The sequence below is a fragment of the Psychrobacter sp. JB193 genome (genome assembly GCF_002285555.1).
GTDB lineage: Bacteria > Pseudomonadota > Gammaproteobacteria > Pseudomonadales > Moraxellaceae > Psychrobacter > Psychrobacter alimentarius.
In genome coordinates this window covers 57,672-115,342 of sequence record NZ_NRGY01000001.1, presented here as the reverse complement: position 1 = coordinate 115,342, position 57,671 = coordinate 57,672, and the positions used below count along the sequence as shown (strand labels likewise).

General features: G+C 42.1%; 43 protein-coding genes, 1 tRNA gene, 3 pseudogenes and 1 other annotated feature (2 of these 48 cut by a window edge). Of the genes and pseudogenes, 20 read left to right on the top strand and 27 right to left on the bottom strand.

What is annotated here, in order from left to right; genetic code table 11:
- From CIK80_RS00495 to ppiC, 7 genes are all read right to left on the bottom strand, one after another.
- On the bottom strand, positions 1-915 hold the 5' portion of the coding sequence (locus tag CIK80_RS00495) for a dipeptidase (RefSeq protein WP_179288297.1). The gene continues 135 nt to the left of window position 1, outside the view; only the first 915 of its 1,050 coding nucleotides appear in the window; the start codon lies at positions 913-915; its stop codon lies off the left edge, out of view.
- Between the two features lie 2 nt (positions 916-917).
- Positions 918-2,114 carry a pyrroloquinoline quinone biosynthesis protein PqqE gene (gene pqqE, locus CIK80_RS00490; RefSeq protein ID WP_095568440.1) on the bottom strand — a complete coding sequence of 399 codons (1,197 nt, stop codon included), beginning with the start codon at positions 2,112-2,114 and terminating at the stop codon, positions 918-920.
- The gene (gene pqqD, locus CIK80_RS00485; RefSeq protein ID WP_095568439.1) at positions 2,111-2,395 is read right to left on the bottom strand and encodes a pyrroloquinoline quinone biosynthesis peptide chaperone PqqD; all 285 of its coding nucleotides are present in this window, start codon (positions 2,393-2,395) and stop codon (positions 2,111-2,113) included. Before pqqD ends, pqqE begins: the two co-directional genes overlap by 4 nt.
- On the bottom strand, positions 2,392-3,150 hold the full coding sequence (gene pqqC, locus CIK80_RS00480) for a pyrroloquinoline-quinone synthase PqqC (protein ID WP_095568438.1): 759 nt from the start codon (positions 3,148-3,150) through the stop codon (positions 2,392-2,394). The genes pqqD and pqqC overlap by 4 nt, the downstream gene beginning before the upstream one ends.
- Before the next feature lie 30 nt (positions 3,151-3,180).
- Complete coding sequence (gene pqqB / locus CIK80_RS00475) at positions 3,181-4,092, bottom strand: pyrroloquinoline quinone biosynthesis protein PqqB (protein ID WP_095568437.1); 912 nt, start codon at positions 4,090-4,092, stop codon at positions 3,181-3,183.
- A 79-nt stretch (positions 4,093-4,171) separates the two neighbouring features.
- On the bottom strand, positions 4,172-4,246 hold the full coding sequence (gene pqqA, locus CIK80_RS15215; protein ID WP_075107140.1) for a pyrroloquinoline quinone precursor peptide PqqA: 75 nt from the start codon (positions 4,244-4,246) through the stop codon (positions 4,172-4,174).
- A gap of 179 nt (positions 4,247-4,425) precedes the next feature.
- A complete protein-coding gene (gene ppiC / locus CIK80_RS00465) occupies positions 4,426-4,704 on the bottom strand; it encodes a peptidylprolyl isomerase PpiC (RefSeq protein ID WP_095568436.1) in 279 nt (92 codons plus the stop codon).
- Positions 4,705-5,162: 458 nt separating this feature from the next.
- Here ppiC and CIK80_RS00455 point away from each other — a divergent pair, with 458 nt between their 5' ends.
- Both CIK80_RS00455 and CIK80_RS00450 read left to right on the top strand, forming a co-directional pair.
- Positions 5,163-6,101, top strand: coding sequence for a HEPN domain-containing protein (locus CIK80_RS00455; protein WP_095568435.1), 939 nt, complete (start codon positions 5,163-5,165; stop codon positions 6,099-6,101).
- A 217-nt stretch (positions 6,102-6,318) separates the two neighbouring features.
- Complete coding sequence (locus CIK80_RS00450) at positions 6,319-6,777, top strand: hypothetical protein (protein ID WP_095568434.1); 459 nt, start codon at positions 6,319-6,321, stop codon at positions 6,775-6,777.
- A gap of 223 nt (positions 6,778-7,000) precedes the next feature.
- Here the strand turns inward: CIK80_RS00450 and CIK80_RS00445 are convergent, their stop codons facing one another.
- The 4 genes from CIK80_RS00445 to CIK80_RS00430 all read right to left on the bottom strand — a co-directional run bounded on the left by CIK80_RS00445 (position 7,001) and on the right by CIK80_RS00430 (position 12,131).
- Positions 7,001-8,095 (bottom strand): NADH:flavin oxidoreductase/NADH oxidase, encoded by a 1,095-nt coding sequence (locus CIK80_RS00445; protein ID WP_095568433.1) that lies wholly within the window; start codon positions 8,093-8,095, stop codon positions 7,001-7,003.
- A gap of 474 nt (positions 8,096-8,569) precedes the next feature.
- Positions 8,570-9,415: an IclR family transcriptional regulator gene (locus CIK80_RS00440; protein WP_095568432.1), complete on the bottom strand. Its 846-nt coding sequence runs from the start codon at positions 9,413-9,415 to the stop codon at positions 8,570-8,572.
- 145 nt (positions 9,416-9,560) lie between these two features.
- On the bottom strand, positions 9,561-10,826 hold the full coding sequence (locus CIK80_RS00435) for an MFS transporter (RefSeq protein WP_095568431.1): 1,266 nt from the start codon (positions 10,824-10,826) through the stop codon (positions 9,561-9,563).
- 150 nt (positions 10,827-10,976) lie between these two features.
- Complete coding sequence (locus CIK80_RS00430; RefSeq protein ID WP_095568430.1) at positions 10,977-12,131, bottom strand: acyl-CoA dehydrogenase family protein; 1,155 nt, start codon at positions 12,129-12,131, stop codon at positions 10,977-10,979.
- Positions 12,132-12,410: 279 nt separating this feature from the next.
- On the opposite strand from CIK80_RS00430, the gene CIK80_RS00425 reads away from it, so the two are divergent.
- From CIK80_RS00425 to CIK80_RS00405, 5 genes are all read left to right on the top strand, one after another.
- Positions 12,411-13,187 carry an enoyl-CoA hydratase gene (locus CIK80_RS00425; RefSeq protein ID WP_095568429.1) on the top strand — a complete coding sequence of 259 codons (777 nt, stop codon included), beginning with the start codon at positions 12,411-12,413 and terminating at the stop codon, positions 13,185-13,187.
- 76 nt (positions 13,188-13,263) lie between these two features.
- Positions 13,264-14,859: a 3-hydroxyacyl-CoA dehydrogenase gene (locus CIK80_RS00420; RefSeq protein ID WP_095568428.1), complete on the top strand. Its 1,596-nt coding sequence runs from the start codon at positions 13,264-13,266 to the stop codon at positions 14,857-14,859.
- 132 nt (positions 14,860-14,991) lie between these two features.
- Entirely contained in the window at positions 14,992-16,194 is a 1,203-nt protein-coding gene (locus CIK80_RS00415; protein WP_095568427.1) for a 3-oxoadipyl-CoA thiolase, read from the top strand.
- Positions 16,195-16,259: 65 nt separating this feature from the next.
- On the top strand, positions 16,260-17,984 hold the full coding sequence (locus tag CIK80_RS00410; RefSeq protein ID WP_095568426.1) for a long-chain-fatty-acid--CoA ligase: 1,725 nt from the start codon (positions 16,260-16,262) through the stop codon (positions 17,982-17,984).
- A 139-nt stretch (positions 17,985-18,123) separates the two neighbouring features.
- Positions 18,124-18,600: an acyl-CoA thioesterase gene (locus CIK80_RS00405; protein WP_095568425.1), complete on the top strand. Its 477-nt coding sequence runs from the start codon at positions 18,124-18,126 to the stop codon at positions 18,598-18,600.
- 136 nt (positions 18,601-18,736) lie between these two features.
- On the opposite strand, the pseudogene CIK80_RS00400 reads toward CIK80_RS00405, so the two are convergent.
- Positions 18,737-19,053 (bottom strand): annotated as a pseudogene (locus CIK80_RS00400) (hypothetical protein); the annotation flags it as partial.
- A 370-nt stretch (positions 19,054-19,423) separates the two neighbouring features.
- Between CIK80_RS00400 and CIK80_RS00395 the strand changes: the two are divergent.
- On the top strand, positions 19,424-20,977 hold the full coding sequence (locus CIK80_RS00395; RefSeq protein ID WP_095568424.1) for a TerC family protein: 1,554 nt from the start codon (positions 19,424-19,426) through the stop codon (positions 20,975-20,977).
- Between the two features lie 247 nt (positions 20,978-21,224).
- Here the strand turns inward: CIK80_RS00395 and CIK80_RS00390 are convergent.
- The 6 genes and pseudogenes from CIK80_RS00390 to CIK80_RS00365 form a co-directional block, all read right to left on the bottom strand.
- Positions 21,225-22,444, bottom strand: a protein-coding gene (locus tag CIK80_RS00390) for an IS3 family transposase (RefSeq protein ID WP_095568366.1) whose coding sequence is annotated in 2 segments (ribosomal slippage) — positions 21,225-22,168 and positions 22,168-22,444 — 1,221 coding nt in all. Because the reading frame shifts where the segments join, the coding sequence is not laid out codon by codon here.
- Positions 22,053-22,169, bottom strand: a sequence feature (AL1L pseudoknot). Its footprint overlaps the gene before it by 117 nt.
- Before the next feature lie 57 nt (positions 22,445-22,501).
- Complete coding sequence (locus CIK80_RS00385) at positions 22,502-23,131, bottom strand: DedA family protein (protein WP_095568423.1); 630 nt, start codon at positions 23,129-23,131, stop codon at positions 22,502-22,504.
- Between the two features lie 197 nt (positions 23,132-23,328).
- Positions 23,329-23,764, bottom strand: a pseudogene (locus tag CIK80_RS00380) (integrase core domain-containing protein); the annotation flags it as partial.
- Positions 23,765-23,910: 146 nt separating this feature from the next.
- Positions 23,911-24,915 (bottom strand): annotated as a pseudogene (locus CIK80_RS00375) (TerC family protein).
- A 602-nt stretch (positions 24,916-25,517) separates the two neighbouring features.
- Complete coding sequence (locus tag CIK80_RS15210) at positions 25,518-25,715, bottom strand: hypothetical protein (protein ID WP_062844534.1); 198 nt, start codon at positions 25,713-25,715, stop codon at positions 25,518-25,520.
- 154 nt (positions 25,716-25,869) lie between these two features.
- A complete protein-coding gene (locus tag CIK80_RS00365; RefSeq protein ID WP_095568422.1) occupies positions 25,870-26,748 on the bottom strand; it encodes a DMT family transporter in 879 nt (292 codons plus the stop codon).
- 353 nt (positions 26,749-27,101) lie between these two features.
- Here CIK80_RS00365 and CIK80_RS00360 point away from each other — a divergent pair, with 353 nt between their 5' ends.
- On the top strand, positions 27,102-27,974 hold the full coding sequence (locus tag CIK80_RS00360; RefSeq protein ID WP_095568421.1) for a LysR substrate-binding domain-containing protein: 873 nt from the start codon (positions 27,102-27,104) through the stop codon (positions 27,972-27,974).
- Positions 27,975-28,345: 371 nt separating this feature from the next.
- Here the strand turns inward: CIK80_RS00360 and CIK80_RS00355 are convergent, their stop codons facing one another.
- On the bottom strand, positions 28,346-29,050 hold the full coding sequence (locus CIK80_RS00355) for a LysR substrate-binding domain-containing protein (protein ID WP_257011643.1): 705 nt from the start codon (positions 29,048-29,050) through the stop codon (positions 28,346-28,348).
- 314 nt (positions 29,051-29,364) lie between these two features.
- Between CIK80_RS00355 and CIK80_RS00350 the strand changes: the two genes are divergently transcribed.
- On the top strand, positions 29,365-29,934 hold the full coding sequence (locus CIK80_RS00350) for a DMT family transporter (protein ID WP_095568419.1): 570 nt from the start codon (positions 29,365-29,367) through the stop codon (positions 29,932-29,934).
- Between the two features lie 797 nt (positions 29,935-30,731).
- On the opposite strand, the gene CIK80_RS00345 is transcribed toward CIK80_RS00350, so the two are convergent.
- A complete protein-coding gene (locus CIK80_RS00345) occupies positions 30,732-32,138 on the bottom strand; it encodes an esterase-like activity of phytase family protein (protein ID WP_095568418.1) in 1,407 nt (468 codons plus the stop codon).
- Between the two features lie 155 nt (positions 32,139-32,293).
- On the bottom strand, positions 32,294-33,199 hold the full coding sequence (locus CIK80_RS00340) for a LysR family transcriptional regulator (RefSeq protein ID WP_095568417.1): 906 nt from the start codon (positions 33,197-33,199) through the stop codon (positions 32,294-32,296).
- A gap of 197 nt (positions 33,200-33,396) precedes the next feature.
- On the opposite strand from CIK80_RS00340, the gene CIK80_RS00335 reads away from it, so the two are divergent.
- From CIK80_RS00335 to lldD, 3 genes are all read left to right on the top strand, one after another.
- Positions 33,397-35,103 (top strand): L-lactate permease, encoded by a 1,707-nt coding sequence (locus CIK80_RS00335; RefSeq protein ID WP_095568416.1) that lies wholly within the window; start codon positions 33,397-33,399, stop codon positions 35,101-35,103.
- A gap of 5 nt (positions 35,104-35,108) precedes the next feature.
- A complete protein-coding gene (dld, locus tag CIK80_RS00330; protein WP_095569474.1) occupies positions 35,109-36,872 on the top strand; it encodes a D-lactate dehydrogenase in 1,764 nt (587 codons plus the stop codon).
- Between the two features lie 130 nt (positions 36,873-37,002).
- Positions 37,003-38,145: an FMN-dependent L-lactate dehydrogenase LldD gene (gene lldD / locus CIK80_RS00325; protein WP_095568415.1), complete on the top strand. Its 1,143-nt coding sequence runs from the start codon at positions 37,003-37,005 to the stop codon at positions 38,143-38,145.
- A 146-nt stretch (positions 38,146-38,291) separates the two neighbouring features.
- On the opposite strand, the gene CIK80_RS00320 is transcribed toward lldD, so the two are convergent.
- Entirely contained in the window at positions 38,292-39,071 is a 780-nt protein-coding gene (locus tag CIK80_RS00320) for a transglutaminase family protein (protein WP_095568414.1), read from the bottom strand.
- A 519-nt stretch (positions 39,072-39,590) separates the two neighbouring features.
- Between CIK80_RS00320 and CIK80_RS00315 the strand changes: the two genes are divergently transcribed.
- Positions 39,591-39,986: a hypothetical protein gene (locus tag CIK80_RS00315; RefSeq protein WP_095568413.1), complete on the top strand. Its 396-nt coding sequence runs from the start codon at positions 39,591-39,593 to the stop codon at positions 39,984-39,986.
- 378 nt (positions 39,987-40,364) lie between these two features.
- On the opposite strand, the gene CIK80_RS00310 is transcribed toward CIK80_RS00315, so the two are convergent.
- From CIK80_RS00310 to CIK80_RS00300, 3 genes are all read right to left on the bottom strand, one after another.
- Positions 40,365-40,440 (bottom strand) — tRNA-Arg (locus CIK80_RS00310).
- Positions 40,441-40,510: 70 nt separating this feature from the next.
- On the bottom strand, positions 40,511-41,326 hold the full coding sequence (locus CIK80_RS00305) for a hypothetical protein (RefSeq protein WP_095568412.1): 816 nt from the start codon (positions 41,324-41,326) through the stop codon (positions 40,511-40,513).
- A 66-nt stretch (positions 41,327-41,392) separates the two neighbouring features.
- Positions 41,393-41,908 (bottom strand): hypothetical protein, encoded by a 516-nt coding sequence (locus tag CIK80_RS00300; protein ID WP_095568411.1) that lies wholly within the window; start codon positions 41,906-41,908, stop codon positions 41,393-41,395.
- Between the two features lie 390 nt (positions 41,909-42,298).
- On the opposite strand from CIK80_RS00300, the gene CIK80_RS00295 reads away from it, so the two are divergent.
- From CIK80_RS00295 to recD, 3 genes are all read left to right on the top strand, one after another.
- Positions 42,299-46,846 (top strand): exodeoxyribonuclease V subunit gamma, encoded by a 4,548-nt coding sequence (locus CIK80_RS00295; protein WP_095568410.1) that lies wholly within the window; start codon positions 42,299-42,301, stop codon positions 46,844-46,846.
- Positions 46,847-46,935: 89 nt separating this feature from the next.
- Positions 46,936-51,387 (top strand): UvrD-helicase domain-containing protein, encoded by a 4,452-nt coding sequence (locus CIK80_RS00290; protein ID WP_095568409.1) that lies wholly within the window; start codon positions 46,936-46,938, stop codon positions 51,385-51,387.
- A gap of 72 nt (positions 51,388-51,459) precedes the next feature.
- Positions 51,460-53,646, top strand: a complete 2,187-nt coding sequence (gene recD, locus CIK80_RS00285) for an exodeoxyribonuclease V subunit alpha (RefSeq protein ID WP_095568408.1) — start codon at positions 51,460-51,462, stop codon at positions 53,644-53,646.
- A gap of 82 nt (positions 53,647-53,728) precedes the next feature.
- On the opposite strand, the gene CIK80_RS00280 is transcribed toward recD, so the two are convergent.
- Complete coding sequence (locus tag CIK80_RS00280; protein WP_062844549.1) at positions 53,729-54,292, bottom strand: hypoxanthine-guanine phosphoribosyltransferase; 564 nt, start codon at positions 54,290-54,292, stop codon at positions 53,729-53,731.
- 90 nt (positions 54,293-54,382) lie between these two features.
- On the bottom strand, positions 54,383-55,051 hold the full coding sequence (locus CIK80_RS00275) for a hypothetical protein (protein ID WP_062844550.1): 669 nt from the start codon (positions 55,049-55,051) through the stop codon (positions 54,383-54,385).
- Between the two features lie 301 nt (positions 55,052-55,352).
- On the opposite strand from CIK80_RS00275, the gene CIK80_RS00270 reads away from it, so the two are divergent.
- From CIK80_RS00270 to CIK80_RS00260, 3 genes are all read left to right on the top strand, one after another.
- Positions 55,353-57,032, top strand: a complete 1,680-nt coding sequence (locus CIK80_RS00270; protein WP_095568407.1) for a carbon starvation protein A — start codon at positions 55,353-55,355, stop codon at positions 57,030-57,032.
- Positions 57,033-57,155: 123 nt separating this feature from the next.
- Positions 57,156-57,449, top strand: coding sequence for a cory-CC-star protein (locus tag CIK80_RS00265; protein WP_095568406.1), 294 nt, complete (start codon positions 57,156-57,158; stop codon positions 57,447-57,449).
- 46 nt (positions 57,450-57,495) lie between these two features.
- Positions 57,496-57,671, top strand: partial view of an ArsA family ATPase gene (locus CIK80_RS00260; protein WP_095568405.1) — the 5' end (the start) only. 856 nt of this gene lie beyond the right edge of the window; 176 of the gene's 1,032 nt are visible here — the first part of the coding sequence; the start codon lies at positions 57,496-57,498; its stop codon lies off the right edge, out of view.

Sequence of the window (57,671 nt, the reverse complement as noted above, 5' to 3'; positions counted from 1 at the left end):
CAACAGGCAACCATCAAAATCAGAACCAAAGCCAACGTGATCTTCGCCTAGATGGTCAATCAGATAAACAAGGTGATCGACAATCACATCAAGCGAGGTATGCGTATTACGTTGCCCATCCGTACGCAGAAATGCCACATCAAAATTCACTCCAACCATACCGCCATTTTGCTTAATAGCAGCCAGCTGACGATCGGTTAGGTTTCTTGCTTGCGGACATAAGGCGTGCGCATTGGAGTGGGTTGCGACAATGGGCTGATCCGCAATCTCTAGCGTATCCCAAAACGCACGCTCATTCATATGTGACACATCGATCAGCATGTGCTTGTCACGGCACGCCAAAACAAGGTCTTTGCCTTCGCGGGTTAGACCAGAGCCTGTATCTGGCGAGTGCGGAAAGGATGCATTTAAACCATCACCAAAGAGGCTTTTTCTATTCCATAGCGGGCCGATACTTCTGAGTCCTGCTTCATAAAACACATCTAGTAAGTCAGGCTCAATAGCCAAAAATTCAGCGCCTTCAAGATGAAGAACAATGGCCAATTGCTGGTTCTGCTGGCAGGCTCTGATTTGTGCAACGGACGTACAGATCTGAATCTGACCGTCTGATCGCGCCTGCAATTGCTGGGCAAGTTCTAATTGCGCACAGCAAATATCAACGATTTCTTGCGGAGTGAAGTCTGAGTTTGACGGATTGGATAACTTATCGGGATGGTTGTTTTTTACATAAGCATAGGGCGGTAAGAAAATAGAGAATAATCCGCCCATCCAACCTGCTTGTCGGCAACGATTTAAATCTAAATGTCCCGGTAGCGTGCCATAAATAAAATCATGCACCGGATCGTCAGCCGAGCTTAGCCACAGGCGGGTTAACAGATCGTTATGGCCATCAAAGATGATAGGCTTGGCATTCATATTTAATCCATCAGGGTACGAGTAGGAATCAATTGCTCTTGACCTACTTGTACTTTATTGGCTTGTGTTTCATTGACTTGTTTATCACTTAACCGCTTGGAGTTTTTAGGGTTGCGAAAGCGCAATTCCTCAAAAGGTACGGGCGTCTCGCTGTTGACACGCGCTTCTTCGATCAGATAGTGATAAGGCGATTTGCCACATACTGGATCGGCGTTTTTGGCATCGCCCGTCAGCATAAAAGCTTGGCAACGACAACCGCCATAATCGCGTTCTTTATCAGGGCAGCTTTGGCACATATCAGGCATCCACTCATCACCGCGAAAGTGATTGAAGCTGTCTGAGTCATACCAGATGTCTTTTAATGGTGTCTGCCTGACATTAGGAAACTGCATGGGCAGCTGTCTGGCGGCATGACACGGTAGGGCAGTGCCATCAGGCGCGACGGTCAAAAAAATCTTGCCCCAACCATCCATACAAGGTTTTGGGCGTTCTTCATAATAATCAGGTACCACAAAGATTAGTTTGCATTTGATACCACGTTCTTCAATTTTTTTGCGGTATTCATTAGTAATGCGTTCGGCTCTGACCACTTGTTCTTTGGTCGGAAGTAAACCTTCAATGTTTTCAAACGCCCAACCATAAAACTGGCAAATAGCCAGCTCGACCGTGTCTGCTTCAAGCTCTAAGCATAGATCAATAATCTGATCGATCTGATCGATGTTTTGGCGATGAATCACAAAGTTGAGCACCATCGGATAGTCATATTGCTTGACCAAACGTGACATCTCATACTTTTGTTCAAAGGCATGCTTTGAACCCGCCAATGCATTGTTTACCGACGGATCACTGGCTTGGAAGCTAATTTGAATATGTTGTAGGCCTGCTTCTTTTAGACTCGCGATTCTGGCCTCAGTGAGTCCCATACCTGAGGTGATAAGGTTGGTATAAAAGCCTTGTTTGTGTGCATAAGCGACCAGCTCTTCCAAATCTTGGCGAACCAGCGGCTCACCACCCGAAAACCCAAGCTGTACCGCGCCCATTTGCCGCGCTTGATCAAACACATCAAACCACTCCCCAGTCGTTAGCTCTTCTTTATACTGAGCATAATCAATGGGATTGGAGCAATATGGACACTGTAATGGGCAGCGATAAGTCAGCTCCGCCAGCAGCCATAATGGTAGTCCTACTGGCGCAGTCATACTAAATCGATCCAATGTTCGCGCTGGGCCACTAGCATATACTCAACGATGTCTTGCTCGATTTCAGGTACATCACCAAACATGGCTTTTACCTTTTGGATAATATCCGCAATGGAGGCTTCACCATCAATATGCTGACCAATGATGCTGGCGCTGTCATTAAGTTTGATCATACCTTCAGGGTAGAGCAACACATAAGCATTTTGGGCTGGCTCAAACTGAAAGCGATAGCCATGACGCCATACAGGTACGATAGAATGATCTAACTCAGGTATACTCATTTGAACAATCCTTTATGCCAGACATTATCTGTTGTGACGCTCTGGTAAGGGGCTTGATTATGAACATAAGCCAAGCTCAACGCATCCAAAATCGTCCATAAAATATCAAGCTTGAACTGTAAGATTTCAAGCATACGCTCTTGTTGTTCAACCGTTTTGAATGAGTCGAGCGTAATGGTCAGACCATGCTCAACATCACGGCGAGCTTGACTCAAACGTGAGCGGAAGTAGATATAGCCTTCTTCTTTGATCCAAGGATAATGTTTGGGCCAAGACTCTAAGCGAGACTGGTGAATTTGCGGAGCAAACAGCTCAGTCAGTGAGCTACTGGCGGCTTCTCGCCATGAGGTGCGACGCGCAAAATTCACATAAGCATCAACAGCAAAACGCACGCCTGGTAAAACCAACTCTTCAGAAATCACTTGCTCACGCGTCAGACCAACCGCTTCAGCCAGACTGAGCCACGCTTCGCGGCCACCACCATCAGGATACACGCCATCTTGATCAATCATGCGTTGAATCCACTCTTGACGTACGCGCTGATCGGGGCAGTTCGCCATAATGGCTGCGTCTTTTAGTGGAATATTGATTTGGTAGTAAAATCGGTTGGCAACCCACGCTTGAATTTGCTGCTGCGTTGCCTGTCCTTCATGCATCATGATATGAAAAGGATGGTAAATATGATAATACTGACCTTTTGCCAAAATCGCTTGTTCAAACGCTTCTGTGTTAAGTGCTGTTTTTTCTTCTTGCATCGCTTTTACCTTAATATTTCGGTCTTCACCTTACAACTCAATCTGCATGCCATCAAAAGCCACTTCAACCCCATGCTGTTTTAGTTGGGCTTTCTGTTCAGACTTTTCGTTCAGTATTGGATTGGTGTTGTTGATATGGATCAATATCTTGCGTGAATTGGTGAGTTGGTCTAAATAATGGAGTGAGCCATCTTCGCCACTGATATGCAAATGTCCCATGTCTTGGCCGGTTTTTGTACCGACGCCGCACTCTTGCATCTCATTATCAGTCCATAAGGTGCCATCAATCATCACGCAATCAGACGCTTTCATGATTTGCATTACTTCATCGTCAATTTTGCCCAAACCTGGCGCATAGAACAGCTGCTTTTGTGTTTTCAAATCTTTCACAATCAAAGCAATATTGTCGCCATCATGCGGATCATTGCGATGCGGAGAATAAGGAGGTGCTGAACTTCTGATAACCAATGGGGTTAGCTCTAAATTACTGTAGCCGTCAATTTGAAAGCTCTTTTTTGGATCGATTTGATTGTATTGTAGGCCGCCGTTCCAATGCTTTAGCATATTGAAAAGAGGAAAACCTGTGCTGAGGTCTTGATGCACCATGTCTGTACACCATATCCGAATAGGGCAGCCTTCACGTAGGGTCAACAGGCCTGTGGTATGGTCAAGCTGACTGTCCATCAGCACCACATCTGTGATCCCTGTGTCTCTCAAGTGACGAGCTGGCTGAGCCGCCTTAAAGTCAAATAACTGCTGGCGAATATCAGGTGAGGCGTTGAATAGTATCCAATCTACGCCATTTTCTGATATGGCGATTGACGATTGGGTACGCGTCTGTGCTTCAATCGTGCCCTGACGCACGCCATGACAGTTATCGCAATTGCAATTCCACTGCGGAAAGCCGCCACCAGCTGCTGAGCCTAAAACATGAATATACATAGATCAATTTTTCCAAATTTCTAAAAAAATAAAAGCCCTAATCATCTAGGGCTTTTAATGTACTGAGTTCTAGTAAATCTTAACGTGCTTCAAAATACATAGTGATTTCGAAACCGATACGGATGTCTTGAAAAGCGGGTTTAGTCCACTGCATGGGATGTCTCCGAAAAGTTATTATGGGATCATCGTTGAGATGAATGAAAGTAACCATCTATAAAGTAACTATATATCAATGGTATTATAAGCCGACCCTCAATGTCAATTTGTTAAAAATTATGTTTGGAGGGTTTTGGTAACAAAGCCTGACGGTAGTGAAAGCTTTCACTCTAATGCTTAGGTTCTATAAAGCACTTTGACCACATGCCAGCCAAATTTGGTTTTTACTAAGTGTGGGGTCAGTAGCTCACCGCTGAAACAAACTTTATCAAATGCGGGTACCATTTGACCTTGTGTGAACTCTCCTAAGTTACCGCCTTTTTTACCTGATGGGCAGGTGGAATGTTTCTTAGCCAGCACATCAAACTGAGCACCTTTTTGGAGCTTGGCAAGAATGTCATCAGCCTGTTCTTTGTGTTTTACTAAAATGTGTAATGCGCTAGCGGTACGAGCCATGGTGTAAACCTTTCATAAAATATCGATTATCAAGGCATTATATCATGGCTTATCTTGGTTGCTAACCTCGCTTGGATACGCTACCAAATGGTAAGTGAGAATATAATTCTAACTAAGATAGCCAAAAGTAGCTTTTAACTGAATTGAAAAGTCTTAGTATAAATAGCAGTCTAAACTGAAACTACAGGTTACGTTTTCGGGTGATAAGCAACCGACAATGTAGTAACTTGAAGAAAATACATCATCAAGAGTACGAGCAATGTTTTATCGCTAACTTGGTAAAAACTGAGGTGGTTACGGAAATCGTCGTCTAACGAGTCGTGATTCTTGGTTATTTAATTATTTGTTTACAAAGGTAAATATTGGCGTGTTATAAGCCATCGAAACATGCCAGAATAACCTGTAAGTGGCTTTGAGCTCTTCTAAGCTGAACCATAAAAAATTGACTGGAGTTAACGATGGGCCATAACGACCACCTTGAAGATCACTATCCGGAATTACCAGAAAAAGCGGGCGTAAATACAAGTTTAGGCTTTGAACCTAATAATGAATGGCTTTTATCAGCACCGTCTGACCTGCGTCATGAAGCTATGCGGCAATGGTTCCTGAGTCGTTTTTGGGACCCAGCGAATGATACACCATATAATGGTCGTGAAGGAGGGTACTTCTATATTCATGGAGGTCCTTACGAAGCAGAAGACAAGTTGTGTGATAGGTTCGGGGATTTGTTCGATGATGACATAGTGCGCGCTGTAATTGATGATGTGGAGTCAGACGGTATATATGAATGGGCCCCAATACATACTAAACCCGATTATGATGCATACTTTTCTTTTGAAGTGGAGGCGAAAGACTCACCATATCGACAATTTCTTCAGCGTTTATCAGAAATTGATTCATTAAACGCGGCGGTCCTAGATTCGAAGCATAAAGTACTACTACGCCAATTGCTTTATTCACATCTAATTGGTGCTTTAGAGACATACTTGTCAGATACTATGTCATATCGGGTTAAAACCGATGAAGATGTCTTTAAAAGATTCGTTTCAAACTGCTCTGAGTTCAAGCAAGAAAAATTAGAGCTATCAACTATATTCAACCGTCTTGAGACGCTAAAAAAGCAGGTTGAGCAGTACATACAGAAAACTGTCTGGCATCGTCTTGATAGAGTTATGCCGCTTTTTTCGAGTTCGCTGAATATCGAAAGGCTAGAGATTAAACAACTAATGGGATACATTGTGATTCGTCATGACATAGTCCACAGAGGCGGAAAAACAAAGGAAGGTAGTCATGTGGAAATTACATCAGATAAACTATCTGAGCTACGTCATTGTATTGCAAGCTTTGTTGAGAAAATTGAAGGAGAACTAACCTCGGGAAATGATTTTAAGTTTTAGTTGTTTTTCAAGAGCCGCTCAACAAGTTACTGCACTCGGACTTAATACAGTTATCGCGTTTGTTGCTAAAATAAAAGGCAGAAAAAATAGCACTAATTTTGTAGTTTAGTAATTCGACAAATTAATTATGGCTCTAGTTTTGAATTAAGTTAACCCACGAAAAGCGTAGGTTAACGTCGTGTGGGAATAATTATGACTAAGTATTACTGAGAGTTTTATGCAAAGTTCCGCTTTGAAGATATTGAAAGAATTGGAAAAATCTGGAGAGCTATCTCTTGAAGAGATAGGTAACCTGATTCCGAAAAAACATCGAAATCACAAGGATTTTTATGTCTTTGCCTCGTTGGTTTCTGAAGGCTTTGTAGACGACTATTTTTTAATAGATAGCTCAAGACCTGATCCGAACAGGTATAAGGAACAGCTTCTTGCTAGAAAATATTTTGCATGTAGTACTGCTGAGTGCTCGGCAGAATATGAAGGATTATCATGGATGCTGACATCAGGAACGCTAAAAGGACAAACATTTGCTTTATCTGGCAAAGGCAGTTTGCTTCTGTCGGAATATCGCACGAAAAGATTTGATAGGATATTTACGCTCTCGTCTGGGATTTTCGTTGGAATTTTGGTAGCCGTTATAAGCGCTTATGTTAGAAGTATATTGAGTGGAAATACTTAACAAAGCGTTAAAATTCGGCTAGCAAGCTTGCTTGAATATTCAAAACGTTCCTGTTTTTCCGGCACATTAACGCGGGCATTGGTACGACTCCCACTGTCTAGCTAAACACACTAATCCTTGTCTAATTTTTTAAACCATAATTACTTATACTAGGTTTAAAGCGAGTTAAGACATAGACTGAAGCAAGTAATGTATTCAGTCTATGTTCGTGGGTCAATTACACTTACTCTATTGGAGACGGCTTACCGTGTGGGCTTGAGCGCAGATATTGTTTAGGCGCTTTTACTTTTGCGCCAAGCTCGGCTGCAGCGTGCCAAGGCCAGTGCGGGTCATAAAGCATGCCTCGTGCCAATGCAACCGCATCCGCTTGCTGCTTGGTGATGATACTTTGCGCTTGCTCGGCTTCAGTGATTAATCCCACGGCGATTACTGGTATATCTACCGCTTCTTTTATCGCGGTTGCAAAAGGCACTTGGTAGTTAGCTTCCACAGGAATTTGTTGTTCTGGACTCAGTCCTGCGGTGCTCACATGGATATAATCACAGCCTAACGCCTCTAATGCTTTAGCCAGTTCGATCGTTTGTGTAAGATCCCAGCCGCCCTCAACCCAATCGGTTGCAGACACACGCACACCCACGGGCTTTTCACTTGGAAACTCGGCTCGAACCGCTTTAAATACGTCAAGTAACAAGCGCATTCTGTTCTCAAGATTGCCGCCGTATTGATCATCACGGTTATTAGAAAGCGGTGATAAAAACTGATGTAATAGATAGCCATGTGCCCCATGAATCTCAATCAAGTCAAGACCCAGCGCATCGGCGCGTTTTGCCGCATTGACAAAATCACTTATTAACTCGTCAATGTCATTTTGAGTCATTGCTGTAGGCACAGTAGAATTTTCATCATATGCAAGCGCCGACGGTGCCACCGTTTGCCAACCATTTACCTTATCAGGGGCAATCGAACCGCCGCCGTCCCAAGGTTTTTCGGTTGACGCTTTACGCCCAGCATGCGCAAGTTGTACGCCAATCGGCATAGGGCTGTACTGTCTGATAGCGGTTAGCGTTTTATCCAGCGCTGTTTGCGTCCTGTCATCCCATAATCCCAAATCAGCATAGCTGATACGTCCTTGTGGGTTGACCGCAGTCGCTTCTAAGATAAGTAGTCCTGCGCCGCTCAAACTCATTTGGCCCAAATGAATCGTATGCCAATCGCTTGCCGCGCCATCATTGGCGGAGTACTGGCACATAGGGGCGATTATAATACGGTTGTCTAATGTGAGTTGCCCAAGTGTCAAAGGCGAAAAAAGTTGGCTCATGGTGAATCCTTAAAAACGTACCTAAAGGCACGGAAAATAATATGCAAAAGTGATATAAATTATTTATGGTCAATGCTCTTTAAAAGAGAAGTGAAACTGGGATGAGTGCTGCGCAGTCTTTGTATTAACAGCACGCAACAAAAATCTATACCTGTCTCACATGATGATGAATGTATCTACTTTATTGAAAACTGACTATATGTGATTACCGCTTGAATAGTTGATGGGGATGACTTGTTATTTTTATAGGGCACATCTAACGGCAGGTCGTTACGGTTATGCATTAGTCGTTTAAAAATTGTTAGTAGGTGTTTCTTCGTATGATGTTTCACTACTCGGTTTTTGCTGCAATGCTTTTGCAAGGTATAGAACGGCTAGAGAGCCGCTATCTTGGTTTAAGTGGATTGTTTATTAAGAATTATCGATTTGCTATAACTAAAACTCAGATGAACGAGATGAAGACAACCTCACAAATCAGCTAATGTACAAATTGTCTTCAATGCTATTTTTCATATGTAGCAGGCGAGGGGCGATGTCTTCTTCTAATTTATCACGACTAAGAACGAAGCTTGGTGCGCCGCAGTTAAAGGTCAATAGGCCTTCAGTTGGATGCATCAATGCTGTGGCAACCGCATTGACGTCTTTTTGCCATTCACTGATAGAAAAACAATAGCCGTAATCGTCATAATCTTTAAAAGCCTTATCGAGCCCGCGTCTGATCTTTAACCAATCCTCTTTATGCTTCGTACGAATGGCATCCAGTATGAATTCTTGCTCAGCTTGCGGCATGCTGGCTAGGCAGGCTCTTCCCATTGAGCTTAAATGAATCGGTAAGTAGGAACCGACATTGCGTCGCATGGTCGTGGTGCTGGATCCTTGCACAACATTGAGATACACCATTGTCAGGCGATCACGAGTGGCCATAGCCACGGCACTGTTAGCATAGTCTGCCAACTCTTCCATAAAGGGGGTGACCAAGTTATTAATAGAGATATTGGCCATCATGGTATAGCCGAACCCCAACACGCCTACAGAAAGTTGATACTTGCTACTATTTGGAGATTGCTTTAAATAACCTAACTTGACTAAGGTATAAGTGAGACGCGTGATGGTTCCTTTAGGAAGCCCTGTTAATTGACTTAACTCTTGGTTTCCTAAAAAAGGGCGTTGCGGGGTAAAACAACGCAATAGCTCAAGTCCTCGAGCCAAAGCAGTGATGAACTGTCTATCGCTTTGATCTCTCATCTCTGCAATGGGCTCTAGCAACTCAATATGCGTCGTATTATTAGCGCCTTCGTCTGTAGGATTTTTAGTGGTCATATAGTATTTTTATCTCAATTAAGTTCATATAAATATGATAGTAAACGCACAATTCGCGGTAATAATATTATATTAAAGACACGACTAAGAGATTCACAAAGGTATTATAATCTATTTCGCTATGCGGTACATACATGGACGACTATTATGCTTTTTGTGGATCATATTGCTGTTCTTTGATAAATAGGGTTGGAATAAGGCCACATAAGAAGTACGCGCCTGCCATGAGCAATAGGCCTGCGCCGATAGAGTTGTGCATGGCCATATAACCAATGGCGACAGGGGCAATCACTGAGCCGAGTCGTCCAATATTAAAAGCCCCGCCAATCGCCGTTCCGCGAATAGCGGTGGGGAAGCTTTCGGTTAAATAGGTGGCATTAATGGCATAAGGAATACCATATAAGAAACCGAAGGTTAGCATGAGCCAACCAATATTCTCGGGAGTATGGAAATATACCAATATTGGAATAAAAAGCGCTGTACCCATCGTACCAAATGCGAAGACTATTTTGCGCCCAATTTTATCAGCTGCCAGACCTGCCAATACTTTAGCAAACATCATGGTCAGATAAGTACCCGCCATATAGAGCGCCATCTCTTTAAACTTAATACCCAGCTCGGTTTCTAAATAAGAAGGCAGCCAATTGCTGACCCCAAAATAACCAAAGAGTAATAATCCTGAGCTCATCGACCATAAGATAAACATCAAGCGATGTTTTGGATTTTCAAAGATGGCTTTATAAGGATTCTCAGGCTTTTGTAGAGGGTCTTTTGCACCACTAAGTTTAAGCGCACGTGCCGCTTTCCAAGACTGCGTCTCAGGAATCAAAAAATACATAGAGATTGAGAGAAGAATAGGAATAAAGGTTAAGAGGTATAAGGTGCGCCAGCCATAACTTGGAATAATCCAAGCGGAGATGCTTGTGATTACTAACGACCCCAAGGTAAAACCTGTCATCAATGCAGCAAGTACGGTCGTTCGATGTTTAGTCGGCACCATCTCAGACATCAAGGTGTTGGTTGCGATATACAAACTACCGAGACCCAGACAGGCGACAAATCGTAAGCCCACAAATTGCTCATAGCTCTGCACAAATCCGCTAAAACCAGACAGGATAGAAAACATTGCCGTTGCAATCACAATAACCCGTACTCGCCCAAAACGATCACAGGCCCAGCCGCCAAACACGCCGCCGATGGCCATACCAAATAGTGACCAGCTGCCAAGCGCGCCAGCTTGAACATTGGTCAATCCAAACTCCTCTTTCAAGCTTGAGAGAGTAAAGGCAAGGATACCAATATCCGCCCCATCACATAGCAATACCAAAAAACAAAAAAAGAACGCCAGTTTCCAAGGTTGCTTTTGTGCAGTACCCAAGTCTGAATTCGAAGTTATAGCAGCACTTTTCACAATATATATCCTTATTGTTGTGAGAGTAAAACACTATAGTGACGTGACTAACATGATTGAGGCATCTGCGTCCCAGCAAATACCTCAATATGCTTTGATAAAACTAATGCCTACTGATACTTAAACTGATGGCATTGAAAAAAGGGCGCATTACTCGCTCACTTCTTTAATCATATTGCGTGCAATGATGATTTGCTGAATCTGAGTCGTCCCTTCATATAAGCGGTATAGACGCACATCACGATAAAAACGCTCAATACCATAATCAGCGATATAGCCTGCGCCGCCATGAATCTGAACGGCTCTATCCGCGACGCGGCCACACATTTCGGTAGCAAACATCTTGGCGCATGAGGACTCTGTTATGACATCTTTGCCTTCATCACGTAAACGCGCTGCATCTAACACCATAGATTTGGCCGCATAAATCTCTGCCTTTGAATCAGCAAGCATCGCTTGAATGAGCTGAAAATTGGCAATGGGCTGTCCAAACTGTTTGCGATCTACCGCGTAATGTAGCGCGTCATTTAACATACGTGTGGCAGCGCCTGTACTGGCAGCTGCAATATGTAAGCGACCTTTATCAAGTACCTTCATGGCCGTTTTGAAACCCACACCCTCAATACCGCCGATCAATGCACTGGCAGGAACGACGCAGTTATCAAAGATCACATCACAAGTGTGCGCGCCTTTTTGTCCCATTTTTTTATCAATTTTGCCAAGTGTGATACCCGGCGTATCACTCTCAACGATAAATGCTGAGATGCCGCCGGATCTTTTGTTTTGCGGATCCGTACGTGCCATCACGGTAAACACGCCCGCTTGAGGCGCATTGGTTATATAGCGCTTGGTGCCGTTGAGTACATAGTTGTCACCATCTTTAATGGCGGTGGTTCGAAGGGAAGCAGCATCCGAGCCTGACTCTGGTTCAGTCAAGCAAAAAGAGCCGATAATTTCACCGCTGGCAAGTTTTGGCAGATATTTTTGTTTTTGTTCTTCGGTACCGTCAATTACAAGACCGGACGAGCCAATACCATTGTTCGTGCCTATTAATGAGCGAAAGGCAGGTGAGGTGCGCCCTAACTCAAAAGCCACAATGACTTCCTCTTCCATTGTTAGGCCAAGCCCACCGTAGGCTTCTGGAATAGTCAGTCCAAACAAACCCAATTCACGCATTTGATCAATGATATCTTCTGGCAGACGATCGTTTTCTGCTACCCAATCCTCTTTTGGTATCAGTTGGTCGGTGACAAACTGACGGACGGTTTGGACGATATGGTCGAGTACTTCCTTATCTCTAATCATGTATTTCTTCCTTGTTGAAACAATGGCTAAGCTTGCTTAATGAGGGTGTTACGGTTCATTCGAATAAACAGCATAATAGATAGTTTGTTAAATTACAATGATTTTGGTTTAAAAAACCGCAATGCGGTATTTAACGACAATTGAATATATTAGAATTATGGTTTTCTTTTAATAATATCTGTGGTTGTCTCTTCACAAATAGAAATAAACAGTATATATTGGAATTAAATATCGCTATGCGGTATTTGTTGTTTACAAAGGTTTAAAAGGAATAGTGTCATGGAAGAGCAAACAATTTTGATTGAGTCGCCAGTGAATGGTGTTTGCGTGATCACGCTCAATCGACCCAAAGTTCGCAATGCGTTAAATACTGAATTGCGTCAGAAACTGGCAGATATCTTTATCCAACTCAATGACGAGCCACAGACTAAAGCCATTGTGCTGACTGGTGGTGATAAGGTATTCGCAGCTGGTGCTGACGTTAATGATTTTTTGACGGCAAAAACAGTCGATGTATATCTACGTCATAGCGAGCGTTATTGGGATGCGATTACCAATTGTCGCAAGCCAATTATTGCTGCGGTCAATGGTTATGCGCTTGGTGGCGGCTGTGAGCTGGCTATGCATGCTGACATTATTGTCGCTGGCAAGTCTGCTAAATTTGGTCAACCAGAAATCAAAATTGGGCTGATGCCGGGAGCTGGGGGCACGCAGCGATTGTTTCGTACCGTTGGCAAGCATAAAGCCATGAAGCTGATACTGACAGGCGATATGATCAGCGCTGAAGCCGCGGATCAAATGGGGCTGGTTTATGAAGTGGTTGACGATGAAACCACCATCAAGCGTGCCATTGATATTGCTACAAAACTGGCAGGTTATTCGCCCATTGCGCTGACGCAAATCAAAGAAGTGGCCAATCTCGGGGTCGATATGCCGCTACAGGCTGCATTGGCTTTGGAGCGTAAAGCTTTTCAGATTTTGTTTGATACAGAAGATCAAAAAGAGGGTGTAAAGGCCTTTTTGGAAAAACGTGACGCAAATTATAAAGGCCAGTAGCGTGTGGTTTGCTAAGGACAAGCAGACCAATTTTTTGAAAACGAGATTATTCAATAAGATCATATAAAGGACTACTATGACCGCCAATATAATAAGTATCAAATCATTGGCCATCATCGGCACAGGTGTCATGGGCATGAGTATCGCCCAAATTGCTGCCCAAGCGGGTATTCAGGTGCTTTTGTTCGATGCCAAAATTGGCGCTGCTGCACAAGGGCGTCAATCTCTTCAAACCATGCTCGAAAAACTAACGGCTAAAGGTAAGTTTAACGACGCGCAGCTTCAATCTACTTTGGCAAATCTGATAGTGATTGAGGATATGGCCAAAATATCCGCAGTAGATGTCGTTGTTGAAGCCATTGTTGAAAACCTAGAAATCAAGCAACAGCTTTTTAAACAATTAGAAAGCATTGTGTCTACCAAGACAATTTTGGCAACCAATACTTCCTCATTAGCCGTGACCGCGATTGCCGCCAATTGTGCGTACCCAGAACGTGTGGCTGGATTTCACTTCTTTAATCCAGTGCCATTAATGAAAATCGTTGAAGTAATTCCGGGGCTTTCTACTCATCCATCCGTCGTCGAGACATTGACTGCATTAGCGACACACATGGGACATTTAGGAGTGGTGGCAAAAGACACGCCAGGCTTTATCGTCAATCATGGTGGCCGCGCTTATGGCACGGAGGCCTTAAAAATATTAGGGGAAGGGGTTGCCAGTTTTGAGGATATTGATCGCATTTTGCGTGAAGGGGCTGGTTTTCGGATGGGACCGTTCGAACTACTTGATCTTACGGGTATCGACGTATCGCATCCAGTGATGGAATCTGTTTATAACCAATTTTACTCTGAGGCACGTTATCGTCCCCATCCTTTAACGCGTCAAATGCTGATAGGGAAAAAGCTCGGTCGCAAAGTTGGTGAAGGCTTTTATCAGTATGAAGAGGGTCAAAAAGTCACAGCAAATACACCTCAACAGCCATCGTTTGAGGTGTCAGTATCTGATGCAGCCATTACCTCAGTTTGGATTGGCGCAGATTTAGTAGAGGATAGGCAGCAGCTGGTTGATTATTTGTATTCTAACAATATCAATATTGATGATAACGACAAGCCACATTCTGACAGCCTGATATTACTGGCCATGTATGGCGAGGACACAACCAATGCTGCTATGCGCTATCAAGTGAATCCCAAACAAGCGGTTGCCATCGATATGCTGACTGACTTGTCAATGCATCGTACTTTGATGCCAAGTATCGTCACCCAAGATAAGTTTGTGGCACAAGCTTATGCTTTGTTCGGTAAGAGTCCAGACAAAACTATCAATGAAAATAAAGAATTAATACAGTCTACTGCCGGTGCCACGCTCATCAATGAAAGCACGGGCTTTGTGACGCAGCGAGTCATTGCGATGGTGGTTAATTTAGGGTGTGATATTGCACTACAGGGCATCGCGTCTCCTGAAGATATTGATAAGGCGGTTAAGCTTGGATTGGGTTATCCGTATGGCCCTATCTCATGGGGAGATGAGCTTGGTGCTGAGAGAATACTACTTATTTTAACGCGTATCTATGCGTTAACGGGTGATCCGCGTTATCGTCCAAGTCCATGGTTACAGCGCCGCGCTACTCTTGGTATCTCGCTGTTTACTCAGCAAGCCCAATATTCGTAATAATAGACGTATCACTTTATTCAACCAGACATTTTATGGCTGCTTATTTTAGGCAAACAGCTTTTTTAAAAACCATACTTTAGAAGACAACGGTTTAAAAGACAAATATCAAAAATACGACAAGGAACAGTTATGTTAGATGCCTATATTTATGATGGATTAAGAAGCCCTTTTGGTCGGCATGGCGGTGCATTAGCAACGGCTCGTCCTGACGATTTGATTGCCACGGTGATAAAGAACTTGGTGGAAAAGCACCAATTACCTAACGATATCTTTGATGAAGTATTGATCGGTAATACCAATCAAGCTGGTGAAGACTCACGCAACATCGCCCGTAATGCTGCGCTGTTAGCAGGGTTAGATGTAAAAACACCGGGTCAAACGGTCAATCGCCTATGTGCTTCAGGATTATCAACCGTCATCGATGCTGCTCATAGTATTACTTGCAATGAGGGAGATATCATTTTAGCGGGCGGTGTTGAATCCATGACCCGTGCACCTTTCGTCTTTGCTAAGACCGAGCAGCCTTTTAGTCGTGAATTCAAAGTATTCGACACCACCATCGGCAGCCGGTTCCCCAATCCTATCATCGAAGAGCAATTTGGCAACGATAGCATGCCGCAAACGGGTGATAATGTGGCGCGCAAATATGGTATCAGTCGTGAAGCTGCGGATAAGTTCGCAGCAGCTTCGCAAGCTAAATACCAAGCCGCCAAACAAGCTGGGTTCTTCGACGATGAAATAACACCAATTATGGTATCACAAGGCAAAAAGCTCCCTGAAAAAGTGATAGTGGAAGATGAGCATCCGCGTGCCAGCTCTACGGTTGAAGCATTACAAAAATTGAAACCTTTAAATGACGAAGGTGTCGTTACAGCTGGCAATGCGTCAGGTATCAATGATGGCGCAGCTGCTTTGATTATTGGCTCAAAACAGGCGGAAGAAAAGTTAGGCTTCAAGCCTATCGCCAAGATTCTCTCATCTGGTGCCATGGGGGTTGAGCCAAATATTATGGGCGTAGGTCCTGTTGAGGCCATTAAGCTGGCGTTAAAGCGTGCTGATTTGACCCTCGACGATATGGCCATTATTGAAATCAATGAAGCATTTGCATCACAAGTATTGGGCTGTCTCAAAGGTTTAGATATTAACTTTGATGACAAGCGCGTCAATCCCAATGGCGGAGCAATTGCTGTCGGGCATCCGCTTGGTGCATCAGGTGCAAGAATTGCATTAAGCACAGCGCGTGAGCTACAGCGTACTGGTGGCAAGTATGCAGTAGTCAGCTTATGTATTGGTATTGGGCAAGGGCTTGCTATGGTGATAGAACGGGTGTAAATCTTCTACGCTATCTTTATTACTATGATTCTCGCCACATTATTTTATGATCAAGGACGACAATAATGACTTCTATACTTAACCAACATGAGGATTATCAGCAAGCCCAAGACGCTTATGGTTTTCCTTTAATCATTAAACAACTGCTCAATCGTGCAAAGATTGCCTCTACGAATCAAACTATTAGTTACGCCGATAAGGTTACTTATACGTATGCTGAGTTTTTCAAGCGCGTTAACCGTTTGGCAAACGTGCTTAAAAACATGGGTTTACAAGCAGGTGATGTGGTTGCCGTTATGGATTGGGACAGTCATCGTTACCTTGAAGCCTATTTTGCTGTACCCATGTCTGGCATGATTTTGCAAACGGTCAATGTACGTCTGGCTGAAGACAAAGTGCTCTATACCATCAATCATGCTAAGCCGAAAGCGTTATTGTTAAATGCTGAATTTGAGCCAATGGCGAAAAACTACCGTCATGACGCGCCTTCTATCGAGAAAACTATTTGGCTCGATGACACAGAGCTTTATGACACAAAACTCGATAACGAAAAGTATGGCGAATATGAGCCACAAACTGATCGATCCAGCATGCCGGATTATGTCGAAGGTGAGTATGAAGCCCTGTTAGCTGCGGCCAGTGACGCGTTTGATTTTCCAGATTTCGATGAAAACACCATTGCCACGACATTTTATACCAGTGGCACGACGGGCGACCCAAAAGGTGTCTTTTTTACCCATCGGCAAATCGTATTACAGACGCTGGCAAGTACGCTAGCATCCGCACTAAATGCTGAAGGTCAAGGCGCTCGCTACAATGATGTCTACATGCCAATGACACCGTTATTCCATGTGCACGCTTGGTGTTGGCCGTATGGAGCAACCATGATAGGACTTAAACAAGTGTACCCAGGGCGCTACCTAGCCCCAAGGCTGGTGGATTTAATTGAACAGCATAAGGTGACACTTTCACATGGCGTTCCAGCAATCTTACAGATGTTATTAAAGGAGATGGCAGCACGAGGACGTAAGTTTGATGGTCTCAAATTATTGTTAGGTGGCTCCAAGTTAAATGAAGGTATAGCCAAAGCGGCTATTGAAAGCGGTATCGAGTTTATGTCTGGATTTGGTATGTCAGAATCCTGTCCTGTGTTATCCAGAGCGGTATTTGGTGATAAAACTGACTCGATGGAAATGAAAGAGCAGCTTAACTATCGTTGTCTTTCTGGCTCACCAATTATGCTCGTCTCCATGGAGATATGGGACGAAAATGGTAAGCCTCAACCCATGGATGGTAAATCTACAGGAGAGTTGGTTATTCGAGCGCCTTGGCTGACCCAAAGCTATTTTAAAAACTCAGATGCTGGAAATGAGCTATGGGAAGGTGGCTGGATGCATACCCAAGATATTGCCAGTATTTCTTCTAGTGGTACTTTAAGCATTACGGATCGGCTAAAAGATGTGATTAAGTCTGGTGGTGAATGGATATCCTCGCTTGAAGTTGAAACTATTTTCTCTTTTCACCCAAGTGTCGCTGATGTTGCGGTGATTGGGGTGCCCGATGAAAGGTGGGGCGAGAGACCGTTAGCGTTGGTCGTCTTAAAACCTGACTATGCGAATACCAAAGCGGCTGATATTTTAGCATTAGGCCATCAAGCAGTTGAAAAAGGATATCTACCAAAGTATGGCGTACCAAATGAAATCAAATTTTTATTAGAGATGCCAAAGACTAGTGTGGGCAAGCTTGATAAGAAAAGAATGCGGATGATGTGCGCAGAAAAACTGATTTGATTCAAAGAATACTTTTTAAGGATTATACAACCATTATTTAAGCTGAATGCTTATTTTAGTAGGTGTATTCATAGGCTGGTTTCTACATAGATTTATAAATAGATAGGTACATTCATCGGTATGACGAGACGGGAATAATATGAAGGCTTTAGGTATATTACCGGAAATACAAGAAACGCTTGATAAAGACAAGCATCACCCTATGCATGGTTTCGCTGCGATTTACTCTCAACAAGTAGAGTGGGGCGATATGGATTCTTTTGGCCATGTCAATAATGTGGTCTATTACACTTACGCTCAAAATGCCCGTATCTACTATAACAGTCAATTGAATTTATTTAATGAAAAGACTTTTTCTGTCATGGCAGCATCGTCCTGTCAATATTTCAAACCTGTGACTCATCCTGATACCTTATGGATTGGCGTTCGAGTCAAAAAAATTGGCAATGCTAGCTTGATTCATGAATATACTTATTATAGTACGGCTACGAATACTATCGTCGCTAGTGGTGAGTCAGTATTGGTATATCTTGATAAAGATAGTGGGCAAAAGAAAAATATTGATGAGACTAAAAAAACGGCGATTATGGCTTTTGATAATTTTAAAATGATTTGATAGACATTGTCATAACACCGTACTACAAAATTTAACGCGTATTTGGGCAATACATTTTTATAGTGTTTTACCTCCACTCAATCACTGCCAAACTAGACCGAGTGGCAATGGTCGGATAAAAAACTATGACCACTGGTTAGTCGCATGCGGATATCACTACCTTCGATATTGGTCTAGATGTCAACATCAAAGGCGATTCCATTACCTGTCTTGGCGATTTATAGCCTAAACTCTTTTGATTGTAGTAGAGCTTAATATAGCTAATAATATCGTTGATCGCTACAATCCTTATTTTATAGTCTTGTTGATATACTAATTCATTCTTCGATTGTCAGAGTGCACAATTAGTCTTTGGCTTGGGCCTCTATTCTTGACAGCCATGTTCAATGCTTTGCCTACTAGATTTGCGGTCATTCGCTTATTGATAGCATAGCCAACCAACTCTTTGATAAACTCCGCTTAATATGCTTAGTTTACCAAGTTTGGTTTTACATTTTTTCAGCATAGCTCAGTTTTGCAGAAAGTTTCGGCTTTAGTTAAGAATTCTAAAGGCGTGTGTGGGAAGGTGTAGTTATCGATATTAAGTAGGCGTATCTAGATTTTTTGTAAATGTTGGCATAAAATGAATGACTGCTACACAGAATTCAGGATAAAGTCGGTATTTTTTGCAAAAGAACTAATAAACCGTAACGCTTAAATCTGTAATGTAGTTTGTCTAATTATCTTCTGGATTTAGACCAGCATTATCACTGAAACCACTGTTACTTTTTAGCAATAGCTGTATTGTTCTCTTAATCCCTTTCAATAAAGAGTATCAAATTAAATGATAGAACTTCTAAGCGATCCTTCGATATGGCTTGGTTTTCTTGCGTTAGTTAGTCTTGAGATTATCCTAGGTATTGATAATCTAGTTTTTATTGCCATTCTTGCTAACAAACTTCCCCCGCATCAACGTAGTAAAGCTCGCAATCTAGGGCTTGGTCTAGCGCTAGTTATGCGCTTAGGGCTACTGTTTGTCATGTCATGGCTTGTGACACTGACTGAACCTGTGGTTAGTTATGGTACATTCAATTTATCAATCAGAGACTTGATCTTGGTTGTCGGTGGTTTCTTTCTATTATTCAAAGCAACACTTGAGCTGCATGAGCGATTAGAAGGCAAACCTGATACTAATAATAATAGTAAAGTATATGCAGGCTTTGCGGCTGTTGTTGCACAAATCGTTATCTTGGATGCCGTCTTCTCCTTTGATGCAGTGATAACCGCGGTTGGCATGGTAAAGCATGTAGAAGTAATGATGGCTGCGGTTATTGTAGCCATGGCAGTAATGATTTTAGCGGCCAAAGCTTTAACTGATTTTGTGGGTAAGCATCCTACTGTCGTTATCCTATGCTTGGGCTTTTTGCTTATGATTGGATTTAGTTTGATCGTTGAAGGATTAGGCTTTCACATACCAAAAGGCTATTTATATGCAGCCATTGGCTTTTCTATTGTTATTGAAGCCTTTAATCAATTCATGCAACGTAACCGTAATAAGCATGAGAGCGTTATTCCTCTACGAGATAGAGCCGCAGACAGTATTCTAAAACTGATGGGTGGTAAAACTTCTAACGATAATGAAGATCTGCTAACGGAAGACAAAAGCTCCATACCAGTCATTCCTTTTGAAGAAGAGGAGCGTTATATGATCAGCGGTGTGCTCGCGTTAGGCGAACGAGATGTTGAAACCATCATGACGCCACGCTCAGATATCTCTTGGATTAATATAGAAGATAGTATAGACGAGATATATAAGAAAGTACTATCGACACCACACAGTTTATTACCTGTTTGCCAAGGACAGTTAAACAAGATATTGAGCGTAGTACGAGCCAAAGATATCTTATCGGTATTAAACAAACAGCCTGACAATATTTACTCGGCTTTAGAACCTTTATTTACTAAGCAAAAGCCTGTTTTCGTTTCTAATAGCATTGGTAATTTGCGTCTTATTAATTTGCTAAAAAATGCCAAGGGTAACTTGGCTATAGTGGTTGATGAGTATGGTCAAGTCGCAGGACTAGTGACGCCTTTAGATCTGTTTGAAGCCATTGCTGGCGAGTTTCCTGATGAAGATGAAACGTTAGAGTTTTTTAAACAAGATGATCATTGGATAGCTGAAGGTACTATTAGCCTAGATCAATTGCGTCTTGAGTTAAATGAGCCAAGTTTATTAGAAGAAGTCGAGCAGCTGACCTTAGGTGGCTATATCAATTTTAGGCTAGGCGGTATTGGTCAAGTTAATGAGCAAGTCAGCAGTGATGGGTATGTTTTTACAATTTTAGAAGCTTTGTCTACAAGAATTCTTCTAGTAAAAATTGAGAGAGATGACACTTAATGAAACTCATGGCTTCTATAGCTATACTATAAACCGTCCCAAATTTGTCTGATTCTTTAAGGACAGGAAGTCTTCGGCAATCTCTGGGCGGTTCAACTTTTGGAGTTAAGGCAGGCATTATATGCGTAAATATAATGGCATCCCAAAAGATCAATTACATCATCTAAGACAATGGTTTAAATAGGAGTTAAATTATTTATGTAAGAAAGTGAACCGCCCCGACTATATCGGAGACTGTTTATTCAAGTTAAGCAGCAATGCCTAACAGATTAAGATTATCATAATACCGCTTCTCAAACTCAAAAGGTGACACATAGCCAATCGCACTATGCAGCCTTTTTTTATTAAACCAGTCCACCCATTCAAGGGTTGCTAATTCAACATCATTCACACCTTGCCACTGCTGTTTTAAATAATCAATCACCTCCGTTTTATACAGCCCGTTAACCGTTTCAGCCAACGCATTATCGTATGAATCACCCGTTGTACCAACAGAGGCGATCACACCAGAATCTGTCATTTTGTCTGTATAGCGGATAGACAAGTACTGAACCCCGCGATCACTATGATGAATCACATCTTTTGGATTATTTCTATCTGCTATTGCTTGGTTTAGTGCTGCCATCACCATATCGGTGTTCATACGATTAGATACCTTCCAGCCCACGATAGCGCGAGCAAACACGTCAATGATAAAAGCAGTATAAACCCAGCCGCTTGTCGTCTTGATATAGGTAAAATCAGCCACCCACAGCTGGTTAGGGTGGCGTGCGCTAAAGTTGCGATTGACCAAATCATCAGCGCGCTTCTGGTCATCACGGCTGTTGGTGGTTATCTTACCTTTACCGCGCCAAACCCCCTGCATGCTATGCTGCTTCATTAACCGCTCTACCGTACAACGAGCCACATGACTGCCGTCAGCCTTCATTTGCTGCCAGACTTTACGCGCACCGTAGCGGCACTTGCTGTCCTGCCAGATGCGCCTGATTTCACTGATGTAGAAGTCGTCATGTTGACTGCGTAATGAGCGCTTGTCAGGGCAGCTCTCCAAGTCTTTAGCACGGTAATAGGTTGATGGAGCAATCGGCAAGACTCTACAAATGGCTTGGGTCCCATATTCTGACTTATTCTCATCAATAAATTTGATCATCACTTCGGTGGGCGGTCTATTTCCGCCTGGGCGAAAAAAGCAGCTGCTTTCCTTATAATCTCATTAGCTTGCTTTAATTCTCTGTTCTCACGTTCAAGCGCTTTGATGCGCTCGGCTTGGCTTTGAGCTTGAACATTAGCAGGTATGGTTTGATCGATGTGCTTCTTATACCATGACCGCAAGGTTTCAGGCGTACAGCCAATCTTAGGGGCAATGGCTTGAATTGCAGACCATGTGGAAGGATATTCGTCTTTGGCTTCAATGAGCATGCGAACCGCACGCTCTTTCATTTCAGGGGTATAGTTTCGTGTTTTCATTGTCGTATTCTCTCAGAAAGTTGAGTCTCCGACAATCTCGGGGCGGTTCAAAGCCTTTTAAATATTAATATTACTGTGCTGAGCAGAAATTCGACGTTTGATAAGCCAAGCGATAATAATAGCTATGGCAAGCAGTAAGAAAAGCTTAGAGTATGGTGCTAGCATAGTCGCAATGACTTCATAGTTTTTACCCAGATAAAACCCTGCTAGAGTCAACGCTGTCGTCCAAATACTAGACCCTAAAGCCGTTAATGTTAAAAAAGAGATCAGCGACATTTTATTCATTCCTGCAGGGATAGAAATCAGTGAACGAATACCAGGTACCATACGGCCAAAAAAGACCGCTTTCTTACCATGTTTATCGAACCAAGCATTGGAAGATAAAATATCCTCAGCCTTAATAAATACGTATTTACCGTACTTTTCAGTAAATAATATTAGGCGTTCTTTATTAAACAAAGTTCCTAAATAGTATAGAGGCAAGGCACCAATAACGCTGCCAAACGTACCCGTTAGTATAACTAGAAATATATTTAAATCACCTCTAGCTGCCGCAAAACCTGCTGCTGGCATAATAAGCTCAGACGGTATAGGCGGGAAAACATTTTCGGCAAACATAGCAAATACAATGCCGAGATACCCAAACTTTACCATGATAGCCAGCACCCACTCACTCATTTGATGCATTAAATTACCTTATCCTATTGGTGACTTATTTATTATTGTAATGGAATAGAACGGGTTCAAATCAAAGGTAATTTGTAACAGTAGTTTCTATTCATCATTTTATCGATGGCCGTTGCCATATTATAATAATGAATGTATCCATGGATCTGTTGCTCTAATTACGATCCTTCCAACTATAAGATACCTATTAAATATAATTAAACTGCCTGATTTAATTTCTGTGTCAGCGTAGAGCTGCTACTATGCATATTAAGTCGTGCGTTATTGTAATGATGCAACCAATCCTTTGTTTGTTTACGGACTCGATCTAAATCCGTAAACAACTCTTGGTTTAACCAATCATAGCGTATCGTTCTTTTATAGCGCTTAACATAAGCATTTTGTTGTAGATAGCCTTAATATAATTGATCAGGATGCTTTGTTCTATCACTCAGTCTTTGAGTGTATTACTGAGGTATTCAGGTCTGTTATCACATCTTACTTGAACCGGTTTACCTCGGTATTCAATTTCAATCAGCTGATTCAGCCTACGTATGATTGAGCATGCAGTGAGAAGTCAATCCCAATGGTTAAGGCTTCACAGTTGTAATCATCAATAATATTAAATAGTCTAAAAGCACGACCATTCGTCAAAGTGTATTAGTCAACTATACCTAAGTTTTTAGTGTTAGATAAGGAGATTAAACAGGAGCTTGACGCAGTTAAACCAGTTCCTGCAGAAACTTGCAGTGCACGTTTCATACCAAGGTTTTGATAGATATGTTTAGTCCCATATTTGCTTATATCTGCGCCTGCGGATTATTTTTAGCATAACGCCATGACATCAACCCAGTAATAATGAGCACTACTGCAATAAAGCCTAAAGAGATGGCAATTGGAACATGATAAAGATCAAGTAGCAGCATTTTTATACCAATAAAGGTCATGATTACGCCTAGCCCATATGGTAAGTAGTGCATTGTGGCTGCTGCGCCTGATAACAGGAAGAACATAGCACGTAGACCTAAAATAGCGAATAAATTAGCACTCAATACAATGAATGGGTCGGTGGTAATGGCAAAAATGGCAGGAATAGAGTCAACCGCAAAAATAACATCAGAGATTTCGACTAAAATTAACACTACCAACATGGGTGTCGCTCACAATAGACCATTTTCACGCACTAAAAATTTTTCGCCTCGCAGCGTGGGCGTAATGCGCATATGTCTACGCAGCCATTTTAATAGCTTCATTTCTTCAAGGTCGACAGGTTCGTCGTGACCACCTTTTAGAAACTTATAACCGGTATAAACCAAAAACGCACCAAAGATATAAAGTACCCATGAAAACTCTTGAATTAGCCATGCGCCTGCAAGAATAAAAATAGTGCGTAAAACAATAGCGCCTATTACACCATATAATAGTATACGACGCTGCAAAGCAGGTGGGACAGCAAACGCGCCAAAAATCATGAGCCAGACAAACACGTTATCAATCGCTAGTGATTTTTCGATTAAATAACCAGTCACAAACTCCAAGGTTTTTTGGTTAGCAACTGCCGTGCCTAAATTTGTATTTAGATACCACCATAATCCGCCTGCGAATAAAGCAGATACACTGACCCAAGCAATACTCCATAGCGCAGCCAATTTAATAGATACAGGTTGATGCTCATTTTGTACTGCGTTTACGTCGGAATTCTCTAGCGGATCTTTATGCTTAAAGCCCAAAAAGTCGATCAGTAGCATGACTGCGACTATTGCAAAAAAAATGGCATATAGCCAAGGTGTGCCGATGGTTTCCACAATATTCCTTAAGTATAGACAACTGGGGTCAATATTCTGTTCAGATTCTTATTAAAATATTACCTTAAAAATACTGTTTTTACATATTACTTTCAGTCATATAAATTGACCCAAACGTTCAATTTAACCTCTACATGTCAAAGTAGGTCGACGAAAATACCTAAGATTATTTTATCCTACATATACTGACTTCATTGACCTTATGTATTATCTCTATTACTTAATTTCCGCATAATATAAGGAGGTTAATGGCTTTATCTCTGCACATCTCTGAGGAAAATATGAAGCATATGATTTATATTCATGAGCATTCAAACAGGACTGAGTGGTAATGCTCGGACAAAAAACTATTGCCACTCGTCAATCGTGTACAAATACTATAAGGACGTTTATTAGGAAAACTGCTCACGCTAGGATTTGATCTGAATGTCGAGACACGGTTAGATACAGTGACTCTAGAGATTATTAAAACCTCTTAGATTGAAGGTGAGACTCTAAATAACGAGCAAGTGCGTCCCTCAGTTGTGCAGTATTTAGGGTTAGATAACGCCAGCATGTCAGCATACTTTTTAGACCACCATCGGGTTTTTTTATAAGTAATGCTAAGTTGACCGTAACTTATATTGCCTAATTAACCACTGAATCAAGGTAGCTAACGTTAATGCTGCTAACAGTGCACAGATAGCCAATAGATCAATACGGATAGGGGCGATCATATCCTCTGTTAATCGCTGGCTAATAAAGTAATAAGGTATAGACAGTAACCATATTCCTAAGGTAACCATTTGTAGTTTAGTCATATGCTTAACCCTCTATTAAAATTATGGTAGTGTATCAAAAATACTCTGAGGGATGAAAAGAGTAGTAACAGCCAAAGGTTCAAGCCCTCACTAGCGAACCGAACCAGTGAAAGCACCTGATTGGTTCGCCTTAGATATACCTAAAAAATATAACTTAAACTGGAGCCCTTTTTTCATTTTGGATCAATAGAACGCCACCAAGAATCAATATTAAAGCTACGATCTCTAGACTGGTAATATCCTCTCCAATTATGACACCAATAATAACAGCAACGATTGGCGCAATATAAGTAGCACCAGCAGCCTTCACAGAACCTAATTTTTCAATAATAAAATAATAGATGAGATAAGCTGCACCTGTTCCTAATACGCCAAGTCCAAGTACTGTTCCCCACATTGCCTTCGTGTTTGTTGCTATCTTAGTAATACCCTCAAAATCAATCAGTACTGACAGCGTTATAACGGCTATACCCGTCTGCCAAGTTGCCAACGCAAGTGGTGGTAGTTTCAAAGGAGATAAAAAACGACGTGCATATACAAATGATGCACCGACGCTCAGAGATCCTGCTAACATCCATAATACGCCTATGAGAGAAGCACCCATTGCCCCTTGCCAAGGTCGGGCGCTTAATGCAATACCAGCAAACCCTAACAAAACGCCTAGAGCCATTTGCTTAGTTGGTCGCTCTTCAGGCAAGAATAACGCAGCACCTAAAAAAGTAAAAATGGGAATTGAACCGCTCAATAATCCTGCAATACTACTGGGTAATAGCGCAGTGCCTGCAACAAACCCATAGTAATAAAAAGAAGTTGCGAGCACTGACATCACTATAAAGTGTGGTATATGAGGCAACTGTTTACGAGTAATGACCTTACTACGCCATGCGATTAGTGCTAATGGCAAGAAACCAAATAGTACTCGTAAAAATACAGTTTGAGCGGGCGAAATTAAGTCTGTAGCCCATTTCATAAAAATGAAATTTGACCCCCAAATCACACCCAGTAAAATGAGCGCTGTATATACTCTAAACATAAAAGCCACCTTAAAAACTCGAAAGCCATCTAAGTAGCTAGACGGCGATTTGCCTCGCTTGTGAGGTAGAACAAACTCCCATCAATAGGTATCTACTTGATAAGCGTAGAGCCAATGAAATCTATGCTTTATATAACTTATAGATGAGAGTATGGCTTTATGACAGATTAAAGAAGTTTAAGAGCTGAAGTAGGCTTTCTGTTTGATCTACTGCTGTAAAAGGAATGAGTTTTTCTACAGTCACTCTCTACTTCATTAGCTATCATTTATTCATTATAGCCAGTGAGTGTAAATAACTTGCATGATATTAAAAGGTGTTAGACTGTAGATAATCTATTGTTTGGAAGGGTGTTATGCCAAATCATCGTTCTCTGCCGCCGCTAAATGCCTTACGTGCATTTGAAGCTGCTGGTCGCAAGCTAAGTTTCCGTGCAGCCGCTGATGAGCTTTTTGTGACCCAAGGGGCAGTTGCTCAGCAAGTTCGCATATTAGAAGAATATATTGGTTTTTCTTTATTTCAGAGGCTACCCAGAGGCGTTGCACTTACCAGTAAAGGAAGCGTATATTTTGCAGAAATCACACAGGCTCTTGACACTATAAATAAGGCAACAGTACAACTACTTAAGGAGCCTGAAACTGTTACTATTAGCGTGACACCTGCTTTTGCAACTAAAATCTTGTTGCCTCAACTATCTGTCTTAACGGCCGCAGTGCCTGATATTGATTTGCGCACGGTAGCGACCGAATCCATTGCAGACTTTGATCGTGATCAAGTAGATATTGCTGTGCGTCTCACTGATCCACCATTCCCTACATCGTTTGAGACGCGGCTACTGTTTAAACAAAAACTTGTGCCAGTTGCCAGCCCTCATCTTATCGGTGACAGAACACTTCCTATATCACTTAAGTACTTGCGTGATATGCCATTGCTGCACGACTCGCACAATCATTGGCCACGCTTCTTTGGGATTACAGGTAAATTACCGGGTGCAGTATTTAATCAAACTGCGCTCGCTTTAGATGCTGCTTTGGCTGGTCAGGGAGTTGCGATTGCTTGTCAGGCTTTTGTACAAGCGGACTTATCTGCGGGTCGATTGATTCAAGTTAGTGAGTCGGATTTAATCGTAGAACCAGATTATTATCTTGTCCGAAAACGAATGACTGCATCTAGGAAGAATGTGGATGCAGTATGGAATTGGTGTATTGAAAACTTAGTAACTGCTTAAATCCCTTAGCCCTACTTAAAACTAAAATTACTATGAGCTATGCTTACTATCCTATAGGAACCAACTTGGGATATTTCAATCAAACAGCTTAATGATAATTAACCATGCTACCGACTTCGCAGCCATTAGAGTTATATTTAACATTAGTAGTTTGATGCTTGTATAGGGAACGATCTATATTGAATCAGTTCAGCAATTACCAGCTCATTAAATTTGCTCAGTAAGATATACATCCATTGAGCTATCAATGTCGGTATTTGCAGGTTTGACAGCATAGGTCAAAAAGCGCTATACACATATTAAAGGTTAGTTGGCTAGCATTGATAATAGGTATATGTGGTTGGACTGAGTTGTTGTTCTAAACGTTTCTGCTAACTTTTTTCGTTAAGCTCTGAATTAAGCACACTAATAATTAATTGCCTCAGCCAGTTATGCGCCGCATCGCCCTCACGGCGTTGATGCCATAGCAATTTAAAATCGAATGATTCAATTGGAAAAGGCGGTTCGAATATTTGAACCTGTGAGTTGCTATCAGTCATATCGAAGCTACGCCGCGCAGCTGTCAAGATGAGGTCTGTACCGGCCACTAATTGATTGGCAATTCCCCAGTGCGGCAGAGTCATTACAACATGACGACTTAATCCTGTGCCACTAAGTGCACGTTCAACCTCATTGTTGGCACCTGACTGCATGGCTACGAGGATATGCGGTCGAGCCAACCAACTACTCTTGTCGAGAGTACCACTCTTTGGCAAAGTGTTTTTGTCTGCTAAACAAGCAAAAGACTCAACAAACAGGGTGTACATACGAAGCGCTTCTGGCACTTTATCTGGAAAGACACCGAAAGCCATGTCAGTTTCACCATCGAACACATCCGCCATCATCGCTTCTCGACTTCCTTGACTCACCTCAAGCTCAATACCAGGCGCAAGCACTCTTAATGAGCGCACCAAACTCGGCATAAATATACGCGCGCCATAGTCAGACATAGCCAGACGAAATACTCGCTTCGCACTGAGAGGATTGAATTCTGGGGTATCAATCAACGCACCAAGCTGCTCTAAGACATCAGTCAAGGGCAGAATTAACTCGCTCGCTCGCGAAGTCAGTTCCAACTTTCCCGAACGTCGAACCAATAGAGGATCATCAAATATGGTACGTAAATGAGCTAGTGCATGGCTAACTGCCGGCTGACTTTTATGTAACCGGAGAGCAGCTCGTGATACGTGCTTTTCAATTAATAATGCGTGCAACGTCACGAGTAAATTAAGGTCGATACGTCTTAAATTATTCATATGACGAATAGTGAAGTAAAAAAACAATAATTTCAATTCAAATTTTTAATATGAAATAATTATTCCAGAAAATTAAATACATCTGGAGCAAACTTATGAATCTCTCACTGACTGGCATCTCTTTTGCCATTATCGCCCTAGTTGCCGGCGCTTTAGTCCCTCTCCAAGCTGCAAGTAATGCTGAACTAGGCCGTGCTCTTGGACATCCTCTTTGGGCGACAGTAGTGTCGCTACTAGTGAGTGTGCTTATAGCAATACCTGTCATTCTCGCTATGCGTGTCCCTGCGCCAATATTGAATCAAATTGGACAATTACCGATGTGGGTGTGGCTTGGTGGTATAGCTGGCGTCATTTATATTACATCCGCATTAATTTTAGTTCCTCGTTTAGGAGCAACTCGCTTTATCGTGTGCGTGATAGCGGGGCAAATGCTTATTTCATTAATATTAGATCAATACGGTTTTATGAATTTACCGGTGAAAGAAATAAATGCTGGCCGTTTAGTAGGTGTTACTTTCGTTCTACTAGGCATGATTATGGTGCTGTGGCTCACTCCTTCATCTCCCAATCTAGGCGATGTTAAAGCAAGCATGACTGGCAATTTAAATGCCATAGAAAGTACGCCGACAAGCAATGCTAAGCATGTGTCTCATTTTGAAAGTTAGTGATGCCTGTTTCAATGCATAAGCAATAGGGATTAAGTGCTATTTAGTGATCTTATCGAGCTTGTTTTTGAAATTTGAAAAAAGCTATTAGCCAGTTAGTAAGTGTATAGAAAGATTTGGATTGTAGTTTAGATTGAGATAGGACCACCTATATTCTAAATGTATAGCAATGTAGATGGCAAAAAACTGACGTAAGAGAGAGTAGGTCTATAGCGACTTCAATATATAAAATACTTATATCTAAATCGTGGATTAAATAGCCCGTAAATAAATATCATTGTGAAAAAAAACCACGTGATTATAGTAAAAAACTTTATGAATCCATTACCACACAGTCCGAAAATAAGATTTATGTAATGTATGGTTTTGAACACTTTAGAGGAACTTATCAGCTTTTAAAAGCAGAGGATCCACGTTGGCAAATTATGTCGGTTAAATGGATGCGTACGATTGATGGACCACAAGAGTATCAAGGAAATTTAAGTCTTTGAATGAAATATAAGACTGACAACAAAATACCAAGACAATGTAAATATTAGTCATAAAACTTACAGTTTAATGGCTATGTAGCGAGCCAAGTAATCTAAAAGAAGTCAATGCACGTAAAGACACATTATTTGGTTATCTACGGTCATCAATTGAAAATTTGGTAATCTATTTATTTTTGTCTACTATACTTTGTAAGCCCGGCTGAGACCATCCGGAAGCTGATTTTTAGCCACTGAGAGACCAACGTAATTAGCGGCTATCTTTTCGACCGTTTTAACTTTAAAATCGGTCTTATATATAGCGATTTTCTATTCACATTGTTTAGGTTCGATAATATAAAGCCTATTGGTATCTTCGATTGTTTTATTAATATCTAAATATTTTTGTTCTATATTTTCATCTTCATCAGTGATGCCAAAATCATCATCATTTAAGAGTCCAATAGACCCATCCTCTCTCAACCAAATGCCTTCAAGCTTATCATGCGGATAATCAATCTCTGACATTACATCGACGGCTAACTGCTTTTCCACAGGTAGAATTGCAAGCTCAAATAAACGCTCCCATCCCAAATTTTTTGAGGCAACAATCTGTTCAAGGGTTTTGCCATCAATAAGTAATCCCAAATCCTCATCCTGTACTAAGTCGAATTCGCGGTAAGGGTTATCGGTTATGCTGGAATCACCATTAGCTTTTACAATGCTCTCAATATCAGTAGCCTGTGAGACATCTATTTTGTAAATATGTTTTTGAGGATGTCCAGTCTGTAATGGGAATTTCCTGTCATGTTCGATCACATAAAACTCATGATTATTTATAGCGACAATACCGGATGTAAATTGCTGTGCATTGTTTAATCGGTATAAGTATTGAGAAATCTGTCCCGTTTTGAGATTAATGGTCACTATTCGGGTGAGATCACATGATGCATCAGACCCTGAAGGGTTATTCAAAGAGGCTTCAATCATGGCAACCAAAGTTGTTTGATCTGGAGTAATGGTCAAAGATTCCATACCTTTATTTGCATTACGTTTGCACAGCTCATAGGGTAGTAGAAGGATTTTACCGTTCACGATGACATTATTACGCTTATCATTATTAAAAGTGTTGATTCGCTCAATCTCTACACCTTCAGCATTAAAATGCACAATGTGCGGACCATATTCATCACTAACCCAAAAGCTACCATCCATCAAAGCGACTAAGCCTTCAGGGTCAAGGCCCCATACATCTGTTTTAATTGGATTGATTACTACATCAAATGGTCGTGTAGAATCACAAGTTATTAGTTGACCATTGATATCATAGGGCACTTCATTTGTGCCCCCTAATGCCTTGGGATTTGGCAGTCCACTTATTGGGTTTTTCGAGGTATCTTTTAGTAGGATTTCTTTTATTTTGATAATAGTGCCATCACTTTGGATCTCAAAAAGCCCAATACGGGGTGTGTAATCTGCTATTAAAAATTTCTTACCTGCACCTTCTGAGCCTTCAAAGTCCGCATTAGGGCCTCTATCAGTTAGAGCGTAAAACTGATTGGGGTTAGTAGGATGGGATGCTAAATCCGATCCAAACCCTCCATTACGCACTTCAACAACTTTGTCAGAGTTGTTTGTACTACCTTGTAAGCTCAGTATGGTCTTATGAGGTAGTGCGCCCCCTTGAATTATCTTTTTGGGTGGCATCATAGAATTGTTTTCATGCTTGTTGCTCATATTAAGAAACTCACTGTTGGTATGTGTGATTATATTCAATGTTGATGACACGCCCTATATATAAAACAAGTAACCTCTATAGCGCGAATAATAAGAACCTCTTATTAGCTTTTCGATTCCATTCATCTTATATACATCAAAAATAGGCTTATTACTTAACAGTAGTAAGCCTGTTTTTGATGTAATGATTCTCGCAAATGGGCAACGAGCAGTTTTAATTTTTGATCTGGTTGCTTTGCCTTAGGGTAAACAGCGTACATCCCCATTCTTTTTCGGGTAAAACGTTGCAAAATTTGCGTGAGCGTATTTTGCTGAAGCTCATTATAAACAAGTGCTTGTGGTAAAAATGCAATGCCTAAATCGCTAAGAGTGGCTTGTTTAATTGCACTAAGATGATTGCTATGAAACCGACCATGTACAGAGAGTAGTTGTTCTGTGCCGTCTATATATAGTGGCCATATGTCGTTAGAAGTGTTATCAAACTTATAGATCAAGCACTCATGGTTTTGTAATTGTTCAGGCGTTTGAGGAGTGCCATGCTGCTTTAAGTAGTTTGATGTCGCACATATGACCCATTGGCTATCTATAAGGCGTCTTGCAATGAGTGATGAGTCTTCAAGTTTGGCAGTTCTTATCGCAAGATCATAGCCTTCTTCAATTAAATCAACGATCCGATTGGTAATTTGTAATTCCACCGATATTTCAGGATGGATTTTACAAAATTCGGCAATTGACGCGCTCAATATCAAATTAGCGGACACCACAGGCACAGTAATACGTATATGGCCTTTCATATTATCACCATAACCGTTTACCGCGTTTTCTGCTTCTTGAAAGGCAAATTTAGCTATTTTAGCTTTGTTATACAGTGTTCTTCCGGCATCGGTTAGGCTGAGCTTTCGAGTGGTTCTGTACAAAAGCTGTGCATTTAAGTTTTCCTCCAGCCGTGCAATACGTTTGCTGACCACAGAATTGGTTAGTGCCAGTTTTTCAGCAACCTTAGAAAATGAGCCTTCATCAACGACCAGAACGAATAGAATTATATCGTCAGCTTTAGCCATATCTGTTCTCTAATTGGTGCAATGTGTTTCATATTATAGCAAAAAAGGAAAATAACATTGTCTTTTGATGCCATTTATCTCTTCATTAGCAAAGAGTAGAGTGTGTTAGTCCTATATTAAGTGCGATTGAATCATAACGATAAGCGCTTAAGGAATTTTGTACAAGGAAGCACACACAATACAAAGGAGTTGTGATTTTGAATCAAACAATATATGGGCTACTGGCATTATTACCCATTGTACTGAGCGGTATCTTGCTTATTGGCTTGCAATGGTCAGCAAAAAGGACGATGCCGATCGTCTTAGCCGTGACTGCTGCTATTGCCCTTTTTATCTGGGATATGACATTCAACCGCGTGTTCTCTTCCATTCTTGAGGGGAGCGTGATTACCGTATCGGTATTATGGATCGTCTTTGGTGCTATTTTTTTACTGAATACGCTAAAACATACAGGCGCTATCGCCGTTATTCGTGCTGGGTTCATAAACGTATCGCCCGATCGGCGCGTTCAGGCGATTATCATTGCATGGTGTTTTGGTACTTTTCTTGAAGGCGCATCTGGCTTTGGGACACCAGCCGCGATTGCCGCACCTTTGATGATGGCTATTGGCTTTCCGGCACTGGGTGCTGTTTTAATGGGTATGATGATACAAAGTACGCCCGTATCGTTTGGTGCGGTCGGTACCCCTATCGTCATTGGTGTCAATAAAGGGTTGGATACAACTGCCATTAGTGTGCAACTGGCACAACAAGGCTTGGCGTGGGAGGATTTTCTACAATTAATCACCAGCCAAGTTGCTATGATTCATGGTGTGATTGGGACATTTATGCCCCTGCTTATGGTGATGATGCTCACGCGCTTTTTTGGCAAAAACAAAAGCTGGAAAGAAGGTCTTGCGATTTGGCCATTTGCCATATTTGCGGGTTTGGCCTTTACGATTCCTTATACATTAACTGGTGTTTTTTTAGGACCCGAATTTCCAGCCCTAATCGGTGGGTTGGTCAGTATCGCGATTGTGATTAACGCGGCGAAAAGAGGGTTTTTGGTACCAAAAACAACATGGGACTTTGAACCGCAAAAAAACTGGCCAAGCGAGTGGATGGGTAAATTGGTCATCAGTAAGGAAGATATTGCTGTCCCGTTGGAAAATAAAACAATGTCCGCTGTTATGGCATGGTTTCCTTATTTGCTGGTGGCGCTGCTGCTGGTTTGTTCAAGAGTGTTTGTTGAGTTTAAAACCTTACTCACCAGTGCGACGTTAGACTTTACCTCTATTTTAGGTGAGTCTGATATAAGTGCCAGCTTTAGCCCCTTATACTTGCCTGGTGGATTATTATTGATCAGTGCATTGGTTGCTGCTTTTGCGCAAACCAACAAGCCAACCAAAGCCTTGAGCGATGCTTTTGGGGAATCCAGTAAAACTGTCTTGAGTGCAGGGTTTGTGCTAATTTTTACCATTCCTATGGTCAGAATCTTTATCAACTCTGGCGTCAATCTAACAGATGTAGCCAGTATGCCAGTCGCTAGTGCTGAGCTGTTTGCGGGTACGTTTGGCAATGCTTTTCCCTTAGTAAGTGCAACCATTGGTGCCTTAGGTGCCTTTATCGCAGGCTCTAATACCGTATCTAATATGATGTTCAGTCAGTTCCAATATGAAGCTGCCATGAGCTTACATATTTCACCTTCTCTAATCATCGCAGCTCAAGCGGTTGGTGCAGCCGCTGGTAATATGATTGCTATACATAATGTAGTGGCTGCATCAGCAACAGTGGGTTTGCTTGGTATGGAGGGCGCCACACTTAGGCGTACTATTTTACCCACTCTATATTATGTGTTGTTTTGTGGAATAATCGTCATGGCCGCCATTTATATTTTTGGTTTTCAAGGGCCTTTGGCCTCATGAGTGACATGCAATTACAGTACAAGGAGCGTCATATTTCTTCATTAAATAAAGATTCTCAAGACCTACTCAGTCCTGAGCACGTGTTAGATAAACTAACCAGCTTATTAGGAGCCAGTAATATACAGGCAGACCCAGAGAAAAACGAGCACTATAGAATGGGGTGGCGTTCTGGTGGCGGCAACGCCTTGGCGGTTTTATTCCCGCAAACGTTATTAGATATTTGGCGTAGCTTAGAAGTGTGCGTTAAAGGCGACTGCATCATTATTATGCAAGCAGCAAAAACAGGCCTGACTGAAGGCTCAACACCCAGTGGTAATGACTATGATAGACCAGTTGTTGTTATCAATACGCTTGCAATGAACCAGTTGTATCTTGTGAATGATAATGAGCAAGTGATTAGCTTACCTGGGGCTACATTGCATCAGTTGCAAAGCCAACTGAATGCCGTAAATAGAGCGCCGCATTCAGTCATTGGTTCCTCGACATTGGGTGCATCTATTATTGGTGGTATATCTAATAATTCAGGTGGTGCTCTTGTTAAAAGAGGTCCTGCTTATACTGAGCTGGCACTGTTTGCCCAAATAAACGAACACGGTCAGCTGGTACTAGTCAATCACCTAGATGTAGAGTTAGGAAATACCCCTGAAGAAATACTCACTAACTTACAAATAGGTAATTTTGATAAAAGAGAATTACCTGACACTGGCAAGCTGGCATCGGATAAAGAGTATATCGCCAGAGTGACAGACGTTGAGGCAAGCACGCCCAGTCGTTTTAATGCTGACAAGCGAAGACTGTATGAAGCAAGTGGTTGTGCAGGCAAGCTTGCTGTATTTGCAGTACGCCTTGATACTTACCCAACCGCTGCGAAAGAGAAAACCTTCTATATAGGCAGTAACAGTGTGGGTGAGCTTGCACAGTTGCGACGACAGATATTATCAAGCTTCAAAAATATTCCTGAAGTGGGGGAATATATGCACCGTGATATATTTGATGTATCCGCTAAATACGGTAAAGATACGTTCTTAAGTATTAAACATCTCGGCACAGATGCCTTGCCCAGACTGTTTTCTATCAAAGGTGCTATTGACGCAAAATTCCATAAGTGGTCGTGGATGCCCAAGCATTTCACCGATAAAGTCATGCAGGTCATCGCTAATCTATTTCCAAAGCATTTGCCCAAGCGCATGATGGAATATCGGGATAAGTACGAGCATCATCTCATCGTAAAAATGAGTGATGACGGTATAAAAGAGGCACAAGATTTCTTGAAATCTTTTTTTGAAACTTCGGAAACGGGTACTTATTTTGAATGCAATAAAGAAGAGTCAGAAAGCGCTTTTTTAAATCGTTTTGCAGCAGCAGGCGCTGCATTACGGTATGAAGTCATACATGAAAAAGAGGTGGGTGAGATATTAGCGCTTGATATCGCCATCCCACGTAATGAATTAAACTGGCTGGAAACCCTACCTAAAGAAATAGCACAACATCTAGAAAAAAAGCTCTATTACGGACATTTCTTTTGTTATGTGTTTCATCAAGACTACATCTTGAAAAAGGGTAGTGATGCTCACAAGGTCAAAAAAATGATGTTAGAGCTGTTGAATAAACGCGGCGCAAAATATCCTGCTGAACATAATGTCGGGCACTTATACGAAGCGGAACCTGATTTACAGAACTTTTATAAAAGCCTAGACCCAACGAATACGTTTAATCCTGGCATTGGTAAAATGCCAAAAACTAAACGCAACTGCTCGTGCTGTGTGTAGTAGCGAGTGCGGGCTGAGCTTGCTGCTTCAAAAATAAGTCAGTTGTATCCCTCGATTATTACTGAGTTATGCACAAGTAGATGTCCGAAAATATTACCTAATTATCTAACAGAATAAAAAGGGCAAACGTATGATTATTTCATCTGCAAATGACTACAGAGCCGCTGCCAAGCGCCGACTACCTCCATTTTTGTTTCATTATATAGATGGCGGTGCTTATGATGAATATACCTTAAAACGTAATGTTGAAGATTTATCACAAATTGCCCTTAGGCAACGTGTACTCAATGATATGTCAAAACTGAGCTTAGAGACGCAGTTGTTTAATGAAACCCTGTCTATGCCTGTCGCGTTGTCACCCGTCGGTCTGACGGGCATGTATGCCCGCCGCGGAGAAGTACAGGCCGCTATGGCAGCCGATCAAAAAGGCATTCCGTTTACAATGTCGACGGTTTCGGTGTGTCCAATTGAAGAAGTGGCACCCAAGATCAACCGTCCGATGTGGTTTCAGCTTTATGTATTGAAGGATAGAGGCTTTATGAAAAATGCCTTGGAGCGTGCTAAGGCGGCAGGGTGTTCGACTCTGGTCTTTACGGTAGATATGCCAGTACCAGGCGCACGCTACCGCGATGCGCACTCTGGTATGAGTGGTAAAAATGCCGCTATGCGACGTTACTTACAGTCTGTGACGCATCCACAATGGGCGTGGGACGTAGGACTGAATGGCCGTCCGCATGATTTAGGTAATATTTCTACTTATTTAGGTAAGCCTACAGGGCTAGAGGACTATATAGGCTGGTTGGGTAACAATTTTGATCCTTCTATCTCTTGGAAAGATTTGGATTGGATTCGTGAATACTGGGATGGGCCTATGGTCATCAAAGGTATTTTGGACCCAGAAGATGCCAAAGACGCGGTGCGTTTTGGAGCAGATGGCATAGTCGTGTCTAATCATGGTGGACGACAGTTAGATGGTGTTTTATCAAGCGCGCGTGCTCTATCTCCTATTGCCGATGCGGTGAAAGGAGAGATTAAAATTTTAGCAGACTCTGGCATACGCAATGGCTTAGACATTGTGCGCATGTTAGCTTTAGGGGCTGATGTTTGTATGCTAGGACGTGCATTTATATATGCTTTAGCTGCAGGTGGCGGTGCAGGGGTAAGCAATTTGCTAGAGCTGATGGATAAAGAGATGCGTGTCGCGATGACTTTAACTGGCGCCAAAACGGTTGCTGATATTAATTCTGACTGTTTGGCAAAACTGAATCATTAAACTGAGTCTATTAAAATTATAAGTATAAGTGATGATGAGCGATTATTTATAGAAAGCAGTGCAGATCAGAATAAAAGTTCCGAATTGTATACGCACTTAAATAAAGATCATAAAGTAATTTCATCTAAACATTATATTAAACGAGGCTAAGCTTGTCTGGTCACGGATACCGATTGGTTGACCAATTCCATAGATCCGAACGCAGTTAAGAACGCGACGCTAGACGCGTCGGATCCAACACCAATGCGAGCCATCGTGTCGGCATCTGCCATGCCAGTGGGATCAATGAGGTGCCAGCTCCCCCCGATATAGACTTCGGCCACGGCATGAAAGTCCTGTGGCGTCACATCGGGCGCATAAACGCTCACGAACCTAGCCGGTATCGACGACGCGCGCGCTAGTGCTACAAGAACATGCGCGAAGTCGCGGCATACGCCCTGACGTTGAACAAAACTGTCAAGCGCGGTAGTTTGAGCGTGGCTCGATCCGGGCACATAGCTAAACGCTGACTCGATCCAATCGCGCATTGCGGTAATCCGTGCGCCGCCAGCAAGATCGCCAAACTCGGCGTCCACGAAGGCTTGGAACTGGTCTGACGGGCAATAGCGAGACGGCATCAAATGCTTGATTGTCTCTCCGGGCAAAAGATGGAGGGGCACTTGGGGCAGTGTCGATATATCCAAGGCAGGACGGTCAACGGCAATTTCTGCGATGTAAGTGCAGCTAAAATCCCCGTCGGCGCGGATCCAAGTCCGCTCTCCTATGCCATCATCGGCGACGACCCGTGAAAAATGCGCAACGTCTGATGTCCAAATCTCGGCCGAACGCACCCGTTGATCCGCAAGATCGGCAGCTTCGATTTGAAGCAAAAGATCCATCGGGGCGGGGAGCCGATAATGGAGTTTGACGTTAAGTTTCAGGATCATGTTCGAGCTCCTTAAGGGTATTGATTTGGCGGGCTAACGAGCGCGTGGGAGTTTCTGATCGGTGCAAGGCGAATCCTAAGCCGATCAGGATCAAAGACTGGTTCATCTGAGTCAGTCAGAAATGCCTTACAGGCTTAGATTATTATAATACCGCTTTTTAAACTCAAAGGGTGACAAGGGTTCCCATTTCAACATCTTTCACCCCATGCCTCTGCTTTTTTAGGTAGCTCAATCATCGCATTTAGAAATGGAATATTTTACTTTGAACTCATGTTTTATGCTTTCAAGTAATCAGTATTATAAAAGAATACCCCAAGGGGTCCAGCTATTTTACCCTTCAAAAACGTTATTGTTAATAATTTATTAAAAGCTCTTAAAAGTTAACAAAAACGTCTTAGTAGGTATATATATTAATATGAGAATTCGTTTAAAGTGACGGTTAGGTTGCAATATTTAACACCATAATCAATGGTTTGTCTTAGCGCTACTATTTATCTTAACCTTATTAAGGATATTAAAATGAAGAAAATTACCTCTAACCGTTCACTTCAAAGTAAATTATGGATTGCGTTATTGGTCAGCGCTGTGGGACTTAGTGCTTGCAGTAACGAAGTGGAAGAGAAGCCAGCTAGTACGAACACTACTGAAGCTGCATCTGTTGAAACAGGACCGACTGATACTGAAGTAGGTACAGACACTGCTATGGGTGAAACAACGAACGATACGGGCATGGCAGATGCAGATAGCCCCATGGATCCAGCTGACACAACTACGACTGGTACAGAAGGTACTGGTACGATGACGGATAATACCGTAACCGATGAAATGACCGATGGCTCAGTAATTGGTGACTCGACGATGGTAGACGAAGAAAATACGAGTTTCAATCAAACACCACCAGAAAGCGTTCAATAGATTATATGTCACAGTTTTGATAATGCGCCGATAGAGAGTTTCTAGTGTATTCAGCCGTTTAAGCTGTCTATAGTTATTTTTAGTAGTAGGGGGGCGGGGCGATATGAGTATAAGCCACTATCTGATAGCTTATAAGCATTATCTTACTCCTTGATCTGTTTGACCTATGTATTATATTAGTCAGAGGTTTGCTAACTTTTGGTATTTTTACGGTATCCTAATTTAGGTTTCGATCAATACCGTAAGGAATGCCGTAAAAAGTATCGTTTGTAATCAGTGGATACCGTGAGCTAACGTAGTTTATCGGTAAATAAAAAATAAAAAACCCTTGTAGCACTTGGCTTACAAGGGTTTATCAATACATACCGTTATATTTGATGGTGCGCCCACAGGGACTTGAACCCCGATCGGTCGCTTAGGAGGCAACTGCTCTATCCTGTTAAGCTATAGGCGCACTGAGGAGTGACATTGTAGGAAAAAGTTGTTACAAAAGCAATCCGCAAAGTCCAAATAGAGACAATTTATTATGACTCGCTATTGCTGAGGGCATCCGAGACGTCTACTGAAGTACTGTTTGATGGTTTTTCTGATGAGGTGGTTGGACTAAATAAATCATTGACACTGTTTTTATAACCTTCAATATTATTATAGTCATGTTTTTTTAATATATCTTGCCCCACGCTAGAAAGTAAAAAATTGCGAAAATTAATCGCGGCAGTGTTATCCGTCAAAATAACGCCTTCAAGCATCTGATCGTCTTTGAGCGCATAGCTATAAGAATTCAGTATGCGAGTATCTGTATGAGTGGTCTGAGCTGTTTCCGTTTCCGCACTATCTTCATTAATTGAGTCTTTATTATCTTCAGCAGTTTGACTGGTATCGGCTTCATTTTGATTGATTTTATCTTGAGCCGCTTTTAGCTCTGCTTGTAATGGTGCAAGTCGTTTTTTTGGTAGGCTGCTGTTTGAAATAATCATGTCTGTACTGACAATGAAATCTGAGTTTTCTTCATTATTAGAAGAGTTATCAGGTAGTGTTAGCAGAGTACGAGAGGGTACATAGCTTGTCTCAACCTTTATGCTTGGATAACGAGATTCAAAACGGACAATAACCTCGTCTAGAGCCACCTGTAAGCTTTTTTCTGCTTGTATATGTAACGTACTATCGGAAGTAGGCATTTCGCTATCGTTTCCAGCGATCACTTTAGGTTCGTTTTCACCAGCCATGATAGGTAATGGGTTGGTGTTTTTGCGGTTATTAACCCATAACCAAGTAAAGAGAACAGTACAGAGTATCAACAGTAAAATTAGTCCAGCTATTAGTAGCTTGTAGTCTTTCATATATGACCGATCTTCTGTTTGTGAGTGATTAAAAGGTTACGTGAGACACGTAATCTATTGTTTGGTTTAAAGCGATTGATGCAGCACTTCCTCTGTCAACTCTGCCAACATCTCTGCAAAAACGTCTTTCTTTAGAGAAAGAGCTGTACCTTGATTAACACTGTTACGAGCCGTACTGTGGCTCTCAGCGGGAGAATAGTTTGAAGCTGAAGTAGGGTGGTTGTCAATCGCTTTTGTAGAGGCTTGATGGCCTGCTAGTGGCGACTGTCCCTTCATTAGCTTATCTTTAAGCCATTTAAAACCATGGGTCTCCCACCATGCCTCAAAGCGTGGTAATGTGCTGCCATGCACTGCTATAGGTAAATTCAACGTTCGCAGTTTCTGTGATAATACGGGGTCATTAATGGTTTGATGAGTACTGAGGTAAAGCGCACTGCTATCATCAGTATAAAGTCGCTTATTTTGCCATGATCTGTCATCAATTTTCATACGTGGTAGTTGCCATAACTCACCACGATAATACACCACGTATACGCGTTGTTTTGGATGTACAAAAATAGCATCGATTGGGCGTAAGAGCATAATATTAATTCATTCCGTGAATAATAAAGGTTAAGTTTATGTAATGCATGGAAATCAATTTAAAAGATATCAGTTTACTTTCTTTTTTAGTAACCACGAATGGCATAATAAGACGACACTCGCTGTCGCAAGTTATTATAATACTGACATCTACACTAGTAAACGATAACCATCAATGGCACACTGAGGCTGCCACTATTTTTTATTCGTAAATATCATGCTAGCAGAAATGCAGTACGGTAACGACTACCAAACATGTATTGATGAGTACCGTTTGTTGCTTGATTTTTAATCCCCTCAAGGCCTTTGGTCTTAGATTTTTTTGTCTTTTTTGCTTTAATTTGTGTTCGTCGGTCTTATTATTCTACTACTCTAATCAGATTATCCGCTATGTTTACCATCATTCAGTCGCACCGTACCGAAAAACTCGTTGATCAATTGCTTGTACAATATCAGTCAAAGAACCAATCTGTGTTCGAGCCTTTTATTGTCATTGTACCCTCAATGGTATTGGGTGACTGGTTGGATAAGACGATTGCCAGTCGTGCTGGCATCAGTACGTTGGTGCGTACCAAGTTTTGGGGTCAGTATCAGTGGACGCTGATGCAAGACGTGCTAACGCGTCACAATGCCTATTTGTTAGAAAATAATCCTGAGGCGGCCGTTTTAAATGTGCCTGAAGTGGCTGTATTATCGCCGACAGTCATGCAGTGGCGACTGTTTGGATATCTCACCTACTATCAAGCATCGATTGTCAAAAGTGAGGCACATCCCGTTCACCCATTACTGGCGTCTTTGATTGATGAGCCACAAGAAAGCGTGAAGCAAGACGCTGTACAACAAGACAAAGCACAACAAGATGCGCGTATTTGGCAGCTGGCAAGTGATTTGGCCAGAGTATTTAACCGCTACTTAACCCATCGTGAGGATTGGCTAGCATTATGGTCACACAACAAGCCACTCAACGTAGATGCACTGATAGCTGATAAAGACGCGTTGTCATTGCGCTTTGATAAGTATGCACGCGGTACGCCTGAATGGTTGGTGGAACATTATGTAGAGCTGGAAGTTGCGCAACGATTCTTATGGTCGCAGTTGTTTGCCGATGTTCATCAGCACCGTGTGACCATTGAGGACAACTTTTGGTCAGCTTTGAAGTACAATCAGGCAAATGAGCGGGGTCAATTGCCCAATGTATTGCGCATTTTTACCATTCAACAATTGCCTCAGACTGAGCTTGATTTTTTACAGCGCTTATCGCAATACATGGACATCACATTACTGCACTACAATCCCTCAAAGCTGTTTTGGGCAGATATTGTCGATAAGTCATGGCTACAGCGTCAACAGATCATCAATCCTGAAAGCGTGTTTTTGCGTGATTATGGTCACAGTTTGCTGTCGCGTTTGGGAAAACAATCTCGCGATACTTTTGCTATGCTTGCCAACCTATCAGGTAATGAGCAGTACCAAGAGGCGCTTGTAGAGTGGCAAGACAATTTTGATGAGGGGTTTAGTGATGAGACTGGTCAAGGTGTTGATGATAATACCTATAATAATGATGATACCTATCAGCGGGCGCAAAATAGCCCAAGCTTATTGCGACGCTTGCAAAACGATGTGTTGATGCTGGATGAGCAATCGACACAGCAGGCGACAGCGGCAAAAGTGTCAGAGGCTGTCAGCCAACAAATCGAGTTAGGTTTTGAGCAAGAAGCGTCAGACACGGCATGGTACGACGATGAAGTGCTAGAAAATAAGCGCTTTGAAAAAGAGCGTTTTTGGGCGATATCGTCACAAGATAATAGCCTAAGCATTCATTCGTGTCACAATTTACAACGTCAACTTGAAGTACTGCGTATCATGATTGGGCGCTGGCTCAATGAACCTGTTAAACCTAATCAGAAAAAACGCCATATATCCGATATTGTGGTTTTGTTACCTGATGTTGAGCGTCATCATGCGCTCATTGGTTCTATTTTTGTCAATGGTAAAGGCCAAGATGGTTTGACCCTGCCTGCAAAAGTAACAGGGGTGGTCGATACTGATATTCGTCAGCTATGGGAAGCCATCATTGGGTTTTACAAATTATTAGGCAGTCATAGCGCCCGTTTTGAAGCAGCCGAGGTCTTAGACTGGCTAATGTTGCCTCCTTTGTTTGAAAGCTTTGGCCTGACTCATGAGCAAATGAGCCGTGGTTGCGATTTATTGGTAGAGGCGGGCTTTATCCGCGGGTTTGATGAGCGACATCTCAAGCAAACCTTAGACGCTAATGACTACGATTATCGCTTTAGTTTTGCCCAAGCGTTAGACAGATTGGCCTTAGGATTAGTGATGCCAGAGGCCAGTTTGAGTGATTGTTTGTATCCTTTGCATGAGGATGACTGGGCAAGCACTGCAATGCCTGAGATGAGTTTGCCATTACCACAGGTGAGCCTAGATGATGCGATGATTATTGAAGCGCTTAGCCGTATATATGTGGGTTTGGTTGAACGACGTGATGATCATACACAAAGAATGAAAGCGGAAGATTGGCTGGATCAGATCGAGACGCAAGTGATCCATCGCTATTTTGGCGATGTTGATCAAACTCGTACGATGCGCGCCATATATAATGCTATGAACGGCTTTAAATCAAGTTTGCGCGCCAATCGTCATTATAGACAGTACTCTAGCGATGATAGGGCCAACAAAGAAGTTGAACAAAGGCTGGCAGGCGTTGAGCAATTACCATTAAAACTGAGCTTTATGCTAGACAGTATCGAAGACGAGCTAGAAAGTCAGCAAGTCAGTGCTGAACCAACGGGCGTGATTACTTTTGGTCGATTTGGTGCTCTGAGAAACGTGCCTTTTGAATTAGTGGTAATGCTTAACATGGATCTCTCTGAGTTTCCTGCGCGTGACCGTGATAACCGATATGATTTGATAAAAGCGACTAATGCTCGTCGCGGTGATAGAGTCAGTGAAGATGATGACAATGGGGCATTTTTAGATGCGCTGCTGTGTGCACGTAGCGCGTGCTGGATATTCTACAATGGTCAAAGCCTGACGGATACGCATGAGCACTTGCCAGCCAATCCTGTCAGTGAGTTGCTACAATTCTTACAAGGTGAGGTACAGTGGCAGGTAAACTCGCTTGCTACATTGCCTGAAAATATTGATCCAACGACTGAGAGTCTCAAACGTTATTTACCCAAGCTAATTAAACAATGGCTGGTAACTGAGCATCCAGCATTGCCTTTTCATCGTAGTCTGTTTGAGACAGACGTGGAAAATGATCTCTTTGAGCACGAAAAACAGACCAAGGTATCCGTTAATGATAGTCAGTCTACTGTTGATGCTCAGAATAATAACTCCGTCACAGTATCTGATGAGCTAGATGCTTTATTAAATAAAGCCATGCGTAAAACCAAATTGGCACAGAAAAAACAATTTCCCCCTGCGCCATTATGGCAAGCTGTGTTTGATACCCTAAGCGGTAGAATAGCAAGCAAGTACGCGCCACTGGTTGGCTTACCCAATAACGCACAATACGACGCAATCGCGACGATGCTTGGTCAAGGCTTGGGTCAATTGGGAAAAATAGACAATCACACCTTGTCTGCATTGGCTGATATGTTGGCGCTAGATGGTGCTACTAATATCAATGACGCGACCAAAGCGCCTGACTTAACGATGTTTGATAGTATATTTAACATTGGTGAGATAGATATTGAAGGAGGATTGGTCTATCAAGTACGTCACCCTGCCAAAGCATTTTTACGCACTCAAAAGGTCCATGTGGTGCAAGGTGAAGCAGCGATGGCGCACCAAGAGCCGTTATTTTTGGATAACCTGACGACTTATCAGATCAAAGAGCATTTGATTCAGTCATTAGTTGCCGATGCAACCGCCTCAAGTAATGGCAATGCAGTTATTGAAAATGCCAACGCCACTATGATGTATCAAAAAATGATACCAGCAGGGGTGGCTCGCCAAACCATCATACCCAACCAAAAGCAAAAGCTACAACAGCAATGTATGGAGTTCAAAGAGCAATTGATTGCTAATGGTTTCGATGATATCGACATGGATAGTAGCTATAGTGAGGTATCAGATAGCAATGGTTTGCAACTGCTTACCCCAACGATAGAAAAACCTATTGAAATCAGAGATGTGGCAATGGTTTTAAATGCCAGCAATCATCAATCAGACAGCGACTCAGACCGTCAGGTAAAAACAGAAGCATGGCGTAAATTACTGCCTGCCTCTATTAAAATAAAAGGCTCAGTACCGATATTAGTGCCAATATCAGCACCGTTATCAGTGTCGCCAGATATCCGTAATATAAACGCTCATCAGCAATCAAGCCTGTCTTATGCTGAGCAATCACCCAAGCAATGGCTAAATATCTTACCTAACTCTGCGAGTCCCAGACACTTACTCAAGTTTTGGTTGTCACATTTGTATTGGCAAGTTGCCAGACGCACCACCGCTCAGCAGGTGGTATTAAATGATGGCGTCAGCATTTGGCGTTTTAATAAAGCCAGCTCGCAAGTGGATGCTTATAAAAACTCGATGACATTTAAACTAAGCCCGATTGTGTATGAAGACGCTGTCATTGAGCTGATTAAGTGGGCAATTTTTGGCAATCTATCAGGTCAAGTACCGATGACGTTACTGCCGGAGTATGCACTCAGTTACCTTGGTAAATGCGTAAAAGCTGAAGAAAGCGAGAGTACAACTGAACGCTATTGGCCGAAACGAGCAGATTTTTCCGACTGGTTAAGACCCAGTTACTATTCAGAGGCGGTATACGATACTTGCGCGCAACATGCCATTTGGCAATACATATTGCGTGATCAAGATGCTTTTAGAGCGCTATCAAGGGCGTTGACTACCTTGGCGCAACCACTGTATGAGCCGATGTTTATGGCACTAAGCGGGCTAGATAATTAGTAGGATGGCTAACGCCTAGTTTCTTTCACTTAGTTCTTTGACCTCATAGATTTTGACTTTATAGATAGTAATGAAAAGTATATGCCTATATGACAGACTTTACTGACACAACTGATACCTCTACACAACCGCATTTATTTGATGATTCAGCTAGTATGGCTGAGCCTAAAGCAGATGTGACACCAGCGGTTGGCGTCGAGTTAACGGGTAAGCATCTGATCGAAGCCTCAGCAGGGACGGGCAAGACGTGGACGCTAACTGGGATTGTGCTGCGCTTGCTGATTGAAGCACGGCGCGCACCAGAGCAAATCATTGCCACGACTTTTACGCGAGCGGCTGCAGCAGAGATGCGTCAGCGCATTCATGATCGTTTGGTAGAGTTCTATCAGCTACTACAATGGGTCAATAACCTGAGTGCGAATACCAACAATAAAGACAGCTTATATCCCAATATATTGCAGGTAATGCCTGACAGTGACGATAACAACAAGGGTGCACTAGAAGTTAATGACTCAAGTATTGATTCGAATGCTCAGACAGATATTGATGAATTCAATCAAGATTTTGACCATGACCAGCAAGTTGTAACTGAAAAGCGTATCCAAGCAAAAGAAACGCGTGACAATTGGTTGATAGAGCAAGCCGAATATGTACGCTTAGATAACATCATGCAAGATCCTATTAATTTACATTTAGTGAGTTATTTATTAGATCATGTGTATAGCTACCCGATGGCAGAAGCGCTGCGACGTACCGCACTGGTATTAACCACATTGGACAAGCTCTTCGTCGGTACGCTAGATAGCTTGGCGCAAAAATGGTTGACCGAATACAGTAGCGAAACTGGTCATCAGCAAGGCATGGCGATTATCGAGGACAGCAGTATTGAGCAAGTGACCGACAGCATCATTCATGATGAGCTGCGCCAATTTCAAAGTCGCTTGTATCATGAGCAGCCTAAGCTGTATGCGCTGATGGATCAGCAAGGAAAACTGACAGCCGTGAGCGATCATAAAAAGTATGTTTCTCGTTCGCTTAACTTTATTTCTGCGCCGATTGATGAGATAAAACTTGAACAAGGTTTTGACTTTACTACGTATGAACAGCTTATTGCTGAGTTTGCACAGTTAGATTTGGCCGATATTCAGCCTTATTTGAATCCTGATTATAGAAAGTCGCAAGGATTTCGTGGTGGTTCTAATTTAACCAAGCAGTTTGATGCTCTCATTGATGTACATCAGAAAATAGCAAAATATCAGTTAGCATTTAACAGTTATTTAAATGAGAGCGAACATAAGATTTTGACCTCATTACAGGATTCCAGATATCCAGATGAAGACGGTAAAATTAAGAACTTCAATAAAAATAAAGAGAAAGAACATCAGACGCTTTTTGAGTTAGAAACCATCAGCAGGTTAATGGCTCTTTTAGACATGGTTGAAGGATTAAATCAGCATATTGTCCTGACACTAGCCAATCTCAACCGTCACATTGTACTTGCCGTGCGTGATAGGCTGCCAGTGATTTTAGAAGAGCGCGGCGAGACGACCTTTAGCCTGCAAATGGTGCGTTTAAACCAAGCATTGACAGGGCGACAAGGCAACAAACTGGCACGTTATATTCGTCATCATTATCCAGTGGCACTGATCGATGAATCGCAAGACATCAATGGTGAACAAGCCATTATGATTGAAAGCATTTATTTGCCAAAAAACAAGCGAACACAAGAGGGAAAAGACAAACTATCAGGCTCTAATAAAACCAATCGCGAGTTTTTGCTATTGGTGGGTGATCCAAAGCAAGCCATTTATGGGTTTCGTGGTGGCGATGTGGCAAACTATAACTACATGAAAGCCCAGTTTGATACCAGCAGTCGTTGGACGCTTGATACCAATCGCCGCTCAAATTCAGGTGTGATTCATGCATTAAACTGCTGGTTTGGTATGCCAACGGTAACAACTGATAATAATAAGTTATCGCAGCTGGGCAGCGACATTTATTACCAGCATATGAAAGCATCACGACCTGAAAATCAGCTGTCTTGGTTTAGTAACCAAGACAGGATAAATAGCGACTTGGTGACTGAGGTGCTCTCTGCTCAGCCAGTGAGCGTATTGCATTTGCCTAGTGGTAAAGACGTAGAGCTTGAGTATGATGAGCATGAAATCACCGCGCGTCATATTGCCACTTTGCTCAGCAGTAATCAGACACTAAAAGGCAAGGCCATCCAGCCTAGTGATATTGGTGTGCTTGCACGTGCCAAAAAAGACTTAAAGCAGGTTGAAGATGAACTGGTGAAACTGGGTGTACCGACTTTAACCACCAGTGATGTCAGTATTTTTGAGACTATCATGGCAGAAGACGTGGCAGCACTGCTCAGCGCCATGCTATATCCTTACCGCCATGACATGATCAATCGGGTATTGACCAGTCATCTCTATGGTCTTAGCATCAAAGACGTCAAAGCTATGATGATGGATCACGAGTCAGGTATGGTCGAGGCCAGCAGTACAACACGCGCTCACTCAAAAGATGCGTCAGCGATTGATCACAAAAAAAGCTATCAAGACTTTATTACCTATTTAAAAGAAGGGACACAGCGTTGGCAGCATTTTGGCATATTGTCGGCGCTACATTACTTATTGGATAAAAGCCCCGTGCAGCCACAAGGCGTTTGGAAATCTCTGGCTGCTCACGCCGAAGGGGATCGGCATATCATGGATCTGCGCCATTTAATGGATGTGTTGGCGCAGTATGGCACAGGTATGGGCGAGCACGAACTGCTGGCTTGGTTCAGACAGCACATAGATGCAGCGCCCAATAGCGATTGGGCCAAGCAGTACCCGCTACCGACAGAGTCTGGTGTGCAGCTTATGACCATTCACAAATCAAAGGGACTTGAGTTCCCGATTGTCTATGTACTGGGTATGGGTGATGCCAGTAGAAAGTCAGGTAATAATGAGAAGTCTGGTCTTTATTTATACAATGCCGCACAAGCTCCTTCCGCATTAGTGCAGCAATCACTACAAAATCAATTGATAGGCAATCAGCGCCGCTTCTCACCACTGCAAAGCTCTGCCACCACCGATGGTTACTATACCGATCTTGAAACGCAAGAGGATTTCGATGAGCTACGCCGTCTTGGCTATGTGGCATTTACTCGTGCCAGTGAGCAACTCTATATAGTGCTGCAAGAACCGAAAAAAAATGCAAACGCTCACTTAAAACCCGTAATTTATTGGTTTGATGCGCCAGAAGCGAACTTTGAATTGCCTGATCGGTTAAAAGGTACGATAGGTATGATCAGAAGTTACAAGGTCAATGAGTTCTATTTTGATCATCATGCTAACGCAGTCGGCTTAAGTGGTACTATTCAGTCTGCCACTACCAAGCCCACAACAGAAGCTATTGAGTACGATGTTTTTTCAGAGGTCATGAAAACCAACTACTTTTATGGCTGGGCCAAGACCAGTTTTACCGCGCTCGCCCGTCAGTTGGATGAATCCACACAAGCGATGGCGATAGTGGATGAGCGTATTGATGATGCAATAGATATTGACATTAGAAACGCATCCGCTCCAGCTGAGCCATTATCCAATAGCAGTGAGCCTGTTACAGAAGCCAATGAATTAAAGCTTAAGATGGAAGATGATATCCGCTTTACCTTTGTTAAAGGGGCGAATGCAGGTACGTTTTTGCATGAGATATTTGAAAAAATTGATTTTACCAATAAATCGCAGTGGTCTGGGGTGATTGATAGAGCGGTGAGTAGCTATCAGTTGCCGCTGGTTTATAGCAGTGCCGAGCAGCAAAGCCGTCGATTACAAGGGCAAGAGGGCAAAGCAGCTGGCCTCATTGAACCTGATTCGATAGATACGACAAAGCATGACGCATTGATCAATTGGATTGAAGAAGTAATACATGTGCCGTTATTGGCATCCAACCAACCTTTACGTTCTCTTAGCGTCAGTCAGCGATTTGCTGAATTAGAGTTCAATATGGGTTTGTCAGAACGGTTTAAGGCGCAGGATATCAATAAGCTGTTTCAGCAGCATCTGCCCAATGACACAGACAAACACGTTAGCCTTATTGCGCAAAACACAACACATTTGTACCGTTATTTACGCGGCGAAATTGACTTGGTATATGAGCATGCTGGCAGGTATTATGTGGTCGATTATAAAAGTAATTTTTTAGGAAATAGCCTAAGTGATTATGATGAAAATACGCTCAAGCACGCCATGTCCAAAGCAGGGTACTGGCTACAAGCAGCCATTTATCAAGTAGCATTGCATAGGTTTCTTTCCATAAGAATTCAGGACTATGCAGGTAATGAAGAGAAATATCTAGGCCCTGTAGAGTATGTATTTTTACGAGGCGTATATGGTTCACATACCGATGCAATAGATAATGTATCACCCAATACGAGCGAACCTGCTGGCAGCGCCCCACCTAATGAGTGCTATGGATTGGTGACTTGGGATATTCCAATTGATTTTATTAAAGGGTTAAACGCGTTATTTGGTACGCCTGACTCGTAAGTACTAAATACATATCAGCTATCCAAAAAATATCCTATCGATTCAGCAGATCAATATAGAGACAAACATACTATGAGTAATAATAACAATAAAAGTAAGGCGGCGATTGGGGTACAAGAAAGCTGGGCCAGTAACCTCAGTGACTACATTCTATTACGCCGTCAGCAAACGCATTTAGCGTATAGTGCAACAGATTCAAAAGCAAATATTGATAGCAATCAATTCGATAAAACAGAAGACAGTATGCTATTCACTGCTTTTTTTGTGATGTTAGCGACCCATTTAGAAGAGGGGCACACAGTACTAACTATTGAGGAAGCTGAGGATGAAGTACCGTTGCAAGGCCAGATCAATCACGAAGTCGTTGCGCTATATGGGTGGCAAAAAGCGTTGTTAGCAATGCTCGCAACGCCAATCTTTGCCCTGATAGACACCCAAATCAGTACACAAATGGAAGAGGATTCGACAGCTGAAATATCACTATTTACCTTGCTAGATACTTTATTTACCAAGGAAAGTCAGCTTTGGGTGCAGCTTGCCCTAAGTAATCCTGAAAAAGAGATGCTAAACAAGCGCTTTACTACGATTGCCAGCTTATATCGACTACTAAAAAATACAGATTTAGATTTTTTCATGGATTTGGTCACTCAGCATACTTTATTCGCAGAAGTGGGCAGTAATATCACAAAAAAAAATAGCCTAAGCAATAATAAACCCATTATTTGTAAAAAAACTAAGCAAGAAAACACATCAACAGTGTCCATCACTTTTTGGCTGCATCGCTCTTGGCAAGCGGAGTTCAACTTAGCAAAACACATCAGTACTATTTTAGAACAACCCATAACACCTCTAGCGTTATCCATACCCAAAAACCTGAACGAGCAACAAATAAAAGCCATCAATGTGGCCAACAACAATGCGTTTAGTATCATCACTGGGGGTCCAGGCACAGGCAAAACCTATACGGTCGCCCAGCTCGTTATTGCGTTACAACAGGCCACAGAGAGTAGGGATGCGCAGCAAGAGAGCATTAGATTCAGTACAGATAGTGCAAGCCTAGCGCTCGCAGCACCGACTGGTAAAGCAGCACAGCGAATGCAAGAGTCTTTGCAAGCGGCTCTAGATACATCAGAAGTGAAAATGCAATTACAAGAAGCCAAAACCATACATCGTTTGCTAGGCATCGGTAGAACGGGTAGACCGCGTTATGATGCCAGTAATCCTTTGGGTGAGGACATCATTATTGTTGATGAAGCCTCAATGCTGGGTGTTGAATTGGCCAATTATCTTGTCAGCGCCGTAAAGCCGGGTGCAAGGCTGATACTGTTAGGAGATGCCAACCAGCTAGCAGCGGTAGATGCAGGAGCAGTACTGGCTGATTTGTGTCATATTCCGATATTACAATCCATTCATGCAGAGCTACTCGAAAGCCGCCGTTTTAGCGCAGAATCAGGTATTGGTAAACTTGCAAATCAAATCAATCAAACAGAAGTAGACACTCAAAAAATTTGGCAGTTATTAAAACAAGACGACGCATTGAGCTTCCAATACGTAAACACCCTGCAAATAGATGAGAGTAATGATAATAAGACAAAAAATAGCCTAAGCAAAAATAAAATTATTCCAAAAATAACGAAAAATTACCATCATTATATAAACAAGATTAAAAATCTACTGAAAAATCCAATAGAAAAATCCATGCCAGAATCGGTAAATACAACAGTTACAGCGTTGATAGAGGTGTTTAATCAATTTAGAATTTTGAGCGCGGGTCATAATGGCGAATGGGGTGATCACTATATCAATAATTACCTCACACAATGGCATCTTGCTGAACTCAAACTACCACTAGGTCAGAATACATGGTTCCATGGTCGCCCTGTTATGGTTTTACAAAATAACTATGAGTTAGGACTGTTTAACGGCGATATCGGTTTTTGTTTGCAGACAGGAGATGAGAGAAGTCGATTAGAAGTGTTTTTTGAGAATAAAACACAAGGTATCGCTGTTAATCTATTGAATGAAGAAGTGATTGCGACCGCATATGCGATGACCATTCATAAGTCACAGGGATCTGAGTTTGATCATGTTGCCATTACTTTTGACAATAGTCATGCCAGACTGCTCAGCAAAGAGCTTATTTATACAGCGGTGACACGGGCTAAAAAACAAGTGACCATCTATAGTACAAAATATGCGTTTGAAAAAGCAGTTCAAACCCCAACTGAGCGTCATACTGGTTTAGGACTACAATTTTAGTCATTATCCTTAGCCATACTTGTACTCCAGCTAATAAAAAAGCATCCAAATTGGATGCTTTTTTAGAATTCAGATATAAGCGTTACACTTTATCTTCTTTAATTGCATAGATGCCAGGCAAATGGCGCAAGTAACCATGAAAATCCATACCACAGCCATAAACATAGCGGTCTGCAACATTGATACCCACAAAATCTACCTCAAAATCTGCAACTTTACGATCGTGTTCTTTATTGAGTAAGACACAAGATTCAATCGATAAAGGTTTTTCTTTGCTCAGCTCTTCAACGACTGCTTTTAAAGTAATACCTTCATCAAAAATATCATCAATCAGCAATACGTGTTCGTTTTCGATACTGACATCAGGTTTGAATTTCCAATCGAGTTCACTAGTGCCTTCGTTGTCGCGATAGCGCGATGCATGAATATAATGCATACGATGGTAGAACGTTAGATGAGTCAATAATTGACCAGCTGGGATAAGACCACCATTCATTACAACCATTACAATTGGGTTTAAGCCCGCATAGTGTAGGTTGAGTTGAGCAGCAAGACGCTCATAAGCAGCAGCAACTTCGATACTACTAATAAGGCACTCTGAATTACGCAGGGTTTTTTCTATTTCTTGATTACTAATTTGGGTCATGATTTGCGCCTTGGATAAAAGTGCCGCTTATTTTAGCAAATTTTAGTAAATTTGCCCAACATTACAGTGCTAATAAAGCGAATCTCTTTATTATTCTGATTTTTCTATGATAAAAGGACGGTAGTAGTCTGCCAAACGATTCAAAGAGCGATCTGGTAAGTCAGGTAGAAGTTTATTAAGTGCCATGTTCATACCTTTATCAATAGCCGCTTTCGCAACGGGCACGGACTTACGCTTAATCATACCCAGTTTCAAAGTCTCAGCATAACGGCTGATAAAGTGCGTGAGCGTTTCTTCATTCATCGTTTCAAGCGCAGTCTTAAATGCTTTCACGTCTACGTGTTCAGGTGTGATAGCGGCGAAACCTGTATTAACAGTTTTGGCATCTGCATCAGACAACTTAAATCCCACACGTTTTATGCCGTCATTATCGATAAATGTTGCTCTGTCTCTCAAAAAATGAAAACTTGGCATCACTTCTTCGTTGCTTTCTTTACCCAGTAAAATGTTGAGTAGGGTATCGGTTGAGCGTTCAATCATAGTGACAATTTTGCGCATAGCAGCTTGACGCTCAGGATTGGGAATAATCTCAACCAAACCTACCAAGAGATTATCAATCAGATCCCGCGCTGTTTGGTGAGTAAGGGCATCACGATAAGGGTAATAATCTACCTGTTCATTTGAAGCAACGACTTGTTCGGCCTCACTGATTAATGCTTTTAATTTATCTGAAGGTACGAATCCAAAATAATATGCCATCATGCTTCCTTTATTTGTTGTTTTTAATGCCTTACCAACGTTACATTCTTGGTCAAATCAGTTACTATTTAAAAAGAATACCAAACAAAGGCTCATCGTACTACATGCTAATTACTCGTGTGCCTCAATTATGAAATGCAGGGCTTGGTTGAATATAGCCAGTATTGCGGTATTTTTACGATTTATCTAATAACCGACGAGCCGAACCATTCACCGCACACTAATTTAGCATATTTTTTATATTCTAATTTAAAAAGCTTGAACTTATAAGGCTAACTAATACTTATCTAGGGAGAGATAAATGAATAGTGCTATTGTACTGTTATTTGGCGTTGCCGCTATGCTATGCGGCTACTTGTTTTATTCAAAGTTTATCGCCACTAAAATTTTGGCATTAGACAACAGTCGTCCCACGCCAGCTCATACGATGAAAGATGGCGTAGATTACGTTCCCACCAATAAGTACGTATTATGGGGTCACCATTTTACCTCAGTAGCAGGGGCAGCACCAATCATCGGTCCTGCTATTGCTGTGATCTGGGGCTGGGTGCCAGCCATCATTTGGGTAGTACTGGGCACCATTTTTATGGCTGGTGTCCACGATATGTCAGCCATTTGGGCAAGTATGCGTAATAAAGGCCAATCGATTGGTTCTATCGCTGGTACTGTAATGGGTACACGTGTGCGCAGTTTGATGATGATTGTCATTTTTTTACTGCTACTGATGGTAAATGCCGTATTTGGTGTTGCTATCGCTAATATGATGATAAAAACGCCTTCAGCGGTATTGCCTGTGTGGGGCGCACTCGTTGTTGCCTTCATCATTGGTCAGTGCATCTATCGCTATAAGATGAATCTGCTTTGGGTATCAATCATTGGTGTTACGGCTCTATACGGACTTATTTATCTTGGTCCAATGTTCCCGATTGTGTTACCTGAGACTGTTTTCGGTTTGCCTGATAATGCCGTATGGATTCTGATTCTATTTGGTTATGCAGCAGTTGCCTCTTTATTGCCAGTATGGATGCTGCTGCAACCACGCGATTACATCAATGGCTTGCAGTTATTTGTTGGTTTGATTTTATTATATGCAGCCATCTTTATTGCAACGCCAGACATTGTCGCACCAGCCATCAACACAGCATTACCCGTTGGAACACCGTCACTGATGCCATTATTGTTTGTGACGATTGCCTGCGGTGCTATTTCAGGCTTCCATGGATTGGTGGCAACAGGTACTACATCCAAGCAGATTGATAAAGAAGAAGATGCTCGGTTCGTTGGTTACTTTGGTGCATTTGGTGAGGGTATGCTTGCGCTGGGTGCCATACTTGCTGCTACAGCAGGTTTTGCCACACTGGCTGATTGGCAAGCGGTTTATCAAAAATTCGGCGATGGTTCTATCGGTGCTTTTATTGATGGTGGTGCTACCATCCTAAATGCAGGGGTTGGCATTGACTTGGTGTTATCACAAACAATGCTGACGGTCATGGCAGCATTATTTGCCGGTACTACTATGGACACTGGGGTACGTTTGCAGCGTTATATTTTCCAAGAATTTGGAGAATTTTATAACTTGCCAGCATTGAACAAAGGGGTTGTCGCAACGTTACTTGCAGTCGGAAGCTGTTTATTATTGGCGTTTGGCGCAGGTGGTATCGATGGCGCAGGTGGGATGATTATTTGGCCACTATTTGGTACAACCAATCAATTAATGGCCGCATTGACCTTAATGATTGTCACCGTGATTTTGTTACGTAAGGGCAAGCCTGTTTGGTATACCTTGGCACCATTGACGTTCTTACTGGTCATGACGGTCTTCGCACTACTCATTCAGCTCAAAACTTTCTTCACTGATGGTAATTGGCTGCTCATCATTATGGATATCATTATTTTGATAGCAACCATTTTGGTGACGTTTGAGAGTCTGTCGGTATTGCGCAAAGAATGGACACTTCACAAAGGTAAAAGCGATACCTAAACTCTATAAATAGTAAATGAAGCAAAAGAACGCTAGCAGCAATTGCTGGCGTTTTTTATATCGTGTAGGCATGATAGATTAAAGATAAGTCAATGTAAAAAACATGCAAGAGAACAGATAATTATGGAAAAGTCAAATACACCAAAGGATCATGCAGATATAGAACCATGGTGGCAGCGCTTTGTGGCTGGGCTCAATGAGTTTTATCATGCCCCTTATCGCCAAACGATGGCGCGCGCTGTCCGTGATGAAGAAGATTTTTTTATGCTGCTGCTGTTTGCCGAGAGTTTGGGGATTGATAATCCTGCCAGCTTTTATACTTTGGAGCTGCAACCACTATTTTTAGAGAATTTCCACGAATGGCATACACGCATGGGTATGGACAGATGTCCTTTTGATCATGTTGGTTGCTGTTAATTGCATCAACAACTGTTGCAAATTGATAAAAAAATGAGAAATGAGTATGGCGTTACAACCTCTACCGACTCTAGTCGAACAATTAAAAACGCAGCCTATTATATTTATCGGTGGAAAGGGCGGTGTGGGCAAAACCACCACTGCTGCGGCACTTGCCAGCTATTATGCCAGCCAACACCAAAAGACGCTAATTGTCTCAACCGATCCTGCCCACAGTTTGGG

What these genes read in the sequence shown, in the direction of transcription:
- pqqE (WP_095568440.1), bottom strand. Translation starts at nt 2,114, where the DNA reads ATGACTGCGCCAGTAGGACTACCATTATGGCTGCTGGCGGAGCTGACT.
- pqqD (WP_095568439.1), bottom strand. Translation starts at nt 2,395, where the DNA reads ATGAGTATACCTGAGTTAGATCATTCTATCGTACCTGTATGGCGTCAT.
- pqqC (WP_095568438.1), bottom strand. Translation starts at nt 3,150, where the DNA reads ATGCAAGAAGAAAAAACAGCACTTAACACAGAAGCGTTTGAACAAGCG.
- pqqB (WP_095568437.1), bottom strand. Translation starts at nt 4,092, where the DNA reads ATGTATATTCATGTTTTAGGCTCAGCAGCTGGTGGCGGCTTTCCGCAG.
- ppiC (WP_095568436.1), bottom strand. Translation starts at nt 4,704, where the DNA reads ATGGCTCGTACCGCTAGCGCATTACACATTTTAGTAAAACACAAAGAA.
- CIK80_RS00455 (WP_095568435.1), top strand. Translation starts at nt 5,163, where the DNA reads ATGGGCCATAACGACCACCTTGAAGATCACTATCCGGAATTACCAGAA.
- CIK80_RS00450 (WP_095568434.1), top strand. Translation starts at nt 6,319, where the DNA reads ATGCAAAGTTCCGCTTTGAAGATATTGAAAGAATTGGAAAAATCTGGA.
- CIK80_RS00445 (WP_095568433.1), bottom strand. Translation starts at nt 8,095, where the DNA reads ATGAGCCAACTTTTTTCGCCTTTGACACTTGGGCAACTCACATTAGAC.
- CIK80_RS00440 (WP_095568432.1), bottom strand. Translation starts at nt 9,415, where the DNA reads ATGACCACTAAAAATCCTACAGACGAAGGCGCTAATAATACGACGCAT.
- CIK80_RS00430 (WP_095568430.1), bottom strand. Translation starts at nt 12,131, where the DNA reads ATGATTAGAGATAAGGAAGTACTCGACCATATCGTCCAAACCGTCCGT.
- CIK80_RS00425 (WP_095568429.1), top strand. Translation starts at nt 12,411, where the DNA reads ATGGAAGAGCAAACAATTTTGATTGAGTCGCCAGTGAATGGTGTTTGC.
- CIK80_RS00420 (WP_095568428.1), top strand. Translation starts at nt 13,264, where the DNA reads ATGACCGCCAATATAATAAGTATCAAATCATTGGCCATCATCGGCACA.
- CIK80_RS00415 (WP_095568427.1), top strand. Translation starts at nt 14,992, where the DNA reads ATGTTAGATGCCTATATTTATGATGGATTAAGAAGCCCTTTTGGTCGG.
- CIK80_RS00410 (WP_095568426.1), top strand. Translation starts at nt 16,260, where the DNA reads ATGACTTCTATACTTAACCAACATGAGGATTATCAGCAAGCCCAAGAC.
- CIK80_RS00405 (WP_095568425.1), top strand. Translation starts at nt 18,124, where the DNA reads ATGAAGGCTTTAGGTATATTACCGGAAATACAAGAAACGCTTGATAAA.
- CIK80_RS00395 (WP_095568424.1), top strand. Translation starts at nt 19,424, where the DNA reads ATGATAGAACTTCTAAGCGATCCTTCGATATGGCTTGGTTTTCTTGCG.
- CIK80_RS00385 (WP_095568423.1), bottom strand. Translation starts at nt 23,131, where the DNA reads ATGCATCAAATGAGTGAGTGGGTGCTGGCTATCATGGTAAAGTTTGGG.
- CIK80_RS15210 (WP_062844534.1), bottom strand. Translation starts at nt 25,715, where the DNA reads ATGACTAAACTACAAATGGTTACCTTAGGAATATGGTTACTGTCTATA.
- CIK80_RS00365 (WP_095568422.1), bottom strand. Translation starts at nt 26,748, where the DNA reads ATGTTTAGAGTATATACAGCGCTCATTTTACTGGGTGTGATTTGGGGG.
- CIK80_RS00360 (WP_095568421.1), top strand. Translation starts at nt 27,102, where the DNA reads ATGCCAAATCATCGTTCTCTGCCGCCGCTAAATGCCTTACGTGCATTT.
- CIK80_RS00350 (WP_095568419.1), top strand. Translation starts at nt 29,365, where the DNA reads ATGAATCTCTCACTGACTGGCATCTCTTTTGCCATTATCGCCCTAGTT.
- CIK80_RS00345 (WP_095568418.1), bottom strand. Translation starts at nt 32,138, where the DNA reads ATGAGCAACAAGCATGAAAACAATTCTATGATGCCACCCAAAAAGATA.
- CIK80_RS00340 (WP_095568417.1), bottom strand. Translation starts at nt 33,199, where the DNA reads ATGGCTAAAGCTGACGATATAATTCTATTCGTTCTGGTCGTTGATGAA.
- dld (WP_095569474.1), top strand. Translation starts at nt 35,109, where the DNA reads ATGCAATTACAGTACAAGGAGCGTCATATTTCTTCATTAAATAAAGAT.
- lldD (WP_095568415.1), top strand. Translation starts at nt 37,003, where the DNA reads ATGATTATTTCATCTGCAAATGACTACAGAGCCGCTGCCAAGCGCCGA.
- CIK80_RS00320 (WP_095568414.1), bottom strand. Translation starts at nt 39,071, where the DNA reads ATGATCCTGAAACTTAACGTCAAACTCCATTATCGGCTCCCCGCCCCG.
- CIK80_RS00315 (WP_095568413.1), top strand. Translation starts at nt 39,591, where the DNA reads ATGAAGAAAATTACCTCTAACCGTTCACTTCAAAGTAAATTATGGATT.
- CIK80_RS00305 (WP_095568412.1), bottom strand. Translation starts at nt 41,326, where the DNA reads ATGAAAGACTACAAGCTACTAATAGCTGGACTAATTTTACTGTTGATA.
- CIK80_RS00300 (WP_095568411.1), bottom strand. Translation starts at nt 41,908, where the DNA reads ATGCTCTTACGCCCAATCGATGCTATTTTTGTACATCCAAAACAACGC.
- CIK80_RS00295 (WP_095568410.1), top strand. Translation starts at nt 42,299, where the DNA reads ATGTTTACCATCATTCAGTCGCACCGTACCGAAAAACTCGTTGATCAA.
- CIK80_RS00290 (WP_095568409.1), top strand. Translation starts at nt 46,936, where the DNA reads ATGACAGACTTTACTGACACAACTGATACCTCTACACAACCGCATTTA.
- recD (WP_095568408.1), top strand. Translation starts at nt 51,460, where the DNA reads ATGAGTAATAATAACAATAAAAGTAAGGCGGCGATTGGGGTACAAGAA.
- CIK80_RS00280 (WP_062844549.1), bottom strand. Translation starts at nt 54,292, where the DNA reads ATGACCCAAATTAGTAATCAAGAAATAGAAAAAACCCTGCGTAATTCA.
- CIK80_RS00275 (WP_062844550.1), bottom strand. Translation starts at nt 55,051, where the DNA reads ATGGCATATTATTTTGGATTCGTACCTTCAGATAAATTAAAAGCATTA.
- CIK80_RS00270 (WP_095568407.1), top strand. Translation starts at nt 55,353, where the DNA reads ATGAATAGTGCTATTGTACTGTTATTTGGCGTTGCCGCTATGCTATGC.
- CIK80_RS00265 (WP_095568406.1), top strand. Translation starts at nt 57,156, where the DNA reads ATGGAAAAGTCAAATACACCAAAGGATCATGCAGATATAGAACCATGG.